Source organism: Tumebacillus avium (genome assembly GCF_002162355.1).
GTDB classification, from domain to species: Bacteria; Bacillota; Bacilli; order Tumebacillales; family Tumebacillaceae; genus Tumebacillus_A; species Tumebacillus_A avium.
Window position 1 is genome coordinate 3190676 of record NZ_CP021434.1, and the last position, 55225, is coordinate 3245900.

The 55225-nt window shown below is 55.4% G+C and carries 62 protein-coding genes and 1 pseudogene (2 of these 63 cut by a window edge); 48 read left to right on the forward strand and 15 right to left on the reverse strand.

Going from position 1 to position 55225, the window contains the following annotated elements; genetic code table 11:
• Positions 1-837 carry the 3' portion of a SpoIVB peptidase gene (gene spoIVB, locus CBW65_RS15400; RefSeq protein ID WP_087457596.1) on the forward strand. 477 nt of this gene lie to the left of the window's left edge, so the window shows 837 of its 1314 coding nt (coding positions 478-1314); its start codon lies off the left edge, out of view; the stop codon is at positions 835-837.
• A 44-nt stretch (positions 838-881) separates the two neighbouring features.
• Here the strand turns inward: spoIVB and CBW65_RS24295 are convergent, their stop codons facing one another.
• Positions 882-1043, reverse strand: coding sequence for a hypothetical protein (locus tag CBW65_RS24295; RefSeq protein WP_157721973.1), 162 nt, complete (start codon positions 1041-1043; stop codon positions 882-884).
• A gap of 263 nt (positions 1044-1306) precedes the next feature.
• Here CBW65_RS24295 and spo0A point away from each other — a divergent pair, with 263 nt between their 5' ends.
• The 7 genes from spo0A (at position 1307) to CBW65_RS15430 (ending at position 6609) form a co-directional block, all read left to right on the forward strand.
• Complete coding sequence (spo0A, locus tag CBW65_RS15405) at positions 1307-2071, forward strand: sporulation transcription factor Spo0A (RefSeq protein WP_087457597.1); 765 nt, start codon at positions 1307-1309, stop codon at positions 2069-2071.
• A gap of 302 nt (positions 2072-2373) precedes the next feature.
• Positions 2374-2880 (forward strand): hypothetical protein, encoded by a 507-nt coding sequence (locus CBW65_RS15410; RefSeq protein WP_157721974.1) that lies wholly within the window; start codon positions 2374-2376, stop codon positions 2878-2880.
• A 13-nt stretch (positions 2881-2893) separates the two neighbouring features.
• Positions 2894-3466, forward strand: coding sequence for a MauE/DoxX family redox-associated membrane protein (locus tag CBW65_RS15415; RefSeq protein WP_157721975.1), 573 nt, complete (start codon positions 2894-2896; stop codon positions 3464-3466).
• A 4-nt stretch (positions 3467-3470) separates the two neighbouring features.
• Positions 3471-4034 (forward strand): TlpA family protein disulfide reductase, encoded by a 564-nt coding sequence (locus tag CBW65_RS15420; RefSeq protein WP_157721976.1) that lies wholly within the window; start codon positions 3471-3473, stop codon positions 4032-4034.
• On the forward strand, positions 4024-4200 hold the full coding sequence (locus CBW65_RS24300) for a hypothetical protein (protein ID WP_157721977.1): 177 nt from the start codon (positions 4024-4026) through the stop codon (positions 4198-4200). Before CBW65_RS15420 ends, CBW65_RS24300 begins: the two co-directional genes overlap by 11 nt.
• A gap of 57 nt (positions 4201-4257) precedes the next feature.
• Positions 4258-6039, forward strand: coding sequence for an ABC transporter ATP-binding protein (locus CBW65_RS15425; RefSeq protein WP_198299628.1), 1782 nt, complete (start codon positions 4258-4260; stop codon positions 6037-6039).
• Positions 6040-6060: 21 nt separating this feature from the next.
• Positions 6061-6609 (forward strand): TlpA family protein disulfide reductase, encoded by a 549-nt coding sequence (locus CBW65_RS15430; protein ID WP_087457602.1) that lies wholly within the window; start codon positions 6061-6063, stop codon positions 6607-6609.
• Between the two features lie 42 nt (positions 6610-6651).
• Here the strand turns inward: CBW65_RS15430 and CBW65_RS15435 are convergent, their stop codons facing one another.
• From CBW65_RS15435 to CBW65_RS15445, 3 genes are all read right to left on the reverse strand, one after another.
• The gene (locus CBW65_RS15435; protein ID WP_087457603.1) at positions 6652-7362 is read right to left on the reverse strand and encodes a YjgB family protein; all 711 of its coding nucleotides are present in this window, start codon (positions 7360-7362) and stop codon (positions 6652-6654) included.
• On the reverse strand, positions 7359-7862 hold the full coding sequence (locus tag CBW65_RS15440) for an RNA polymerase sigma factor (RefSeq protein ID WP_087457604.1): 504 nt from the start codon (positions 7860-7862) through the stop codon (positions 7359-7361). The genes CBW65_RS15435 and CBW65_RS15440 overlap by 4 nt, the downstream gene beginning before the upstream one ends.
• A 140-nt stretch (positions 7863-8002) precedes the next feature.
• The gene (locus tag CBW65_RS15445; RefSeq protein ID WP_087457605.1) at positions 8003-8857 is read right to left on the reverse strand and encodes a phosphotransferase; all 855 of its coding nucleotides are present in this window, start codon (positions 8855-8857) and stop codon (positions 8003-8005) included.
• Positions 8858-9039: 182 nt separating this feature from the next.
• Here CBW65_RS15445 and CBW65_RS15450 point away from each other — a divergent pair, with 182 nt between their 5' ends.
• From CBW65_RS15450 to CBW65_RS15470, 5 genes are all read left to right on the forward strand, one after another.
• Complete coding sequence (locus CBW65_RS15450; RefSeq protein ID WP_087457606.1) at positions 9040-9240, forward strand: alpha/beta-type small acid-soluble spore protein; 201 nt, start codon at positions 9040-9042, stop codon at positions 9238-9240.
• Positions 9241-9410: 170 nt separating this feature from the next.
• Complete coding sequence (locus tag CBW65_RS15455; protein WP_087457607.1) at positions 9411-9611, forward strand: alpha/beta-type small acid-soluble spore protein; 201 nt, start codon at positions 9411-9413, stop codon at positions 9609-9611.
• Between the two features lie 102 nt (positions 9612-9713).
• Positions 9714-9917 (forward strand): alpha/beta-type small acid-soluble spore protein, encoded by a 204-nt coding sequence (locus tag CBW65_RS15460; RefSeq protein WP_087457608.1) that lies wholly within the window; start codon positions 9714-9716, stop codon positions 9915-9917.
• A 129-nt stretch (positions 9918-10046) separates the two neighbouring features.
• Positions 10047-12173: an ATP-dependent helicase gene (locus CBW65_RS15465; protein ID WP_087457609.1), complete on the forward strand. Its 2127-nt coding sequence runs from the start codon at positions 10047-10049 to the stop codon at positions 12171-12173.
• Between the two features lie 176 nt (positions 12174-12349).
• Entirely contained in the window at positions 12350-13984 is a 1635-nt protein-coding gene (locus tag CBW65_RS15470) for a peptide ABC transporter substrate-binding protein (RefSeq protein WP_087457610.1), read from the forward strand.
• 49 nt (positions 13985-14033) lie between these two features.
• Here CBW65_RS15470 and CBW65_RS15475 read toward each other — a convergent pair whose 3' ends face one another.
• Entirely contained in the window at positions 14034-14243 is a 210-nt protein-coding gene (locus CBW65_RS15475) for a hypothetical protein (protein WP_087457611.1), read from the reverse strand.
• A gap of 284 nt (positions 14244-14527) precedes the next feature.
• On the opposite strand from CBW65_RS15475, the gene CBW65_RS15480 reads away from it, so the two are divergent.
• The 7 genes from CBW65_RS15480 (at position 14528) to CBW65_RS15510 (ending at position 20408) form a co-directional block, all read left to right on the forward strand.
• Entirely contained in the window at positions 14528-16171 is a 1644-nt protein-coding gene (locus CBW65_RS15480; protein ID WP_087457612.1) for a peptide ABC transporter substrate-binding protein, read from the forward strand.
• 89 nt (positions 16172-16260) lie between these two features.
• Positions 16261-16440 carry a hypothetical protein gene (locus CBW65_RS15485; RefSeq protein WP_087457613.1) on the forward strand — a complete coding sequence of 60 codons (180 nt, stop codon included), beginning with the start codon at positions 16261-16263 and terminating at the stop codon, positions 16438-16440.
• Positions 16441-16614: 174 nt separating this feature from the next.
• Positions 16615-17874, forward strand: coding sequence for a GAF domain-containing protein (locus CBW65_RS15490; protein ID WP_157721978.1), 1260 nt, complete (start codon positions 16615-16617; stop codon positions 17872-17874).
• Between the two features lie 35 nt (positions 17875-17909).
• The gene (locus CBW65_RS15495; RefSeq protein WP_232463543.1) at positions 17910-18734 is read left to right on the forward strand and encodes a diguanylate cyclase domain-containing protein; all 825 of its coding nucleotides are present in this window, start codon (positions 17910-17912) and stop codon (positions 18732-18734) included.
• A gap of 82 nt (positions 18735-18816) precedes the next feature.
• On the forward strand, positions 18817-19596 hold the full coding sequence (locus CBW65_RS15500; protein ID WP_157721980.1) for an alpha/beta fold hydrolase: 780 nt from the start codon (positions 18817-18819) through the stop codon (positions 19594-19596).
• A gap of 41 nt (positions 19597-19637) precedes the next feature.
• Positions 19638-20066: a hypothetical protein gene (locus tag CBW65_RS15505; protein WP_087457617.1), complete on the forward strand. Its 429-nt coding sequence runs from the start codon at positions 19638-19640 to the stop codon at positions 20064-20066.
• 66 nt (positions 20067-20132) lie between these two features.
• Positions 20133-20408, forward strand: a complete 276-nt coding sequence (locus CBW65_RS15510) for a hypothetical protein (RefSeq protein ID WP_087457618.1) — start codon at positions 20133-20135, stop codon at positions 20406-20408.
• Between the two features lie 28 nt (positions 20409-20436).
• Here the strand turns inward: CBW65_RS15510 and CBW65_RS15515 are convergent, their stop codons facing one another.
• Both CBW65_RS15515 and CBW65_RS15520 read right to left on the reverse strand, forming a co-directional pair.
• The gene (locus CBW65_RS15515; RefSeq protein ID WP_087457619.1) at positions 20437-20688 is read right to left on the reverse strand and encodes a hypothetical protein; all 252 of its coding nucleotides are present in this window, start codon (positions 20686-20688) and stop codon (positions 20437-20439) included.
• A complete protein-coding gene (locus CBW65_RS15520; RefSeq protein WP_087457620.1) occupies positions 20685-21968 on the reverse strand; it encodes a helix-turn-helix transcriptional regulator in 1284 nt (427 codons plus the stop codon). Before CBW65_RS15520 ends, CBW65_RS15515 begins: the two co-directional genes overlap by 4 nt.
• Positions 21969-22211: 243 nt before the next feature.
• Between CBW65_RS15520 and CBW65_RS15525 the strand changes: the two genes are divergently transcribed.
• The 12 genes from CBW65_RS15525 to CBW65_RS15575 all read left to right on the forward strand — a co-directional run bounded on the left by CBW65_RS15525 (position 22212) and on the right by CBW65_RS15575 (position 32764).
• The gene (locus CBW65_RS15525) at positions 22212-23045 is read left to right on the forward strand and encodes an electron transfer flavoprotein subunit beta/FixA family protein (protein ID WP_232463343.1); all 834 of its coding nucleotides are present in this window, start codon (positions 22212-22214) and stop codon (positions 23043-23045) included.
• Between the two features lie 22 nt (positions 23046-23067).
• Entirely contained in the window at positions 23068-24147 is a 1080-nt protein-coding gene (locus CBW65_RS15530) for an electron transfer flavoprotein subunit alpha/FixB family protein (RefSeq protein ID WP_087457622.1), read from the forward strand.
• A 14-nt stretch (positions 24148-24161) separates the two neighbouring features.
• Complete coding sequence (locus CBW65_RS15535; RefSeq protein ID WP_087457623.1) at positions 24162-25463, forward strand: FAD-dependent oxidoreductase; 1302 nt, start codon at positions 24162-24164, stop codon at positions 25461-25463.
• The gene (locus CBW65_RS15540) at positions 25460-25750 is read left to right on the forward strand and encodes a ferredoxin family protein (RefSeq protein WP_232463344.1); all 291 of its coding nucleotides are present in this window, start codon (positions 25460-25462) and stop codon (positions 25748-25750) included. The genes CBW65_RS15535 and CBW65_RS15540 overlap by 4 nt, the downstream gene beginning before the upstream one ends.
• Before the next feature lie 90 nt (positions 25751-25840).
• A complete protein-coding gene (locus tag CBW65_RS15545; protein ID WP_087457625.1) occupies positions 25841-26278 on the forward strand; it encodes a GNAT family N-acetyltransferase in 438 nt (145 codons plus the stop codon).
• Positions 26279-26329: 51 nt separating this feature from the next.
• On the forward strand, positions 26330-26842 hold the full coding sequence (lspA, locus tag CBW65_RS15550; protein ID WP_087457626.1) for a signal peptidase II: 513 nt from the start codon (positions 26330-26332) through the stop codon (positions 26840-26842).
• 72 nt (positions 26843-26914) lie between these two features.
• Positions 26915-27049: a hypothetical protein gene (locus CBW65_RS25130; RefSeq protein ID WP_269767945.1), complete on the forward strand. Its 135-nt coding sequence runs from the start codon at positions 26915-26917 to the stop codon at positions 27047-27049.
• A gap of 110 nt (positions 27050-27159) precedes the next feature.
• Positions 27160-29076, forward strand: a complete 1917-nt coding sequence (gene abc-f, locus CBW65_RS15555) for a ribosomal protection-like ABC-F family protein (protein WP_087457627.1) — start codon at positions 27160-27162, stop codon at positions 29074-29076.
• A complete protein-coding gene (modA, locus tag CBW65_RS15560) occupies positions 29076-29837 on the forward strand; it encodes a molybdate ABC transporter substrate-binding protein (protein ID WP_087457628.1) in 762 nt (253 codons plus the stop codon). Before abc-f ends, modA begins: the two co-directional genes overlap by 1 nt.
• Positions 29838-29936: 99 nt before the next feature.
• Positions 29937-30593 (forward strand): molybdate ABC transporter permease subunit, encoded by a 657-nt coding sequence (modB, locus tag CBW65_RS15565; RefSeq protein ID WP_408646556.1) that lies wholly within the window; start codon positions 29937-29939, stop codon positions 30591-30593.
• Between the two features lie 102 nt (positions 30594-30695).
• Positions 30696-32534, forward strand: a complete 1839-nt coding sequence (typA, locus tag CBW65_RS15570) for a translational GTPase TypA (protein ID WP_087457630.1) — start codon at positions 30696-30698, stop codon at positions 32532-32534.
• Positions 32513-32764, forward strand: coding sequence for a YuzB family protein (locus CBW65_RS15575; RefSeq protein WP_087457631.1), 252 nt, complete (start codon positions 32513-32515; stop codon positions 32762-32764). The genes typA and CBW65_RS15575 overlap by 22 nt, the downstream gene beginning before the upstream one ends.
• A gap of 39 nt (positions 32765-32803) precedes the next feature.
• Here the strand turns inward: CBW65_RS15575 and CBW65_RS24305 are convergent, their stop codons facing one another.
• The gene (locus CBW65_RS24305) at positions 32804-32962 is read right to left on the reverse strand and encodes a hypothetical protein (RefSeq protein ID WP_157721981.1); all 159 of its coding nucleotides are present in this window, start codon (positions 32960-32962) and stop codon (positions 32804-32806) included.
• A gap of 190 nt (positions 32963-33152) precedes the next feature.
• Here CBW65_RS24305 and CBW65_RS15580 point away from each other — a divergent pair, with 190 nt between their 5' ends.
• From CBW65_RS15580 to erpA, 3 genes are all read left to right on the forward strand, one after another.
• Positions 33153-33605, forward strand: coding sequence for a pyridoxamine 5'-phosphate oxidase family protein (locus tag CBW65_RS15580; RefSeq protein ID WP_087457632.1), 453 nt, complete (start codon positions 33153-33155; stop codon positions 33603-33605).
• Between the two features lie 112 nt (positions 33606-33717).
• Entirely contained in the window at positions 33718-34167 is a 450-nt protein-coding gene (locus CBW65_RS15585; protein WP_232463345.1) for a hypothetical protein, read from the forward strand.
• Positions 34168-34262: 95 nt separating this feature from the next.
• Positions 34263-34616: an iron-sulfur cluster insertion protein ErpA gene (erpA, locus tag CBW65_RS15590; RefSeq protein ID WP_087457634.1), complete on the forward strand. Its 354-nt coding sequence runs from the start codon at positions 34263-34265 to the stop codon at positions 34614-34616.
• 49 nt (positions 34617-34665) lie between these two features.
• Here the strand turns inward: erpA and tpx are convergent, their stop codons facing one another.
• The 4 genes from tpx to CBW65_RS15610 all read right to left on the reverse strand — a co-directional run bounded on the left by tpx (position 34666) and on the right by CBW65_RS15610 (position 37946).
• Positions 34666-35184 carry a thiol peroxidase gene (tpx, locus tag CBW65_RS15595; protein ID WP_087457635.1) on the reverse strand — a complete coding sequence of 173 codons (519 nt, stop codon included), beginning with the start codon at positions 35182-35184 and terminating at the stop codon, positions 34666-34668.
• Between the two features lie 66 nt (positions 35185-35250).
• The gene (gene ymfI / locus CBW65_RS15600) at positions 35251-36018 is read right to left on the reverse strand and encodes an elongation factor P 5-aminopentanone reductase (protein WP_087457636.1); all 768 of its coding nucleotides are present in this window, start codon (positions 36016-36018) and stop codon (positions 35251-35253) included.
• A gap of 51 nt (positions 36019-36069) precedes the next feature.
• Positions 36070-36870, reverse strand: a complete 801-nt coding sequence (locus CBW65_RS15605; RefSeq protein ID WP_087457637.1) for an alpha/beta fold hydrolase — start codon at positions 36868-36870, stop codon at positions 36070-36072.
• A gap of 14 nt (positions 36871-36884) precedes the next feature.
• A complete protein-coding gene (locus CBW65_RS15610; protein WP_087457638.1) occupies positions 36885-37946 on the reverse strand; it encodes a hypothetical protein in 1062 nt (353 codons plus the stop codon).
• 171 nt (positions 37947-38117) lie between these two features.
• Between CBW65_RS15610 and CBW65_RS15615 the strand changes: the two genes are divergently transcribed.
• From CBW65_RS15615 to CBW65_RS15635, 5 genes are read left to right on the forward strand one after another with little or no spacing between them, the layout of a single operon-like run.
• Positions 38118-39461 carry an acetyl-CoA carboxylase biotin carboxylase subunit gene (locus CBW65_RS15615; protein WP_087457639.1) on the forward strand — a complete coding sequence of 448 codons (1344 nt, stop codon included), beginning with the start codon at positions 38118-38120 and terminating at the stop codon, positions 39459-39461.
• A gap of 33 nt (positions 39462-39494) precedes the next feature.
• A complete protein-coding gene (locus CBW65_RS15620; protein ID WP_087457640.1) occupies positions 39495-39710 on the forward strand; it encodes an acetyl-CoA carboxylase biotin carboxyl carrier protein subunit in 216 nt (71 codons plus the stop codon).
• A 20-nt stretch (positions 39711-39730) separates the two neighbouring features.
• Entirely contained in the window at positions 39731-40645 is a 915-nt protein-coding gene (locus tag CBW65_RS15625; RefSeq protein ID WP_087457641.1) for a hydroxymethylglutaryl-CoA lyase, read from the forward strand.
• 21 nt (positions 40646-40666) lie between these two features.
• A complete protein-coding gene (locus CBW65_RS15630; protein ID WP_087457642.1) occupies positions 40667-41500 on the forward strand; it encodes an enoyl-CoA hydratase in 834 nt (277 codons plus the stop codon).
• Positions 41501-41537: 37 nt separating this feature from the next.
• Positions 41538-43067: an acyl-CoA carboxylase subunit beta gene (locus CBW65_RS15635; protein ID WP_087457643.1), complete on the forward strand. Its 1530-nt coding sequence runs from the start codon at positions 41538-41540 to the stop codon at positions 43065-43067.
• A 53-nt stretch (positions 43068-43120) separates the two neighbouring features.
• On the opposite strand, the gene CBW65_RS15640 is transcribed toward CBW65_RS15635, so the two are convergent.
• Positions 43121-44764 carry a peptide ABC transporter substrate-binding protein gene (locus tag CBW65_RS15640; protein WP_087457644.1) on the reverse strand — a complete coding sequence of 548 codons (1644 nt, stop codon included), beginning with the start codon at positions 44762-44764 and terminating at the stop codon, positions 43121-43123.
• Positions 44765-44924: 160 nt separating this feature from the next.
• Here CBW65_RS15640 and CBW65_RS15645 point away from each other — a divergent pair, with 160 nt between their 5' ends.
• Positions 44925-45881, forward strand: coding sequence for a ketopantoate reductase family protein (locus CBW65_RS15645; RefSeq protein ID WP_087457645.1), 957 nt, complete (start codon positions 44925-44927; stop codon positions 45879-45881).
• A gap of 270 nt (positions 45882-46151) precedes the next feature.
• On the opposite strand, the gene CBW65_RS15650 is transcribed toward CBW65_RS15645, so the two are convergent.
• The gene (locus tag CBW65_RS15650) at positions 46152-47342 is read right to left on the reverse strand and encodes a GNAT family N-acetyltransferase (protein ID WP_198299630.1); all 1191 of its coding nucleotides are present in this window, start codon (positions 47340-47342) and stop codon (positions 46152-46154) included.
• 136 nt (positions 47343-47478) lie between these two features.
• Between CBW65_RS15650 and CBW65_RS15655 the strand changes: the two genes are divergently transcribed.
• Complete coding sequence (locus tag CBW65_RS15655) at positions 47479-48462, forward strand: hypothetical protein (RefSeq protein ID WP_087457647.1); 984 nt, start codon at positions 47479-47481, stop codon at positions 48460-48462.
• A 21-nt stretch (positions 48463-48483) separates the two neighbouring features.
• Here CBW65_RS15655 and CBW65_RS15660 read toward each other — a convergent pair whose 3' ends face one another.
• A complete protein-coding gene (locus CBW65_RS15660) occupies positions 48484-48840 on the reverse strand; it encodes a winged helix-turn-helix transcriptional regulator (RefSeq protein ID WP_087457648.1) in 357 nt (118 codons plus the stop codon).
• Positions 48841-48989: 149 nt separating this feature from the next.
• Between CBW65_RS15660 and namA the strand changes: the two genes are divergently transcribed.
• From namA to CBW65_RS15690, 6 genes and pseudogenes are all read left to right on the forward strand, one after another.
• Positions 48990-50009 (forward strand): NADPH dehydrogenase NamA, encoded by a 1020-nt coding sequence (namA, locus tag CBW65_RS15665; protein ID WP_087457649.1) that lies wholly within the window; start codon positions 48990-48992, stop codon positions 50007-50009.
• Positions 50010-50227: 218 nt separating this feature from the next.
• The gene (gene mraZ / locus CBW65_RS15670; protein ID WP_087457650.1) at positions 50228-50659 is read left to right on the forward strand and encodes a division/cell wall cluster transcriptional repressor MraZ; all 432 of its coding nucleotides are present in this window, start codon (positions 50228-50230) and stop codon (positions 50657-50659) included.
• Positions 50660-50702: 43 nt separating this feature from the next.
• Positions 50703-51650, forward strand: a complete 948-nt coding sequence (rsmH, locus tag CBW65_RS15675) for a 16S rRNA (cytosine(1402)-N(4))-methyltransferase RsmH (protein WP_087457651.1) — start codon at positions 50703-50705, stop codon at positions 51648-51650.
• A 37-nt stretch (positions 51651-51687) separates the two neighbouring features.
• A complete protein-coding gene (gene ftsL2, locus CBW65_RS15680) occupies positions 51688-52077 on the forward strand; it encodes a cell division protein FtsL (RefSeq protein WP_087457652.1) in 390 nt (129 codons plus the stop codon).
• On the forward strand, positions 52077-54314 hold the full coding sequence (locus tag CBW65_RS15685) for a penicillin-binding transpeptidase domain-containing protein (protein WP_087457653.1): 2238 nt from the start codon (positions 52077-52079) through the stop codon (positions 54312-54314). Before ftsL2 ends, CBW65_RS15685 begins: the two co-directional genes overlap by 1 nt.
• Positions 54315-54462: 148 nt before the next feature.
• Positions 54463-55225: pseudogene (locus CBW65_RS15690) on the forward strand (stage V sporulation protein D) (it continues 1183 nt past the right edge of the window).

Consider the following 55225-nt stretch of genomic DNA (forward strand, 5'->3'; position numbering starts at 1 on the left):
GGTGACATCATCACCGCCATCGACGGGCGCAAGGTCAAATCGGTCGAAGAAGCGGCCGAGTGGATCAACAAAGCGGGCAAAGCGGAGCGTCCGCTGGAGTTTACCGTCAAGCGCGCCAAAGAGATCTTGAAGCTGAAGGTCAAGCCGATTTTTGACAAAGACGGCGAGACGTATCGCATCGGGCTGTACATTCGCGATTCGGCAGCAGGTGTCGGCACCTTGACATTCTACCAGCCGGATTATGGCGTCTTCGGGGCGCTGGGCCATGTGATTACCGATGTGGACACCGGCCAGCCGATCGGTGTCGGTGAAGGACAAGTTGTGCATTCCCGAGTAACTTCGATCGATAAAGGGGAGAGCGGCACACCTGGTGAAAAACGGGGGATCTTCATCGACGAAGACCGCGTGCTGGGCTCGATCACCCGCAACAGCGACTTTGGGATCTTCGGCAAGATGGAGTCCTTGCCGGATAACGCCAAAGTAAGACAAGCGATGCCGGTTGCCCTGGCCGAACAGGTGCACGAAGGCAAAGCGTCGATCCTCACCGTCGTCGACGGGCAGAAGGTCGAGGAATTTGAGATTCAGATCGTCAACGTGATGCGTCAAAAATATCCGGCGACAAAAAGCATGGTGATCAAAGTCACCGACCCGCGCCTGCTCTCCAAGACAGGCGGGATCATCCAAGGCATGAGCGGCAGCCCGATCTTGCAGGACGGCAAAGTCGTCGGCGCTGTGACCCACGTCTTCGTCAACGACCCGACGCAAGGCTACGGCGTCTTCATCGAATGGATGCTCAACGAAGCGGGTGTGAAAACCAAAACGTCCGCAGCATCTTAAACGGCAAACAAAAAACGCCCAGTTCATGGGCGTTTTTGCCTGTGTTATTTCAAAGGCACCGGCGGTGTGGTGTCGATCTCCGGGCCGTCGACAGGCATTGGTTTGTAGACGGGCGGCGTTTGATCCTGCTGCTGATAGAGCAAACTGCCGAAAATGATCAGCACGACAGCCACGGCAAGCATGATGATGCGGGTTCTGGTAGTCACAAATCGTCTCCCCTTTTGTTCTATTGTTACATATTTCTTGTGGGACTTTAGAACTAATTTATTTGGGGCTCTGTGATATTTTTCGACAAAATGGAGCCACTCGCTGGTGGTATTCGATCTAATTTTGTTAAAATGCAGATTAAAAGACGCGGAAATTGTTGAAATCAGTCTAAATGTTTATGGGAGGGTAATAGAGGAATAAAAACCGCCTTGTCGAAATATCTTTTCAGTCAGGTGAGCGTACACAAGGGGGTTCTTACTCAGTGAAGAATATCAAGGTTCTGATCGCAGACGATAACCGCGAATTTGCGGAGCTTCTGAAAGAATTTGTCACCGAGCAAAGCGACATGGAAGTCGTGGGCGTGGCATACAACGGCAGTGAAGTGCTGGATCTGCTCGACAGCCAGCAGCCGGATGTGATCATCCTCGACATCATCATGCCGGTTCTCGACGGCATCGGCGTGTTGGAGAAGATCCAAGGCATGCAGCTTGCATACGACCCGAAAGTAATCATGTTGACAGCATTCGGTCAGGAAAACATCACGAAGCGTGCCGTAGAGTTCGGCGCTGCGTACTATATCTTAAAGCCGTTCGACATGGACGTGCTGGCCAACCGCATCCGCCAGGTCGTGCGAGTTCCGGGTACCGCTCCGAAGCAGCAGATGACCCGCGGCAAAAACGTCGATGCATCGATCACCAACATCATCCACGAGATTGGCGTTCCGGCGCACATCAAAGGGTACCACTACCTGCGTGAAGCGATCGGCATGGTCTACAAAGACGTCGAGATCCTCGGCTCGATCACCAAAGTCTTGTACCCGAAGATCGCAGAAAAGTACAACACCACCCCGTCCCGCGTCGAGCGTGCGATCCGCCACGCAATCGAAGTAGCCTGGGGCCGCGGCAACGTCGACTCCATCCGCAACCTCTTCGGCAACACCGTCAACGTGGGCAAGGCGAAACCGACCAACTCCGAGTTCATCGCCATGGTCGCGGATAAGCTGCGCATCGAGGCGAAGATTTCCTAACAGCGACGGAGCTTAGACAGGACAAGGGAAACAGAGCAATTCGCAATCATTTATCCTAATTGTGAAACGCCAACAAACTTGTTTTGAAACCTATAATCTTCTTCCATCGCACCCGATAAATCCTCGTGATTTATCGGGTGTTTTTGTTTGGAGAACTGATAACAATAAAAAATTATACATAAAATTGAAAATAATATATTGATTTCTTTCTGATGATTAAATATAATAACTACATAAGGTCATTATGTGTACCAAAAACAGATGTAATTTTAACCTAGGTGATGAAAATGGAGTTTATCTCTTTGGCCGTCTTCATGTTGCTGAGCTTGCTTGTTTACTTGCTCTTCCAACGATCTCATCACAACCTGCAAACAGAAATCGCAATGTTGCCTGATGAGATTGTCAAAGGAGGATTTCAGCACGGTGTGCTTGGTGTAAATCTGCACGTTGTGCTTCCGCTTCCGGAACATGTCAGACAGCGGCCGGCGATTATTATGCTCGCTTCGCCTTCCTGTTCGGCCTGTGAACAAGAGCTTCACGATTGGATTCGCGCCAACGCGCAAGAGCCAGTTCCGTTCATGTGCTTCTACGAACAAGAAGAGGTCGAAGTGGAGAAACTTCGCGATTTTCTGGAAGCATTTGAAGGACATGTCCCGATGCAGCCGTATCCAGCCGGTTTGAACAATCGGATCGGGGTGGACAGCACACCGTTCGTCATGCTGATTGATTCAAACGGGATTGTGCACCGCGTGCAACGCCCGCTTCGTCTTTTGGTTAAGTATTACCGCAAGATGAAGGAACGGATTTGAAAGGGGCATGAACATGGATCAACTTGCCTTGTTGCTTCGATTGCTGCTTGCCTTCCTATTCTTTACGACCGCCTGGTCGAAACTGAAGAAGATGGGAGAGCACATCGGGATTGTGGAAGATTACAAGATACTGCCGAAACGGCTCGTCAAGCCATTTGCTAAAGGTGAAGTGTACTTTGAACTCAGCTTGAGCCTGCTGCTCATCGTCGGCATCTATCAAGATCTGACGGCGCTGGCGGCGGTGCTGTTGCTGCTCATCTACACAACGGCGATCACGGTGAATCTGCTGAGGGGTCGCAAGGAAATCAGCTGTGGATGCGGGGGAGCTGCCGGGAATCATCAATTATCCGGATGGCTGGTCTTGCGAAACGCAGTTCTGATCGTACTGGCAATGATCGTGTATGCGGTGAATACGCCTCTTCTCAGCGCAGACGCCTTGTTAAGCGGATACAGCATTGCCGCAGTGCTCGGCCTTGAGATGTGGGTGCTGCTATTGGCGGCGGTGGCCGCGATGTTTGTGTGGACCATCGTGAATGAGATGCAGGCAATCTCAAATGAAATGCGCTCGTTCTGGGAAAGGGGATGATGCGATGACGACATTTCTTGTAATTTCCAACATCGTTTTATGGGTTGTCGTGATTCTTCAATTCCTCTTGTTCTTTACCATGACGCGCTCCGTCTCGCAGTTCTTGAAACGATTTCAAATCAATGCGACGGACACTGCGCAAAACGCTGTACTGCTCCTTGGCAGCAGAGCGCCGTTATTCAGCGAACTTGATCATCGGGGAGAGATTGTGACACTGAACAAGAACGAGGGCAGGGCAACGTTGCTGTTGTTCACCCTTGATACTTGTAGCATCTGTCAGTCTATCATCGAAAAACTGCCGCAGCTATTCAAAGACAGCCCAGACCTGCGGGTGATCGTCGTCGCGCCGGAGGATCTTGGAGCGCCGGTCAAGCCGATACCGGACGGAGTTTCGATGATCCGCAGTCACTCGATCATGGAGAACTATAAAATTCAAAATGTTCCGTTTTTCGTGCTGATCGACGCACAGGGTTATGTTGCAGATTTTGATCACATCGGAAACATCTCCGATCTGATCGAGGTCATGAAGTTTACTCCATTGAAAGGAGGTGATAAACATGCTGGATAAATTGACCAAGATGATTGGCCTTTCTTCTCAATCTTCTGAAGTAGTAGCACCGGAAGGCGAACTGTACACGGAGTGCAAGAATGAAGGATGCTCCACCTACCGTCCGTACAAACTGTACAACTGCGACTCCACTTGGGGTTGCAAGTACTCGGGTTCCTGCTGCTAACACGAAAGAAGACTGCCGAGTCCGCTCGGCAGTCTTTTTCTAAAAAAGGTGATGAAGATGAAAAATTCGGAGCTGCTCAAAGCTTTTCGATATGTATGGAAGAATCAGCGCATTTGGGTACTGTTTTCTGCACTGATCAGCTTATTTATGGGACTTATTCCGATCACCAATCTGTGGGTGGTCAAAGAATTGATCAATGAGGTTGCTGCTGTTTTAGGCGGTGCGAAGCAGGAGTATACGGCATCGTTCCTGCTGCTGCTCGCGCAATTTGCTTTGCTTTTCGTATCGTCTGCGGTGCTAAAAGGTCAAGAACTGCTCGACAAACAAACGGAGATCAAGCTCGATCATGACCTCCAGCAGATGGTGATGCAAAAGACATCATCTGCCCCGCTGGCATTTTATGATGTGCCGGCTTTTCATGATACGATCGAACGCGTCTATACCGGACATGGTATCCGTTTTATGCAGCCGGTGAAAAACATTTTCGAAATTGGCAGATATTTCACGACATTGCTGTCGTTTTTTGCTTTCCTGCTCAGTGTGCATTGGGGGCTGGTGTTGGTCTCGCTGGCCGGCTCGATTCCGGTATTGTTGGTGTTGGTGCGCTTTGGCAACCAGAGGTTCCATCTGCGCTTTCATCAAACACCGCTGGCCCGCGAGGCCAGCTATTTAAAACATCTTCTCATCGATCGGCAAGCTGCAAAAGAGGTTCGCCTGTTTCAAATGAAAGAGTTTCTGTTGCGAGGCTGGTCTGATAAATATAGAAAAAACTCGCAAGAGCTTCTGAAATTGACCCGGCGGGAGAAACTCGCCATGATCGGGATGGATGGGTTGACCGCACTGTTTTATGTGAGCGCAGCAGGGCTGATCATTTGGCTGGCCCGTACAACCAAGGTCACGATCGGTGACTTTGTCGCGCTCGGACAAGCGGTGCAAGGAACGCAGGGTGCGATGAACGGAATCGTCACACATTTGGCCCGCATTCATGAGACACGGTTGTATATCCGCGAGTTTTTCCAGTTCATCGAACTTGATCTCTCCGCTTATGAAATCAAGCGGGGGACAGCTCCTTTTCCAAGACCGTTGGAAACAGGAATCACTGTGGATAACTTGTCATTTTGCTACCCGGGAAGTGAGCGGTATACGTTGCGGAACGTATCGTTTTCGATTTCGCCTGGCGAGCGGATCGCCATCGTTGGCGAGAACGGTTCCGGCAAAACAACGCTGGTCAAGTGTTTGATGGGGTTGTACCGCTTGTCAGAGGGGCAAATTCGATTTGACGGTCTGCCGCTGGAAGAGATCGGCGAGTCTGAGTTCTTCCGAAATTTGACCGTTATTTTTCAGGACTTTATGCACTACGACTTTACGGTGCGGGAGAATATCTCGATTGGACAACTGGAAGCGGCTGCAGATCTGGAGCGGGTGAAACGGGCAGCCCAAAAAAGCGGCGCGGATCGCTTTGTGCAACGAATGGCAGATGGTTATGACACTTATTTGGGCCGCAGTTTCCGCGACGGGGAGGATCTGTCGGGAGGACAATGGCAAAAAGTCGCTTTGGCGCGCGCATTGTTCTCTGACGGTCAGGTGATCATTTTGGACGAACCGACGGCAGCACTCGATCCTCGAGCGGAAATGGAAGTGTTCCAGAAATTTGATCAACTGACGCAAAACAGCACAGCTGTGTTCATCTCCCACCGCATGGCGGCTGCCAGAATGGCGGACCGAATTTTGGTCATGAAAGATGGAGCACTGTTGGAATCGGGCTCGCATGAGGAATTGATGGCCCTTGGCGGGGAGTATCAGCGGATGTACGACATGCAGGCAAAATGGTATGTTTGATGAAACGGGAGGGGATCGTACTTGGAAAAAGCGCTGATGCTTTCCACGTATGGGCTTGGGATTGCGGCAATTGTGCAATTTGTGCTGTATTTCGTGCTGGCCAAGCAGATTGGGGGCTTTTTGCAAAACGTTCGCAAGGCGGCGCCGACCGCAGAGAAGCGCGGGCTGGCTGTGGGTTCACAAGCGCCTGGATTTCGGGAACTGGATCATCTTGGACGTGAAGTTTCACTGCAAGCGGGACAAGCAACGATGCTGCTCTTCACATTGCCGCATTGTGAAGTCTGCAAGGAAATCACTCCTCATCTTGCGGAGGCGCGGGAACGGATACCAAATGCGCGCTGGATCGTGATCACATCTGATGAGGGGGACGCTGAAAAAGCTGCTCTGCTGCCGCCGGACATTTCACTGATTGCTTCGGGAGAAGTACGACAAGCCTACGCGGTCAAGTATGTGCCCGCTTTGGTGATGATCAGCGAGAACAGGCAAGTCATCGTCAAAGTGCGTGTGAATTCTTTTGAGGATATGATCAAGCGACTGGAGATGCACGGACCTCAGATTAAATCACGATAAGATTCAGATATCATAAAAAATACTCTCCGCGGAGAGTGTTTTTTATTTAAACTCTACCACAGAAATATGGTGCAGATGTGGGTTCGGCTGTTTGGCGGTAGGGCGGGGGAAGATCAGGAGCAGGTCGAACGCAGTTCCGGCTTGGTAGTGCAGGATGTCCTGGGTGGTCTGCTTATCTTCATAATAAGAGATCTGCCGTGGCCGACCGAGCACCGATTGGACGTCCTCGTAGCGAAGGATCTGCAGCGCCGGGCGGTAAGAGCGCACGTCAAACACTTGACCGTCTTCATCAAACCCGAAAGCAAACCCTATCGTCTCATATGTAGCATAACGGCCTTCGCCTGCCGTATCCACACGATTGGCCGGGCCCAAATCCTGCTCGACCTCGCTGATCTTGGTCACTCCGGCTGTATAGGGACTGTCCGGCACGTGGCCAAGCTGCGCGGACGCCAGGATTTGTTGTATCAACTGGCTTGGCTCGGTGACCTGCTTCGTTTCCCGGGCGGTCGGTGGCGCTGCCTGCTGCGGGTCGTCACGCAACTGGGGGAGCGCAAACAACATCGCGCCCACAGCGGCCGTTGCGGCAAAGGAGAGGATGGCCAGCCGCCCAACCCGCTTTTGCCGGCGCTTGGGCTGCTCTTGCTCCCACTGGGTGATGCGCTGATGGAGCCCCTCCCAGATCGCTTGCCTGTCTTCACGGCTGAGCTCTTGCCGGGAAAGCTCTGACCAGTTGGGCTCGTGATCCGATTTCATGATTCATCATCTCCTTCCGTCAGTTCACGCAGTTTGTGCAGCGCCCGGTGCAGCGTGGTGCGGACTTTACCTTCCGTCCAGCCCAGCACTTCCGCCGTCTCGGCCACCGACAGCTCCTGCACGTGGCGGAGGATGATCACTTGCCGGTAGGATTCCTTCAGCAGCGCCAGGCTCTCTTCAAGCACCATTCGTTCCTCCACCCCGGCCAGCGGGTGAATGTCTTCCTGTCTCGTAAACCACTGGGTCAGGACGCGCAGCCGGGTCTTCTTTTTACGAAGCAGATCGTACATATAATTGCGCGCGATGGTGAGCAGCCACGTTTTGTAACTGGAGTCATGACGAAAGCTGTCCCAGCGCTGAAAGGCCCGGAAAAACACTTCCTGCACCACATCTTTTGCTTCTGCGTGGTCCTGCAGGGTATACCGGGCATAGCGGTAGATTTCATCGGCATATAAGGCAAACAGCCCTTCAATCGCTTCTTGTTTTGACGGTTCGCTCATGCGGGCTCCTCTTTGTTAGAATGGTCTCCTCGAAGTAGACGTTTTGGCATGCTGATTGTTACAGTAAAAAAAACGTTCCTTCAATAAATATACATCAAGTATACCGCTCCAGATTCAGCCAACGCAAAGAGCCCGCCCTGTTACAGGCTGGCTGTTTTTCGCAAATTCTCAAGCCCGGCTTGCACGTGCCGGTCGCTGCCTGTATCCAGTCCGTATAAGATGCTGTGAAAAGAAAGCCGCCCGCTATAAAATCCGCTCACCCGCTGCCAAAACTTCTCATCCTGCGGCAACTTGTAGTGAGCCAGCACCTCCTGAGTGAACGTTGCGCCATATTCCACATAAAGCCCCACAAAATCATACGCCGGGTCGCCGATCCGCAAATCACCAAAATCGATCACGCCGGTCAGCCTCCCGGAGCAGGCTAGCAGGTGATCCGCACTGAGATCGCCATGCAAAAGCCGCGGCGTGTACGCAAAGTTTTCCGGATCTTGCAAAAAATCGCGAAACAGTTCCCGCGTCCAGTCCTGCTCCACGCCATTCAACAAAGGAAACGCCTTCGCTTCAATCTCCCGGTAAAAAGCGGCCCAGTGCTCTTTTGCAATCATTGGCAATTGAATAGTAGGTTCATGTATATGTAAAGTCGTCAAAAAGCTCCCAAGCGTTACAGCCAATTCCATTTTTTCTGCAGACGTCATGTTCGAAAAAACTTCTGCTGTCAACTGCGAGCCGGGAATCTGCCGGTAGCCCGCGTAAGTCACATCTTCATCCGCCTCCGAACGGTACAAAAACTCCGGGATCCCCACCCCGAGTTTTCCTGCGAGCTCCGGCAGCACCTGCTCTTCCTGCCAAAGTTCGCGCTTGCCCTGCTCGGTGCGCGGAAAACGAAACACCAGCCGCTCGCCGACGATCCACACCTGATTGGCCCAGCCGTGCGCCACAGCCCGCGCCCCTTCCGGCCGCAATTGCGGATGCTTGCGATAGACGCTCTCGATCATCAGCTCTCACCCCTTTTCTCCATTTTGCATAAAAAGGGCAAACCTGCACACTCTATTTCTTGGGTCTTTGCCGGAGACGCACAGCTTTTCCATCCCTAGATAACATTTCCAGCACAATAGGTGTATTCAATTCGCCACAGGTGGCATTCTATAGACACACTCAACGAGGAGGTGAGACACACATGGCGAACAACAACAACTCGAACCAAATCCTGGTGAACGGTGCAGCTCGCGCCCTCGACCAAATGAAGTACGAAATCGCTTCCGAGTTCGGCGTAAACCTGGGCGGTGAAACTCCTTCCCGTCTGAATGGTTCCGTCGGCGGCGAGATCACCAAGCGTCTGGTTGCTTTTGCAGAACAGGCGATGGCTGGTCGTCAGTAATGCCAACTGAATATTCCCTGTAAGCGAAAGGAGACTTCCCGCGAGGGGGGTCTCCTTTCCTCTCCACATTCCGAGGCTTTCCGGAACTAAAAAATTCCAGAAAAAAGGGTGTATGGAGAAGGGGCCAACCAACCATAATAAGACCAATCCCATCAAGGAGGTGACCTACAGTGGCAAACAACAACAATCGTAATCAAAAGCTGGTACAAGGTGCAGAACGCGCTCTGGATCAAATGAAGTACGAAATTGCTTCTGAGTTTGGTGTCAACCTGGGTGGTGAAACCCCGTCCCGTCTGAACGGGTCGGTAGGCGGCGAGATCACGAAGCGCCTCGTAGCATTTGCAGAACAAGCCATGTCCGGCCGTCAATAATAAAAACGGTTGGTACAGCGGCAAACTGGTAAGAAGTTGATGGTATAAGCTTCACGGAACAGGACAAAATAAACGCACATCAAATACAGGAGGTGCCTTACAATGGCAAACAACAACAACTCGAATCAAATCCTGGTGAACGGCGCGTCTCGCGCTCTGGATCAAATGAAGTACGAAATCGCTTCCGAGTTCGGTGTTAACCTCGGCGGTGAAACTCCGTCCCGTCTGAACGGTTCCGTCGGCGGCGAAATCACCAAGCGTCTGGTAGCATTCGCAGAGCAAGCTCTGAGCGGCCAACAACGCTAAGCACACGCAACACGCAAAACTAAATAGCTGATAGCAGAGCCTCCTCACTTGAGGAGGCTCTTTTCGTTCCTTGACAGCTTGCCTGCCCCGTTGAGAAAATAGAAGTCTGAACAGGGAGGTTGCGCAGGAATGACGACACAAACCATACAGCCGGCTCAAATTGTCAAAGGTCTCAATCCCGAGCAAAAAGCGGCGGTCGAGGCGACAGAAGGTGCGCTCTTGATCCTGGCAGGCGCCGGATCGGGCAAGACGAGCGTTCTGACGCGCCGGATCGCGTATCTGCTTGGCGTCCGCGGGGTGTCGCCGTTTAACATCCTGGCGATCACATTCACCAACAAAGCCGCCAAGGAGATGAACGAGCGCGTGCGTAAGCTCGTCGGCGATGCGGCGGAAGATCTTTGGATGAGCACCTTCCACTCGATGTGCGTGCGCATCTTGCGCCGCGAAGCGGAAAAGATCGGCTATCAGAACAACTTTACGATTCTCGATTCGGATGACCAAGTGGCAGCAGTCAAGCAGTCGATGCTCGACTTGAACTTAGACATTAAGAAATTTGACCCCAACTCGATTCAATGGCGCATCTCAGCCGCTAAAAATGAGCTGATGACGCCGGACGATTTTGCTCAGACGGCAGGCAAAAAGCTGCAGGATATCGCCGCCAGCCAAGTGTACCGGGTCTATCAGCGCAAACTGCAGGATTTTAACGCGATGGATTTTGACGATCTGATCATGAAAACGGTCGAGCTGTTCGAAACGCAGCCGGAAGTTCTGGAACAATACCAGAACAAATTCCGCTACATCCACGTCGACGAATATCAGGACACCAACCGCGCGCAGTACAAGATGGTCAAGCTGCTCGCCGAAAAATACCGCAACCTGTGCGTCGTCGGCGACGGGGACCAGGCGATCTACGCCTGGCGCGGGGCGGACATCTCGAACATCCTCAATTTCGAAAAAGACTATCCGGAAGCAACTGTGATCAAGCTGGAGCAGAACTACCGCTCCACCTCGACGATCCTCGATGCGGCCAACGCCGTCATCCGCAACAACACGACGCGCAAAGACAAAGCGTTGTGGTCGCAAAAAGGGCAGGGCGACAAGATCTCGCTCTACACCGCGATCGACCAGGAGGATGAAGCGCACTATATCGTGCAGCAGGTCAAGAACCACAAGGACAACGGCGGTGCTTTTGGCGACTGCACCGTGCTCTACCGGGCGAACGCGATGTCGCGCATCGTCGAGGAAGCGTTTTTGCAGGCGGCGATCCCGTACAAGATCCTGGGCGGCATGACGTTCTATGACCGCCGCGAGATCAAAGACGTGATGGCCTATCTGAAAACGCTGGCCAATCCGCAGGATGAGATCTCTTTGCTGCGGATCATCAATGCGCCGAAGCGCTCGATTGGACCTGGCACGATTCAAAAGCTGCTCGATTACGCGCACGACCGCGACTTGACCCTGCTCGAAGCGATGGGCTTCCCGGAGGAGAACGGGCTGCCGTCCAAGACGGCGCAGTCCTGCAAGGACTTTCATGACATGATGAAATATCTGCACGTCTGTCAGGAAGGGCTGTCGGTGACGGAGTATCTGGGAGAAGTGCTGGAGAAGACCGGGTACCGCCAGATGTATGCGCACTCGTCAAAAGAAGAAGATGTGATGCGCCTTGAGAACATCGAGGAGATGTTCTCGATCACCAAGTCGTTTGACCGCCGCCGCGGCGGATCGGTCGGCGACTTCCTGGCCGAAGTGTCGCTGCTCTCCGACAACGACAAGGAAAAAGGGGAAGACGGCGAAGCGGTGCTGATGATGACGATGCACGCCTCCAAAGGACTGGAGTTCCCGACCGTCTTCATCATCGGCTGCGAAGAGACGATCTTCCCGCACATGCGCTCGATGGATGACATCAAAGGCATCGAGGAGGAGCGCAACCTGGCCTATGTCGGGATCACGCGCGCCAAAGAGAAGCTGCACATGCTGCACTGCGCCGAGCGCACCTTGTTTGGCAACACGCAGCGCAACGACCCGTCGCGCTTTCTCGACGAGATCCCTGAGGAGTTCGTGGACCGCACGGTCGGCTACGTCGAATCGGACATCGTCTGGAAGTCGGGCGACATGCTGAAGCACCCGCAATGGGGCCAGGGTATGGTCCTCGACAAGCGCGGGGAAGAGGAGACGCTGGAGCTGACGGTGATGTTCCACCCGTCGATCGGCGAGAAGAAAGTTTTGCCTCGTTTTACAAGACTCGAGAAAATATAGGCTTCCCGTCAGGGGAGCCGTTTTTTATTTTGCACGACTCTTATATAATTTTCAAAAAAAGGACTTGCACAAATCTCTTTTGCTTGCTATATTGATTTCAGCAAGATATTTGTCAGAAAGATTACAGAGAAATTACATGTTTGTTACATGAAGATCACATAGGGGGTTTATGAACGATGGCAAAGAAATGGCTCACAATTGGTCTGGCTGCTTCCATGGCTGCGACTCTGGCTGTAGGCTGCGGCAGCGAAGAAAGCACTCCGGGTACCGGCACCGACAAGAAAGAAGCGCAAGAACTGAACTTGGCACTCACCGATGAAATCCCGACGATGGACATCTCGAAGGCGACCAACACGCTCTCCTTCACCATGTTTGCACAAGTTAACGAAGGTCTCGTTCGCACCGGCAAAGACGGCACGCCGGAAGCTGGCGTAGCTGAGAAGTGGGAAGTTTCCCCGGACGGCCTGACCTACACCTTCCACCTGCGCGATGATGCGAAGTGGTCGAACGGTGACACGGTAACCGCGAAAGACTTCGAATACTCCTTCAAGCGCACCCTGAACCCGGACACCGGCGCTCAGTACTCCTTCATGGTTGCATGGATCAAAGGCGGCGCTGACTACAACGCTGGCAAAGGCTCTGCTGACCAAGTTGCGGTAAAAGCGAAAGACGACAAAACTCTCGAAGTTACCCTGGATCATCCGATCCCGTTCTTCGTTGAGCAAATGGCGTTCCCGACCTTCTTCCCGCAAAACCAGAAGTTCGTAGAAGCTCAAGGCGACAAATACGGCTCGGATGCAAACACCGCTCTGTACAACGGTCCGTTCAAGATGACCGCATGGGAGCATGAGCAATCTGCTGTCATCGAAAAGAACGACACCTACTGGAATGCAAAGCGCGTGAAACTTGATAAAGTTAACTACCAAGTAGTTAAAGACAGCAACGCGGCTGTCAACCTGTATGAGTCCGGCATGATCGACCGCACCGGTCTCGTGCGCGACCAAGTTGACAACTACAAAGACTCTGCTGAATTCGCAGCAGTTCCGGAGTTGACCACCGCTTACCTGCAATACAACCAGCGCGTGAAAGCGTTCACCTCTGCAAAAGTTCGTCAAGCTCTGACCTGGGCTGTAGACGGCGAAGCATACGCAGACGTAATCTACCACAACGGTTCCGTTGGCGCGACCGGCTACGCTCCGAAAGGTATCTCCAACGGTCAAGGCGGCGACTTCACGAAAGATGTCGGCGACCTGATCAACCGCAAAGAGAACCTGTCCAAAGCGAAAGCTACCCTGCAAGAAGGCTTGAAAGAAGTCGGCCTGACCGAATTCCCGAAAGTCAAGCTGCTGGCTGACGACGGCGACGTCGGTAAGAAAGCTGCTGAGTTCGTAAAAGAGCAGATCCGTCAAAACCTCGGCGTTGATGTCGAAGTTGAAAACGTTCCGTACAAACTGCGTCTGGAAAAATCCCACGGCCACGATTTCGATATCGTAATCTCCCTGTGGGGCGCTGACTACAACGATCCGATGACCTTCCTCGACATGTTCGTAACCGACGGTGACTTCAACGATCCGAAATGGTCGAACACGGAATACGATGAGCTCATCAAGAAAGCTCAGCTCGAAACCGACGCGAAGAAGCGCATGAACTACCTGTACGATGCAGAGAAACTCCTGATGAAGGAAATGCCGATCGGTCCGTTGACCTTCCGCGGCCGCGCATTCATCATGAAGCCGTACGTGAAGGACTTCCGCATTCTGTCCTACGGTCCGGACTACGATCTCATCGACGCATATGTAGAAGGCAAGTAGTATCTGTCTTCACTCAAAGAGTCGCCCCAATCGGGGCGACTCTTTTTGCTTACAAGACGACAGTTACCGGATTCTCGTACCACGACTGGATGGCGCTGATCAGCTCATCTTCCGATTTGAAGTGTTCCTGCCGTCCGAAGCTGTTTGTGAAGCGGTATCCGCCGTCCTGCTGCTCGATCGTCCAGATCTGGCCGTCGATGCTCATCTGGGCCGTGTCGGCCGTCTGCAGGCGCGCTTGCAGCTGCTCGATCCAATCCATGCTCGCAACACCCCTTTCTGCTCTAGCATCTGCAAATGACCGGGGATTTCATGCGGTATTTTTTACGGACAAGTAACATAGATTATAGAGAGATAGAGGTGATCTAGATTAAGTTTACTCTCAAACTTTAACGACTCTAAAGAATTGTTTAAGCTATTGCTTTGCTTGTCGAAACATGCTATATTATCAACAAATACAGAAAACAAAATTGTCTATGAATTTAGACAACAAATTACCCAGCGACTTTTATGACTGGGAAGAATACGAAATGGGGGTTTTACGAGATGAACACGAAAAAGTGGGTTGGTATTGGCCTGGCAGTAACCATGCTGTCCTCTGTGGCTCTTGTTGGCTGCGGTGATCAAGAAGAAAAAGGCGGCGAAACTGGCGCTAAAGAAGCACAGGAACTGAACCTGTACCTGACTTCCGAAATTCCGTCCCTCGACCCGTCTCTGGCAACTGATACCATCGGTTTCACCGTTCTCGGTCAAACCAACGAAGGTCTGATCCGTCTGGACAAAGACGGCAAAGCAACTGCAGGCGTAGCGAAAGACTGGGTCGTTTCTCCGGACGGTCTCACCTACACCTTCACCATCCGTGACGACGCGAAATGGTCTGACGGTTCGAACGTAACCGCTCAAGACTTTGAATTTTCTTGGAAGCGCACGCTGGACCCGGAAACTGCATCGCAGTACGCGTTCATGATGACCTGGATCAAAGGCGGCGCTGAATTCAACGGCGGCAAAGGCACTGCTGAAGATGTAGCAGTAAAAGCGAAAGACGACAAGACTCTGGAAGTTCAACTCGTTAACCCGATTCCGTTCTTCCTGGAGCAAATGGCGTTCCCGCTGTTCTACCCGCAAAAGCAAGCTTACGTTGAACAACAAGGCGACAAATTCGGCGCTGACGTTGACAAAGCTCTGTTCAACGGTCCGTTCAAGCTGACCGAATGGGTACATGAGCAATCCGCAGTAATGAAGAAGAACGAAAACTACTGGGATGCTGAAAACGTTAAGCTCGAAACCGTTAACTACCAAATCGTAAAAGACTCCTCCGCTCTGGAAAACCTGTACCTGGCAGGTCAAATCGACCGCTTCTCCCTGGTGCGTGACCAAGTGGATCGCTATAAAGATACCCCGGAATACTCCACTCAAGCTGAACTGACAGTTGGTTACCTGCAGTTCAACGAAAAGAAAGTAAAAGCTCTGACCAACGCGAAGATCCGCAAGGCTCTGACCGTATCCATCGACGGCGATGCTTGGTCTGACATCATCTACCACAACGGTTCCATCGGCGCGACCGGTCTTGTACCGCCGGGAACTTCCAACGGTGAAGGCGGCGAGTTCCGTAAGGACAACGGCGACCTGATCAACCGTGCTGAAAACGCTGCAAAAGCAAAAGAACTGCTTACTGAAGGTCTGAAAGAAGTTGGCCTCGATAAGATGCCGACCATCAAACTGCTGATGGACGATGGCGACACCTCCAAGAAATCCGGTGAGTTCATCAAGGAACAATGGAGAACTGCTCTGGGCGTTGACGTAGAGATCGAGAACGTTCCGTTCAAACTGCGTCTGCAACGTTCCCAACAAGGCGACTTCGACATCGTATTCTCCTTCTGGGGCGCTGACTACAACGATCCGATGACCTTCCTTGACATGTGGATCACTGACGGCGACTTCAACGAAGCCGGCTACTCCAACACCAAGTACGACGACCTCATCAAGAAGGCTCAAGCTGAGCCGGATGCGAAGAAGCGTATGGGTTACCTCTACGAAGCAGAGAAGATCCTCATGGACGATATGCCGATCGGCCCGATCGTTCACCGCGCAGTTGCTCGCGTATCCCGTCCGTACATCAAGGACTGGACTCCGCGCAACTTTGGTCCGGACTACGACCTCAAGTACACCTACGTCGAAGGCAAAGAGTAATCTCTTACCCTGCGATGACAACGGAACCCCCGCAATTTGCGGGGGTTTCTTTTTTTGTTATACTACATAGGAACAGGGAGGGATTCTTGATGCATGTGAAATTAACGTTGGTGATGAAAGACGGCTCCTGTCAAAAAGCACGCGTGACAGATGCCGCGTCTGTCGAGGAAGCGATTGAGTTTATGAAAACGATGCGCCCTGGCGTCCAGGATGCTGTCGTCGGCTGGGAACTGGCCGAAGAGTGGGAAGCCAAGCAGCAACAGGCATAGGCCTCGACATAAGAAACGACAAAAGATGCTCTCCGGAGTGTCTTTTTTTGCGTAAATCGACATAGAACAAAAGTAGTATCAAAATTGCATCGAAAAAGGCAAATTTCTAGCAATCTCTCATATACATGAAGTTACATGCGGGGATGATTCTTGGGAGACGGAGGATGAGACCTGGTGACAAGGTACGGGAGATGGTGGCGGCAGACCGGCAGACTTTGTGAAGTGTTGTTGATCGGGACAGCCCTGTACTACCTGTTCCAACATCCGATTGCGGGTGTGGCCGATTTCTGGCTGGTGCTGTTGCTTGCGGTTCCTCTGATCGCGTTGACCGTGCTGTTTCCTGTCACGCTCCCGTCGATGCTGGTCAGTTTGGAACTGGTTTTTACGTTTTATCTGGTACTCAGCTTTGATGCAGCGACAACGCTGTGGGTCAATTTTATCGGGGAGCTGATCGCCTCGCTGCTGATGCTGCGCGGGACGCGGAAGATGGCGGTGCTGCTCAATCCGGCGCTCAAGGTGCTGTGTCTGGTCGCTGGGTACGCCGTGTTTGCGCTGGTGACGGAGTATGTGTTTGACGGGCAGGTCTCGACAGGCTATACGGTGGCCAAATTGATCACGGTGGCGGCGGTGTTCTTTTTCTTCAATCATTTGATCATCAATCTGATGCTCTTTTTGCAGACGTCGCATTTTAAGCTCAAGACTTGTTTTGACGCGGTGCGCTGGGAGTCGCTCGTTTATCTGATCGTGTTGCCGCTGGCGTTTTTGGGCTATGTGATGGAGCCGTATGCGGGCATAGCCACTTTGGCGATCTTGATGGTGCCGGTGGCGATTTTGACCTATATGATCCGCTCGTTTAACCGGCTGCAGTGGGCAAACCGCATCAATCAGACCTGTATGGAGCTGGCCGGTTCCAAAGAGTTGCGCGTGATCTATAAACGGACATTTGCGATGGCGCAGGAGTTCACCGATTCGCCGAGCGGCATGTTGCTGGAACTGCAGGGAGACGGTACCTACCGCGGGGCAGATCCAGAAGGCCGGGTGGTCGAGCAGTTGACCCATCCATTGCTGCAGATGACGGCCGCGTCCAATCAGGTGCAGATCCTGCATAATGCCGACAAGAGCGGCTTTGGGCTGCCAGGCGTGGAGGCGAGGTCGGTGATGCTGATCCCGCTGGTCGGGCAGACGAACGTGTTTGGCATCATCTGTTTGTGGAAGCTCAGCTCGCACGGTTTTCGCAAAGCGCATCAGGATCAGCTGCGCTTCCTGGCCAGCCAGGTGTCGATCATTTTGGATCGGAATCATGTTTATGAGGAGCTGGAGCGGGCGGCAGTGACCAACAAGCTGACCGGACTGTACAACTATCAGTTTTTCTATGATCAACTGAATCACCGTTTTCAAGCGGCCCAAGTGCGGGGGACGATCTCTGTCTGCTGATTTTTGACATCGATCATTTCAAGAAGTACAACGATATCTACGGCCACACCGTCGGCGATGAGGTGCTGCGCCAGGTCGCCAGGGAGATCAAAGCGGTGGTCGAGCCGTCCGATCTGCTGCTGGCTAGGTACGGCGGGGAGGAATTTGTGGCGATCGGCCGGATCAGCACGGCAGAGGCGGTGCAGCTTGGCGAAGCGGTACGGCAGAGGATCGAGCACCACCAGTTTGTGTACCAGGGGCATACGGTGAAAAACATCACCATCTCCGGCGGCATCGCGCACCTTGGGGAGCATGATGCGCTCTCCCCAAGCGATCTGCTGGAAAAAGCGGATCAGGCGCTGTACTGGGGCGCTAAAGAGATGGGGCGCAACCGAATCGCCATGTATCAAGGGGAGTATGATCAGCGCTTGTTTGTCGATAGTTTGACCGGGCTGCACACGACCCATTACCTGCGCCGCAAACTGCGTACGCTCTGTGAGCAGGAGAACCATTTTCCGATCTCGTTCCTGCTGGTCGACATTCGCGGCATGCGGCGGATCAATGAACGCTATGGATTTGAGATCGGCAATCAGGTGCTGGTCGATGCTTCGTACGTGCTGAAGCGGACGATGCGCACCGATGACGTGATCTGCCGCTGTCTCGATGATGAGTTTCTCGTCGTCGTCAAAGGCCTTAGCGATTGCGAGATCGAACTGGTCGAGGTGCGCATCGCCGAAGCGTTTGCCGTCCACACGTTCCCGGCGATCGGCCTTACGGTCACCTGCGATATCACGGTGATTCAGATGCAGTCGCGGGAGGAAGAGGCGCACATCTTCGAGCGCATCGACGGCTCGCGGGAGCACTATGAGCAGTCCAGTTGAGACCCGGAGGAAACTCCGGGTCTTTTTGCGCGCCTGGAGGTACAATGAGGGTAACGAGTCTCAGGATGGGATGTGGAGATGGATGAAACGGTTCAGCGTGGAGGTCGACGGACAGGCGGTGCGGATCTATGAGCAGCCGAGCGCGGATGGGCAGACGGTGGTGTTTTTGCATGGCGTTGGCAGCACGGGCAAAGTGTGGGCGTACCAGATGCGGGGGCTGAAAGCCTGCGGTCGGATGCTTGCGGTGGAGGTGCCCGGGTTTTCCGGCGTCGGCGAGCTGCCGGAGACGATCAGGGAGCTGAGCGACCTGGCGCCGTTTGTGCTGCGTGTGCTGGACGCAGCAGGCGTGAGAGACGCGGTCTGGGTCGGCAACTCGCTGGGCGGGCGGATCGCGCTGGAGGCGGCGCTGTGCGCTCCACAGCGGGTGCGCGGGCTGGTGCTTGTCGGCAGCGCGGGCGTCAGGCTGCCTGGCGTTGAGGTGCCGAGACTTGCGGATTTGCCGCAGGAGGAGATGGATCGCCGGCTGTTCTGCCAGCCGGAGCTGTTCCATGCCCTGCAGACGGAGCAAAGCCGGGAAGCGACCTCCCAAGCGCGTGCCTTGTATGACCGCCTGGCAGCCGTGACGCGGACGATGGACCTGCGTGAGAGGCTGAGCGAGGTACAGGCCCCGACGCTGGTCATCTGGGGGCGGCACGACGGCGTGATCCCGCTTCCGATCGGCGAGAAGGTCGCCAGCGGCATTGCCGGTGCAGAGCTGCTGGTGCTCGACCGCTCGGCACATGTCCCGCAGATCGAACAGCCGGAGCGGGTGCTGGATGCGATCTTGCGCTTTTTGGGAAAGTTTGGGGAGCAGGCTGAATAGGTTGGAAGGTGAAGAGTTGTACGAGGCAGGTGGTGACGCCGATGACCGTTCGCGGACAGCTGGAAGAGCAAGTGTTGCTGAAGCTGGAGGAAGCGGAGAGGTACTTAAAAGCGATGCGGGAAGAGCGGCTGGACGTGGACGATCCGCGTTTTCAGGAATGGCAGCGCGGGGTGGGCTTGCTGCTCTGGTTCGCATTTGGCGAGCTGTCTCCCCATACGCGCACCTGGCAGCGGGTGCATGCGGCCGACGCCACTGCGCACGTCTATTACAGCCGGCTGTCGGGCTGTTTGCACCGGGCGCGGAAACGGGTGGCGCAAAGCGGTCTGCCCAACCCCTTGTTGTCCGCGCCGGAAGGGGTGCTCTTGCCGGCGTTTTCGATCAACCGGAGCTATTGGCGGGACGGAATCGCAGAGCAGGCGCGCTGGCGCTTGTTTTTTGCGGCTGAGCGTGATGCGCGGGGAAAGCTGTAGGCGGATCGGCAAACATGCTTCTACCTGGCGCCGGGCGGGCGTACTGTAGGTAGGGGAGGTGAGACGATGGAGGCGCTGCGGAAGTGGATACGCAAAGTGATGACCGGGGTGGCTGCCTTTTTGCTCGTCGCTTGGCAGACGCTCGGCTCGATCGATCTGTCACACCATATGATGCTGCCGTTTGGCGGCCCGTACTCGTACATGTGGACACAGCAGGGCCTGCGTGTTTCGATGGACGATCAGGAACAGATCGCGCGCACCGAAGAAGAAGTGCGCGAGGAGCGGATTCGCATGTCGGCCGCTCGGGAACGCGCAGATGAGCATGAAAAAGCCGCTTCGTAATTGAAGCGGCTTTTCTGATGAGTTTATGTTATGCTTTTTTCGGAGAGAGCGGCTCTGCATCATGGATGAAGCCGATGACCGGAGCGTGCGGGAGCGGCTCAGCGTCATGGATGAAACCGATGACCGGAGCGTGCGGGAGCGGCTCAGCGTCGTGGATGAAGCCGATCACCGGGGAGAGCGGCTCTGCATCATGGATGAATGCGGTTTCTTGCGCGTTAGAGCCGAAGCCCACAGCAACGACAGATGCAAACAGAACTGCGGTAAGAAGTACTTTTTTCATAATAAGATCCCCTTGTCTCTAAAATAGTTTTGTATATACTGTTGGGTTTCTTCCAGAACTTCTGTAGAAGATTTATAATCTCCCAACTTTTTGAACAAGTCGCTGACATGCAATCTCAGCTTGTGATAGTCGTGCACCATCTCCAAGAGGCGGAAGATCTCCGCGCTTTGCAGAGCTGCTTCGATCGCCGCTTCGTACTCATGGCGAAACGCATGCAGAAGCGAGCGCACGTTGTAGCACTGGGCGTGATACTTGGAGTCGGGCTGGCAGAGCGCAAACGCCTCGTCGAGGTGTTGTGAGGCTTCTTCGTCCCGCTCCAGCCGGATCAGCACTTTCGCGATCTCGGCGTGATTGTTGGAAAGCAGCTGGTCAAGTCCCAGCTCTACATATTGCCGGGTGCACTCCTGCAGGATTTCCAAGGCGGCTTCATGTTCGCCGAGCTCCCCGCGCAAGATGGCGAAGTTCTCTTTGACCATGATCGAATACTGGATGTGATCGAGGCTTTTAAACAGCGTCATCGCTTCCTGCCAATATTCCTGTGCCTGCTTGTACTCTTTTTTACCGTAATGCGACCGCCCCAGACCCAGATAATTGGTGGCGAGGTGGTACAGGTTGGACGAGTTTTTTAACAGGTCCTGCGAGTTGAGGAACAGATCGGTCGACTGGTCGTAATGGCCGAGGCGGTTGTAAGTGACCGCCAAGTTGGTCGTGATCTCCGCTTTCAGGAACGAGTCCTCAACGCCCATTTCAAGCAGCGAGTCATACGCGCGCTGCCAGTAGTGCATCGCCAGCGACAGGTTGTGCTGCTTGAAGTAGACAAGGCCCAGCCGGTGCAGCGCCCAGACGTGTGCGCGGTGATCGTCCGCTTTTAAGGACATCGTCATGACTTTCTCCAACAGCTCTTTGACAGAGGTCAAATTATTCAAATGAATAAAACATGTCGATACGTCCATCAGCAGGTCGAGTTCATCCCCGGCACCTGTCGCGAGCAGATTCTCCAAAATCGGAACCGCGTTCGCATATTCTTTTGCTAAGATAAACGTCTTGGCAAGCTTGTGGGAAGTGGAATGCTCCAGATACTCCCCGGTCTCGGTCAGGAAATAGTCGAGGGGAACCTCAAGACGTTCCGCGATGCCGCAGAGCAGTTTGTAAGACGGGTTGATCTTGTCCGCCTCAATCTGCGAGATCGCGCTGGCGCTAACCAAACCTTCGGCGAGCTGGCTCTGGGTCAGTCCCTTTTCCTGACGCCGCTGCCTGATCTTCTGGCCAAGAGATTCCATAGGTGTCCTCCAGTGTCTATCGCTTTCTGAGACCTATTATATAAGGATCATTATGCAAACGAAAGAGAGATTTAGTTATAAATTTTAATAACGTTAACGTGATGGTTCATGGATTGAGCAAAAATAATGAAAAGCATCGAATATAAGTGAGGGGTGTCAGGTTATCTGACATCTCTTTTTTCTTCATACAATCCCCGGTCTGTTCATATGTATCGAAGTAGGACAAACGTTTAGGGGGAAGTCATGATGCTACATATCGTGGTCTGTGTTAAACAGGTGCCGGACTCCCGGGAGATCCGCATCGACCCGAAGACAAACACCTTGATTCGCGACGGGGTGCCGGCGATCGCTAACTTTTACGATATGCATGGACTGGAAGAGGCGCTGCGCATCAAAGAAACGACAGGCGCCAAGATCACCGTGGTCTGCATGGGGCCGCCGCCCGCTGAGAAGTCGCTGAAACAATGCATTTCGCTTGGCGCTGACAATGCGGTGCTCGTCACTGACCGCGGCTTTGCAGGTGCCGATACGCTCGCCACCTCTTACGTGCTGGGCTTAACGATTCAAAAAGTGTCAGAAGAGTTTGGCCCGGTCGACATCGTGTTCTGCGGCAAGCAGACCCTCGACGGCGACACCGGGCAAGTGGGACCGGGCATCGCCTGCCGCCTCGACTTGGAGCAGTTGACCTACGTGTCGAAAGTGGAACACATCGACGTGGACAACCGCCGCATCACCGTCCAGCGCCTGCTCGAGGACGGGGTGGAAGTGGTGCAGACGAAAATGCCCGTTTTGATCACGGCGCTCAAAGAGCTGAACAAAGTGCGCCGCGCTCCGCTGCCGGGCATGATCCGCGCGGCGCAGTTCAAGCCGGTGATTTGGACAACCCAAGACTTTCCGGGCCTCGACCGCACCAAGATCGGCCTGAAAGGGTCACCGACGATCGTCGCCAAAACGTGGGTGCCGGAAAGCAAACAGGTCAACACCGAGTTCCTGGAAGCGGATACGCCGGGCGGCGTGGCATCGGCTGTCGTCGAGAAACTCTGGGCAACCGAACTGCCGGCACGCTTCGGCTGGTAAACCAAGGGAGGTGTCATCGAACATGGCAGAAGAGAACAAAAAGAAAAGCGCGCCGGACGATATGCCGGACTGGTCGGCCTATCGCGGCGTGATGATCTTTATCGAACAGCGCGCCGGAAGCGCGAAAAGCGTCTCCTGGCAGCTGCTTGGCGAAGGGCGGAAGCTGGCCGACAAGCTGGAGGTCGATCTGATCGCCCTCGTGATCGGGCATGGGACGGAGCAGCTGACAAAGGACGCGATCGCGTACGGCGCAGACCGCGTGTATGTCGCCGACGCGCCGGAACTGAAAGATTACCGCACCAGACCGTATTCGCGGGTGGCGTTGCACGTGATCCGCGAAGTGAAGCCGGAGATCGTGCTGTTTGGCGCGACGGCGACCGGCCGCGACCTGGCGGGCGCGATCGCCACGCATCTGCCGACCGGCCTCACCGCCGACTGCACGATCCTCGACGTGGAGCCGCATCCGAGCCGGTTGCTGCTCGCGTCCCGCCCTGCTTTTTCCGAAAAGATGCTGGCGACGATCCTCTGCAAACAGTACCGCCCGCAGATGGCGACCGCACGAGCCGGGGTGTTCGAAGCGTTGCCGTATGACGCCGCCCGCGGAGGCGAGGTCCACGCCATTCCGTCGCTGATGGACGAAGCGGAGATCGAAGCGCAGGTGCTGCAGTTCATCGAAGCGACCGAACGCTTCGATATCGAAGAGGCGGATGTCATCGTCGCCGGCGGACGCGGACTGGGCGGTCCCGAGCCGTTTAAATTGCTGCAGGAGCTGGCCGACGCTTTGGGCGGCGTGGTTGGCGCATCGCGTGCGGCGGTCGATGCAGGCTGGATCAAGCACGCGCATCAGGTTGGGCAGACCGGCTATACGGTGCGCCCGAAACTGTACATCGCCGTCGGCATCTCCGGCGCGGTGCAGCATGTGGTCGGGATGCAAAACTCCGATTGCATCATCGCGATCAACCGCGACAAAGACGCGCCGATCTTCAAGGTGGCGAACTACGCGATCATCGGCGACCTGTTCAAGATCGTCCCGGCGCTGACCGCAGCGGTCAAAGCGAAGCGCTCCGCCGGCAAACAAATTCCGCAAGAAGTCGCCGACTAGGAGGGGAAGAGGACATGGAAAAATTTGATGCCGTCATCGTCGGCGCAGGTCCTGCCGGAGCAGCAGCGGCGCTGACGATGGCACGCGCGGGGCTGTCGGTCGTGCTGCTGGAGCGCGGCGAGTTTCCGGGATCGAAAAACGTCTTTGGCGGTGTGCTCTATCGCAAGCAGCTGGAGGACATCGTGCCGGAGTTCTGGAAGGAAGCGCCGCTTGAGCGCAAGATCATCGAACAAAACCTCTGGATCATGGGCAAGGATTCGGTGACGAAACTCGGTCACCGCAACGAAGGCTTCAAAGACCCGGCGAACTGCTGGACCGGGATGCGCGTCAAATTTGACCAGTGGTTTGCGAACAAAGCGGTGGAAGCGGGCGCTCTGCCCGTCTACGAGACGGTGGCGCTGGAGTTGATCCGTGAGGGCGGCAGAGTGGTAGGTGTGCGCACCGACCGCGAAGCGGGCGACCTCTACGCCGATGTGGTCGTCATCGCCGACGGCGTCAACTCGCTGCTCGGCAAGTCACTGGGCATCCACAAAGAATGGGCGCCCGATCAAGTGTCGCTGGCCGTCAAAGAGCAGATCTTCCTGCCGAAAGAAAAGATTCTCGACCGCTTCGGCCTCGAAGGCGATGAAGGGGCGACGATCGAGTTTGCCGGGGAGACATCGCTTGGCATGACCGGGCTTGGTTTCTTGTACACCAACAAAGATTCGATCTCGCTTGGCATCGGCGTGATGGTGTCCGACCTGAAAAAAAGCAGAATTAAGCCATACCATCTGCTGGAGGAGGTCAAAAATCACCCGGCGATTCGTAAACTGATACAAGGCGGTGAGACGAAGGAGTACGCGGGCCACCTGATTCCGGAAGGCGGCTTGGCGGCGGTGCCGCAGCTGTCCGGCGACGGCTGGGTCGTCTGCGGCGATGCGGCGCAGCTGATCAACTTCGTCCACCGCGAAGGCACCAACCTCGCGATGACATCGGGCCGTTACGCGGCGGAAGCGATCATCGCGGCCAAAGAAAAAGGCGACTATTCCAAAGCGTCGCTGTCCATGTATGACCGCAAAGTGGCAGAGTCGTTCATCCGCAAAGACCTCAAGAAATATCAAGGCCTGCACGGACTCCTGAACGAAATGGATCCCAAGCTGCTCTTCTCCGATCTGCCCAAAGCGATCAATGCGGCCGCATTTGAAATGCTGAAGGTCGACGGCAAGAGCAAGGCGGAGAAACAGCGCTTTGCGATCGATCATATCAAACAGACGGCCGGCGGCACGTGGGATCTCGTCAAGCTCGGCTGGAAAGGATGGAGGGCGATCAACGGATGAGCGACAACAAAGGAGCGACGATCGAAGAGAAGCTGTATACGATCCGCTACAAAGTGGACGATATCTCGCATTTGATCATCAAAGACCAGCAGGTCTGCGCCAAATGCCCAACCAAGGAGTGCAACGATTTTTGCCCGGCCGACGTGTACTCGTGGGCTGACTTGACCACGCATGTGGCGTTTGAAAACTGCATCGAGTGCGGCACCTGCCGCATTGGCTGCCCGGACTACAACATCGAGTGGGTCTATCCAAAAGGCGGCCACGGCATCACCTACAAATTCGGTTGAGCAAAAAAGGGCTCTCGTTTCCAGCGAGGGCTCTTTTTTGTTAAAATAAAAAGACTACATACTTTATCGCACACTTTGGAGGAATCGCAGATGGCAATCCGCACCGAACAGATCACAACTGAACAACAATATGAACAGGCGCTGGAGATCCGCATGGTCGTCTTTGTGCAGGAGCAGAACGTTCCGCCGGAGATCGAAGTGGATGAATACGAAAACGAAGCGATCCACGTGCTCGCCTGTGATGAAGCGGGCCATCCGGTCGCAACGGGCCGGATTCGCGCTTATACGGATGGCGCGGGCAAGATGGAGCGCATCGCCGTCAAGAAAGAAGGGCGCGGCCAAGGATATGGAGCTGCTGTCATGCATAAGCTTGAAGAAATCGGGCGCGAACAGGGCTTTACCAAATTCATCCTGGAAGCGCAGACGCACGCGGAGCCGTTTTATGAAAAGCTTGGCTACCAAAACATCTCGGACGAACCGTTTTTGGATGCGGGCATCTGGCATGTGCGCATGGTCAAAGAAGCCTAGCAGCAAGTTCGCAGCGTGATCACGAGACGGGAAAAGAAAGGGGGCGAGGGGATGAACAAGAACCTGATGGTATTTTGGCTGTCCGCTTGCTTCGTCTTTGGTCTCGACCGGGTTACAAAAGTGTGGGCGGAACGCACGCTGGCGCTGGGGGAAAAGGTGCCGGGCATCGAGGGCTGGTATGAGTGGTCGCTTTATTACAATCCGGGCGCTGCCGGCGGCATTTTCAGCGGGCACGTGGAATTTTTGATCACCGTTTCCGCCTTGGCGGTGTTCTCGCTGGTCTGGTTTATGAAAAAGGGAGAGCATGACAGCAACGCCTGGCTGCAGATCGGGCTGGGCCTGATGCTTGGCGGCGCGCTCGGCAACCTGTTTGACCGGGTGTTCTACCACCATGTGATCGACTTTATCAACCCGATCGGCGAATCGTACATCTTTAACATCGCCGACAAAGGCATTCGCTGGGGCTTGTACCTCGGACTGGTGGGACTCTGGCTGTCGCGGCGCAACTTGAAGCGGGCAGCGAAAAAGCAAGTCTCGTCATCGGAGCGCACGCTGGAGCAATAATTTAGGTTGTCAAACTGTGCCAAATTGGTGTATACTGACAACAACTATTTTAGAGAAGGAGGTGAAGGTAGGATGAATACTCAATTCGTCAACAACCAATTAGCTCAGATGCCAGTGGAAATTCTGGGCAAATTTGCGGATGTAACATGTAACGGGACCAGTCTGCCCCTTTTTAACCGATTAGTTGTTGATGAAAATGAGAAATGACTCCTGCCTTTACCACAGACGGATGGTGAAAGGGCCGCGGGGAATTTTCCCTGCGGCCCTTTTTGTGTATTCATTCGGGGGCGGAGCATCACCCGAGGAGGAAGTTTACAATGATCGTTAGCGTACAACACGTTCAAAAATATTATGGTGCCAATCTGGTTTTGTCTGATGTGACGTTGGAGATTAAGCAAGGAGACCGCGTTGGGCTGATCGGGCGCAACGGGGAAGGGAAAACCACTCTGTTCAAGATGATCAGCGGGGAGCAGAACTATGACGGCGGACAGATTCACATCCGCAAAGGCACGAAGATCGGCTGTTTGGCGCAGATTCCCGACTACGGGGATGAGACGACCGTCTATGAGGTGATCGCGCGGGCTTATACGGAGCTGCGCGCCTGCCAGCGCCAGATCGCAGAGCTGGAAGCGAAGATGACCGACCCGGCCGTCTATGCAGAGGAAGCGAAGCTAAATGCGGTGCTGGCCCAGTATGACAAGGCGCGCGAACGCTTTGAACGCGAAGGCGGCTATGAGATGGAAGCGAACATCGAGCGCGTCGCGAACGGCTTGCGCGTGCCGCCGGAGCAGTATCATCGCCCGTTTGCCTCTCTGTCCGGTGGGGAGAAGACCAAGATCGGGCTGGCAGCCTTGCTGTTGGAACAGCCGGATCTGCTGTTGCTCGACGAGCCGACCAACCATTTGGATATGAAGGCGATCGAGTGGCTGGAAGGGTACTTGAGCGATTATTCTGGCACCGTGGTGATCATCTCGCATGACCGCTATTTTCTGGACAAAGTGGCGACCAAGGTGATCGAGATTGAGGACGGCGAAGCGTTTACCTACCACACCAACTACAGTGGGTACCAGCAGGAAAAAGAAGACCGGCTGCTGCTGGAATTTGCCCAGTATCAGGAACAGCAGAAAAGAATCAAGAAGATGCAGGAAACGATCAAGCGCCTGTACGACTGGGCGCGCCGCAACCCGCAGAATCCGAAGTTCCACCGCCAGGCTGCATCGATCCAAAAGGCGCTCGACCGCATGGAGAAGCTGAAGCGTCCCAAGCTCGACCAAGAGACGATGGAACTGCAGTGGAAAATGAAAGACCGCTCCGGCGAGCGTGTCGTGGTGATCGAAGAAGCAGCCAAGAAGTTTGGCGAGCGCACCTTGTTCCAAGGGGTCAGCGATGTGCTGACCTATGGCGAGCGCGTGTTTTTGATCGGCGACAACGGGGCGGGCAAAAGCACCTTGTTCAAAATGATTCTCGGTAACGTTGCGCCAAGCGCCGGAGGAGTCAAGCTCGGGGCGCGCGTGGAGGTCGGGTATCTGGCGCAGGAACAAGCGCCGCAGGATGAAGAGAAGACCGTCCTGCAGTATTTTAAGGAAGAGGTGCGGATGGAAGAAGGGCAGGCGCGCGGGCAGTTGGCGCGGTTCCAGTTCTTTGGCCCGGATGTGTTCCGCATGGTGAAAAATCTCTCTGGCGGCGAATGGAGCCGCTTGCGTTTGGCTTTGCTGATGTTCGAGAAGCCCAACCTACTGTTGCTTGACGAGCCGACCAACCATCTGGACATCGTCTCCCGCGAGGCGCTGGAAGAAGCGCTCGACGAGTTTCCGGGGACCTTGTTGGTGATCTCGCATGACCGCTATTTTATCAACCGTCTCGCCAGCAAGATCTGGGCGCTGGAAAACGGCGGGCTGACGCGTTATTTGGGGGACTTTGATTTTTATAAAGAAAAGACGGCCGATCTGCTCCCGGCGGCACCAGCAGCACCGGCTGTGGCTCCCAAAGAGGCTGCAAAAGAGGTTGCCAAACCTCCTGTCGTGGAAGAGAAGAAGGTCAATCCGTACCAGAAGGCTAAAGTAGAAGAGAAGATCGCCGAACTGGAAGCGCGTTTGAAACAGCTCGACGCCGACCTCCTCGACCCGGCAAACGGGACCGATTCGGCCAAGTTGAACGCTTTGTTTGCCGACCGCGATGCGGCGCAGGCGGAGCTCGATGCGGCACTGGAAAAATGGATGGAGTTGGAAGCGTGATGAGAAAAAAGGGCATCGCTTTGCTGGCGGCCGCACTGCTGCTGTCGGGCTGCTCACAGGCTGAGCCTGCCTCGGAGCAAGAGGAGATCATCCTCTCAGCGGCTGCGAGTCTGGCCGGGCCGCTGGAGACGCTCAAGGCTGATTTTGAACAAGAGTATCAAGACATAAAAGTGACGATCAACCTCGGCGCATCGGGCACGTTGCAGAAGCAGATCGAGCAAGGCGCGCCGGCCGATCTGTTCTGGTCGGCAGGCAAGGTGCAGATGGATGCGCTGGAGCGGCAAGGGCTGCTGCTTGAGGGAACCCGGCGCGATGCGGCGGTCAATCAACTGGTCTTGGTGGTGAAGGAGTCAGCGGCAGACTCCTTTGCCGGCCTTGCCGACCCATCTGTGAAAAAAGTCGGCCTGGGCACCCCGGAAACTGTCCCTGCCGGCAAATATGCGCAGGAAGCGTTGACCTTCTATGGCATCTGGGACGCCGTGCAGCCGAAAGCGGTGTTTGGCAAAGACGTCAAACAAGTCCTGACCTATGTCGAGCGCGGCGATGTGGATGCCGGTCTCGTCTACCGCTCCGACGCACTCTCTTCTCAAGAAGTCAAAATCTCCGCCGTCGCCGAGCCCGCTGCCCATTCTCCAATCGTCTACCCGCTGGCGGTGCTGAAAAACAGTAAACATCAGGAGACAGCACAACAGTTGCTCGACTATCTCAGCAGCGCAGAAGCGCAACAGGTGCTCAAAAAGCATGGCTTCGCCCAAGACTAGCCTAACGGCAACGCTTTGAGAATCTTGAGAAGCTTGAGAAGGTCTTAGGGCGTCTTGATTTGATTGCACGACTTCAACCTCTACAGAAAGGACGGATGTATCTTGGCCGAGTCATTTTGGTTGCCGGTCTGGCTCTCGTTGAAAGTTGCAGGGTGGGCGACCTTGATCACCGTCCTTGTTGGCACGGTGGCCGGGAAGTGGATGGCACGTCGGGAGTTTCGGTTGAAGACGGCCGTTGAGTCTTTTCTCATGCTCCCGATGGTCATGCCGCCGACCGTCGTGGGTTTTGGCTTGCTGGTGCTGCTCGGGCAGACGGGACTGGGGCAATTTTTCCCCGGCGGGGGAATTTTGTTTACGTGGTACGCCGCTGTGATCGCAGGCTCCGTTGTCGCCTTTCCGCTGATGTATCAGGCGGCGAAAACAGGATTCGAAGTGGTCGACCCGGAGCTGGAAGCGGTCGCCACAACTTTTGGCGCCAACTCCTGGCAGGTGTTTTGGCACGTCACCTTGCCGCTGGCCTGGCCGGTTTGGCTGTCCGGGGTCTTGTTAAGTTTTGTCAGAGCTTTGGGTGAATTTGGCGCGACGCTGATGGTGGCAGGGAACATTCCGGGCCGCACGCAGACGCTGCCTTTGGGCATCTATAACGCCGTGGAAAGCGGCCGCGACGGGCTTGCTTGGGCATGGGTGGCATGCCTGTTTCTATTTTCCTTCGGCATGATGTGGTTGATCAGACGGCTTGGGGCAAAAACTATTTAATGCCCGGGTCGTCTTTCTTTGTGTTTTTGTAGTGGCACGAATTTAAATTCTATGGCAGAATGGGAAAAGTGTGTCTCTATGGAATAGAGGTAGGAGGAAATTATGAAGCATCAAGAAGCTCTTCGAAATATTGCGATTATCGCCCACGTTGACCACGGGAAAACCACCCTCGTCGACAAGCTCTTGCAACAATCCGGCATTTTCCGTGCCAATGAACAGGTCTCCGAACGCATGATGGACTCGAACGATCTGGAACGCGAACGCGGGATCACGATCCTTGCGAAAAACACTGCCGTACGCTACGGCGAGTACATGATCAACATCGTTGACACCCCGGGCCACGCCGACTTCGGCGGCGAAGTGGAACGGATCTTGAAGATGGTTGACGGCGTGCTGCTGGTCGTTGACGCATTTGAAGGCGTCATGCCGCAGACCAAGTTCGTGCTGCGCAAAGCGCTTGAGCAGAACCTCAAGCCGATCGTTGTCATGAACAAAATCGACCGTCCGACCGCGCGTCCGGAAGAAGTTATCGATGAAGTCCTCGGACTGTTCATCGAACTCGACGCCAACGACGAACAGCTGGAGTTCCCGGTGGTTTACGCATCGGCGCTCAACGGCTATGCAATGCTTGACTACAACAACCCGGGCGAAGACATGAAACCGCTCTTTGAAGCAATCATTGAACACATCCCGTCTCCGGATGTTGATCCGGAAGCACCGCTGCAACTGCAAGTCAACATGCTCGACTACAACGATTACCTCGGCCGCATCGGCATCGGCCGCGTACACCGCGGTCAAATCAAGGTGAACGAACAGGTAGCGGTGATGAAGCGCGACGGCAAAGTAGAACGCCAGCGCGTCGTGAAGCTGTTTGGCTTCCAAGGCCTCAACCGCATCGAAATCGAGCAGGCGGAAGCGGGTGACCTGATCGCGTTCTCCGGTCTGGGCGAACTGAACGTCGGCGAAACGATCTCCGACCTCACCACCCAGGAAGCTTTGCCGCTCTTGCACATCGATGAACCGACCCTGCAGATGACGTTTATCGTCAACGATTCTCCGTTCGCAGGTCAGGAAGGCAAGCACGTCACGTCCCGCAAACTGCGTGACCGTCTGTTCCAGGAGCTGGAAACTGACGTGTCGATGCGCGTAGACGAAACCGACTCCCCGGATGCGTACATCGTCTCCGGCCGCGGTGAACTCCACCTGTCGATCCTGATCGAGACCATGCGCCGCGAAGGATACGAACTGCAAGTATCCAAGCCGCAGGTTATCTTCAAGGAAATCGACGGCGTGAAATGCGAGCCGTACGAGCACCTGCTGATCGACGTGCCGGAAGACCACATGGGTTCGGTCATGGAGCGTCTTGGCCTGCGCAAAGCAGACATGACCAACATGATCAACTTCGGCAACGGCAACGTGCGCCTTGAGTTCCTGATCCCGGCGCGCGGCCTGATCGGCTTCCGCACCGAGTTCCTGACCATCACCCGCGGCTTCGGGATCATGAACCACACCTTCCACAGCTACATGCCGTCCAAAGGCTCGATCGAAGGCCGTCACATGGGCGTGCTGGTCGCTGCGGAAACCGGCACCTCCAGCACCTACGGCATCGAAGGTCTGGAAGACCGTGGCGTGATGTTCATCCACCCGGGCACCGAAGTGTACGAAGGCATGATCGTCGGCGAGCACAACCGCGACTCCGACCTGACTGTCAACCCGTGCAAAACGAAAGCGGCGACCAACGTCCGTTCCGCTACGAAAGACGACACGACGCGCCTGAAAGTACCGCGCATCATGTCGCTGGAAGAAGCGCTTGAATACCTCAACGACGATGAGTACTGCGAAGTGACCCCGAAATCGGTTCGTCTGCGCAAGAAATATCTCAAGAAGAACGAGCGCGATCGTGCCGACAAGGAAAGAAAATGGGCGAAAGTAAACGGGTAACCGTCGATTTTTGCAACGGCAATCTGATGTCCTTCACGCAGGAGCTGTTTTTGCGCCTGCGTGAGGAGCATCCGGATTGGACCGTCTCGCGCTATGGCTGCCTCACCAACTGCGGGGAGTGCGCCGTGCGGCCGTTTGCCTTCGTCGAAGATGAGATCGTCACAGGCGGCGATTTGGAGGAGTTTGAAGCCAAACTGTTCGCCCTGATCGAGAAAAAGACCCTGACATGATGTCAGGGTCTTTTTCTGTTTGTGATGCTGGTGACGACGTTAGGCCATTTGTTCGTCCATGCTGACAAGAGGTACTGCCTCTTTTGCTCGTTGACGACCCGCCTCAAGCCAATCCTCTTCCGCGAGATGGTTCGCCGCCACCAGATCCTCGTTCCAACTTGCGACAATGTCGCCGATGCGAGAATGCGTGGTATGCACTGCAATACCCCCTTATGGTTGGAATCGAAGCATACTTCGTTCCACTCGGTAGAATGTGATAAAGCCGGGTTTCCTATTCGTCACAGAATCTGGCCCCCCACGTATGGGAACAGGCAAAAGATGCTATAATGACTTGTAGAAAGTCTTGGCAACACAAGGCTTGCAGCTCGATGGAAAGGGGTTCACAAGGATGGCTGAACAAGTATCAAACCAACTGTCGGAGGAACTGGTGAGTTTTCTGCAAGGGGAGCAAATCGTACTGCTTGCGTCCATCGATGCGGAGAACGGTTCGCCCAATCTCCTCTGCATCTCCTGGTTGCTGGCCACCGACCCGACCACTCTTCGACTGGCGATCGACGGCCGCTCCAAGCTGCTGCAGAACATCGCCAAAGATGACCGCGTGACCGTGACGGTGCTGGGTCTTGGCACGGCGACCGCGGTGACGGGTCGCGCAAACAAGTACGTTGACAAGTTAGAGGACGTGGCATTGAACATGGCCGGCGTGGAAATCAAGGTGGAAGCTGTCCGCGACGTGATGTTCTACGGCGGCAAGCTCACGCAGGAGCTGGCCTATGAGAAAACGTATGACAAGGCGCTGGCCGAAAAATATGATGCGGAGATCTTTGCCGCCTTGCGCAGATAAATGCAGGAGTGTCATTTGAGAGAAAGCGGGCAGTCTTCTGCAACAGGAGGCGTGCCTTTTTTTCCAAGGGATTGGTATACATAACATGTCTTTCACTGAGGAGGGACGTATGATGGAGAAGCCGTTTTCGTATCCACTGACGATGAAGAATGGCAAGGTGTTTGACGCGGCCGGGAAGGATGTCACGGAGCTGTATCAGGAGTACAAGCAGTCTGAAGCTGCTGAGAAGATGGTGTCTGCGCTGGAAAAATTGGCGCAGGTCAAGCAGCAAACTCTGCCGACCAAGCGTATGCTGTTTATTGACACAGCATACAAGTACTCGGCAGTCATCGAAACGTTTGTCGGCGACGACCTTTCGGAACGTCTTAATTTAGCTTATGCCGGCAAGGTTGAAGAAAATGAGTCGGGCGAATGGTATCTCAACAAAATGAACCGCAAGATCATCGAGATCGAAAGCCTCGCCCAATTGTACAGTCTCGTCTCGCGCGGCGACATCACGATGGACATGGCGGAGATTGCGTGGGATAACCGCGAATCATGTTTTTATATGATCAAACGCTAAGCACAAAAGGTAAGTAGGTCACTTTTCGAAACTGTACATTTGCGCGCATATCGGGTATGCTGAAGAGGTACTATTAGTAGAGGAGGTGGAGTCACATGGTAACCTTGACCGAATCTGCTGCAGAGAAGGTTTCTGGCCTGCTGGCTTCGAAAGATAACCCGAACCTTGCACTCCGTATCTTTATCAAATCCGGCGGATGCTCTGGCTTCAGCTATGGCATGGCGCTTGATGAGAAAAAAGACAATGACGCTCAATATGAGCTGAACGGCGTGAAAGTGGTTGTTGACGAGATGAGCAGTCAGTACCTCCAAGGCGCAGTTGTAGACTACGTAGATTCTTTGATGGGCGCGGGCTTCAAGATCGAGAACCCGAACGCAGCTTCGACTTGCGGTTGCGGTTCTTCGTTCCGCACCGCAGGCGATGCCGGCCAACCGGGCGCTTGCAGCTAATCCCGTGCAACAAAAAAGCACCCCGCAAGGGGTGCTTTTTTTGTTTTGCTTACTTCGCAGCTTTTGCCGCCGCGATCGCCGCTTCGTAGTTCGGGTGGTTGGTCACTTCGGACACGTATTCCACGTGCACGATCTTGTCGCTGGAGTCCACAACAAATACGGAACGAGCGAGCAGGCGCAGTTCTTTGATCACAACGCCGTATGCCAGACCGAAGGACAGGTCGCGGTGGTCAGAGACGGTTTGCACCTTGTCGATGCCCGCAGCGCCGCACCAGCGGCCTTGTGCGAACGGCAGGTCGACCGAAACGGTGAGGATGGTGGTGTTGGTCAGGTTCGCAGCTTCTTCGTTGAAACGGCGGGTCTGCGCGTCGCATACGCCGGTGTCAACAGACGGAACGACGGAGATGATGCGCACGGTGCCTTTGGAGTCATCGAGCGTCACCGGGGTCAGGTTGTTCGCCAGCACGGAGAAGTTCGGAGCCTGGTCGCCCACTTTTACTTCGGTGCCTTGCAGGGTGACCGGGTTGCCTTTGAAAGTGATGCCTTGACGTTCAGTTGCAGTCGTCATTGAAAAAGCCCTCCTTGAGATCTTCTGTTTGATTTATGTACATGTCCTATCATACCCAACTGGAAATTAAGTAACAAGCCCGCCGTTTGGCGAAACGACCTGTCCGGTGATAAATGAGGAGGAAGGCAGAGCTAAAAAGCGCACGAGACCGGCCACATCCTGCGGCGTTCCGATGCGTCCGACCGGCGTTTCTTCGGCGATCCGTTCGAGGTCTTCCGCGCTGAGATGGGCCAGCATGTCGGTCATCACAGCGCCTGGCGCCACGCAGTTGACGGTGATGCCGGAGGGGCCGACCTCTTTGGCAAGCGCTTTGGTGAAAGAGATGATGCCGCCTTTAGAGGCGGAATAGGCCACTTCACAGGAACCGCCGGTGATGCCCCAGATCGACGAGAGGTTGATGATCCGCCCGTACTGTTTTTGCACCATGTGCGGCAACACCGCTTTGGCGCACAAAAAAGGCCCCCGCAAGTTGGCGTTCATCATCTCGTCCCACTCATCGACGGTTGTGTCGAGCAGCAGGCCGGTTCTGGAGATCCCGGCGTTGTTGACGAGAATCTGCGGCGAGCCAAAATTGACGCAGGTCGCCTCGATCAGATGGGCGGCCTGATCGGGGTCGCTGAGGTCGGCGCGCACGGCAAGCGATTTGACATCATAACGGCGGCAAGCTTCGACCGTCTCTTCGGCAGCTTGGACCGACCGGTTGTAGTTGACGATAACGTTGGCACCCGCTGCGGCCAGCGCGATGGCGATGGCCCGTCCAATGCCGCGCGAGGCGCCTGTCACGATGGCGTTGGCGCCTCGAAGCGGCTGTTGTTCGAATGTGTTTGTGTTCATGGGCTGCACTTCCTTTTGGCACGAAATTCGTACCACCGATTGTACCACATTCTAGTGGAAGTGCAGGGATGGTTCGACGGGGAGTTCGATCTCCTCGACAAAATCGCTGAGGATCGTGTTGAACGCCCCGCAGGTGCGGGTGGCGACCGCATGGTTGGCGCCTTCGATCACGGAGATCTGCGCGTTTGGCATCTGCTCGGTAAACTCTTTGGCAAAAATTTCGTTGGCGCGGTCTTTGTTGCCGTAGACGAACAGCACAGGGCACTTGATTCTGGCGACCTCCCGCGTGGTCAGAAAGTGCTCGGAAGCGCGCATGATGCGCAGGGCTTCTTTGGGCTCGGCGCGTTTGGCGATGCGGTAGAAGAAGCCGCGCTGGACGACGTTTTTCGCGTTGCTCTGCGCGACGGCGTAGGCCATCAGCTTGTGCATCCGTGCGCCGATCAGCCATTTGGAGAGGTTGTTTTTCATCACCATCTGCACGCCGTGCACGCGGGCGTAAGCGCCGACCAGACAGAGCCCGGCGACCATCTCGGGATGGTCGAGGGCGAACTGCTCGGCGATCAGCGTGCCGGAGGAGTAGCCGACGAGAAACGCTTTTTCGATCTTCAGATGGCGGCAGAGGGCGAGCAGATCACCGCTGAGGTCTTTGATTTCCAGCGGGCCGTGCGAAGTTCCGGTGCCGCCGTGGCCGCGAACATCGTAGGTGATCACGGTGAAATTTTTTTTGAAAACAGGGACTTGGCCGAGCCAGTTTTGGTGGTTCAGGCCAAGTCCGTGGATGAAGATCATCGGAAAGCCGGCACCGATGATCGTGTAGTAATGCGAGATGCCTGCATGTTCAAAACGGGGCATCGGTGCGTCCCCCTTTACTTGCTGTTTTCCGAATTTCCGTCTTCCGGCGGCTGGGAGTTGTCCCGCGACCGGGTGGCCGGATCGTAGAGGTCATAATTGCCCAGCCCGATGTTCGGGTCGATCCAGTTCTGCGGAGACAAAGGCGCGACCGGGTCGAGTTCATAGCCGTCCTGGGCCGGAATGGTGCGTTCGTTTTGCGGGAAGGCAGGGAATTGCGGAAACTGTGCGTTCTGGCTGTCATCGTCTCGTTTCTGCTCTTCCGGCGGCGAGTACAGCTGTCCCTGTGTGATGATGCCTTGCCTGCCGACCCCGATGTCGTTCGTGACCGTCATCTGCTCCGCTGTCTCCTGCTGGGCATCGCTCTGGGCGGCATATTGGATATCGGCGTCCGTCTGCGCTACATACTGCGTGTTTGGCTCGACCGGAATGCCTTGCAGGTCGGGCAAGTCGTGCTGCTCGTTGATGCTGGCAGCCGGTGCTTTCGGGGCATCCTGCAAAATGCGCAGCGAACTTGGGATCTCCTGCGTTTTCGGGCGGGGCGCATCCGTTTCCGCTACATAACGAGTGTCGGCATCGGACGGGATGTAACGCACTTCTTCCTGCTCCGGCACACTTTCTTCCTCATTGATCGTCATGCGCGTGACTTTGCCGCCGTGTTGCTCCATAATATTGGAAGCGAAGTCTGCTTCCTGCGGAGAATACGTATCGACCGACAGGAAAAACGAACCTTGCTGCTCACGTTCTGCGTCAGGCTGATTTTGCCGGCTGCTCTGTTGACCTTGCTGTTGCCGGCTCTGCTGCTGTCCTTGCTCTTCCTCGCGCTCCAGACCCATCTGGGCGCTCATGTAGTGCCCAACCGTGTCCCCGACCGCAAGTCCCGCTACAGGACCGCCCGACAATACCGGACCTAAGCCCGGCACGAGAAACGCCACCGCGCCCAAGGCAATGCCGCCGATCTCCGACAGGCTTTCGACCATGTTCGCTTCTTCCAGGCCGCCGCGAATCTCAAAATTTTCGCCGCTCTGCCCCTGAATCGACGTTGTTTCTTCCGTCTTTTGCGCAGGGTTGGAAGCCATGATCGAAATTCTTCCTGTAAAATAAGGAGTCAAGTCCTTGACGCAATCATGAACAGTTGTATACGATTGAAAATGAGTGATGATTCGTTCATTTTTCATTTTCCTGATCACCTCTTCATGCGGTAGGTTTCCCATCGCAACGGACAACTACACATACAGGAGGACATATCCATGTTCCGTAAAATTTTGATCGCCAACCGCGGCGAGATCGCTTGCCGCGTCATCCGCACCTGCAAGCTGCAAGGCATCCAGACGGTCGCCATCTACTCCGAAGCGGATGCTGAAGCGCCGCACGTACAAATGGCGGACGAAGCGTTCCTCGTCGGCGAACCGCAGGTGGCCAAAAGCTACCTGAACGTCGACCGCATTCTCGAAATCTGCAAAGAGACCGGCGTGGAAGCGATCCACCCGGGCTATGGCCTGCTGTCCGAAAACACCGGCTTTGCCAAGCGCGCTGAAGAAGCGGGCATCACCTTTATCGGCCCGTCTGTGGAAGCGATTGCAGCGATGGGTTCGAAGATCGAATCGCGCAAAGCGATGGAAGCGGCCAACGTCCCGGTCGTGCCGGGCATCACCCGTCCGCTCGCCGACGAGGAAGAAGGCGTGCAGGTGGCCAATGAGATCGGCTACCCGGTCATGCTGAAAGCATCGGGCGGCGGCGGCGGCATCGGCATGCAAGTCTGCAACTCCGACGACGAACTGCGCAAAGCATACGGCGGCAACCAAAACCGCGCCAAGCAGTTCTTCGGCGACGACGCGATGTACATCGAGAAATTCGTCGAAGAGCCGCGCCACGTTGAAGTGCAGGTTCTCGCCGACAAAGCGGGCAACACCGTCTACCTGTGGGAGCGCGAATGCTCGATCCAGCGCCGCCACCAAAAAGTCGTCGAAGAAGCGCCGTCCCCGTTCCTCGATGCTGAACTGCGTCAAAAGATGGGCGAAGCGGCCGTGCGCGCTGCGAAGTCGATCGGCTACAGCAACGCGGGCACGATCGAATTCCTCGTCGACAAGCACCGCAACTTCTACTTCCTCGAGATGAACACCCGTCTGCAGGTGGAGCATCCGATCACCGAGGAGATCACCGGCCTCGACCTCGTCGCGGAGCAGCTGCGCATCGCTTTTGGCGAAGAGCTCGGCTATACCCAAGACGACATCAAGCTGGACGGCCACGCGATCGAAGTGCGCGTCTATGCGGAAGATCCGAAGACGTTCTTCCCGAGCCCGGGGCAGATCACCCGTTTCGAAGCGCCGCAGTTTGATTTTGTGCGCAACGAACTGGCGGTAGGACCGAACTCGAAAGTCACGCCGTTCTACGACCCGATGATCGCCAAGCTGATCGTGAAGGGGAAAGACCGCGACGAAGCGATCGCCCGCATGCAGCAGGCGCTCGAGCACTACCATGTCGAAGGCATCAAGACCAACATCCCAATGCTGCGCGAAGTATTGGCGCATGACGCGTTCCGCGCCGGGGATACGACCACCGATTTTGTGGCAAAACACATTCAGAAAAAATAAAAGACGGCATCGCAGCCAAGGAGGAGCTATACAATGACAGAAATCGTAGCAAGCATGGCAGGTAACGTGTGGAAAGTACTCGTCAAAGCAGACGACACCGTAGAAGAGGGGCAAGACGTTGTCATCCTCGAATCGATGAAAATGGAGATCCCGATCGCAGCAGACTTCGGCGGCAAAGTTGTCGAAGTAAAATGCGAAGAGGGCGGCTTTGTCAACGAAGGCGACGTGCTCGTCGTTGTAGAAGACTAATCGAAAGAAGTTGATCGTCCATGAGCAAAAACTGGCCGGCTGCCGTCACGATCAAAGAAGTTGGACCCCGTGATGGTCTGCAAAACGAAAAAGGCATCGTCAAGACGGAAGACAAGATCGCCTGGATCAACCATTTGAGCCAGACCGGGCTCAAGCACATCGAGATCACCTCGTTCGTCAATCCGAAATGGATTCCGGCGCTCGCCGATGCCCTCGAAGTGGCGCAGGGCATCACGCGCGTCGACGGGGTGACCTACTCGGCGCTCGTTCCGAACCTGCGCGGTCTGGAAGGCGCCTTGCAGGCCAATCTCGACGAGGTGGCCGTCTTCATGTCGTCCACCGAGCTGCACAACAAAAAGAACATCAACAAAAGCATCGACGAGACCTTCCCGGTGCTCAAAGAAACGGTCGACGAAGCGCTGCGAGCGGGCAAGATCGTCCGCGGCTACCTCTCGACCGTCTTTGGCTGCCCGTACGAAGGGGCGACCGATGTCAAGCAGGTGGCGTACGTTTCGGAGAAGCTGCTTGAGATGGGCATCCACGAGCTGTCTCTCGGCGACACGATTGGCGTTGCCAACCCGCGTCAGGTGCAAGAGGTGCTGGAAGTTCTCTTGAAGACCATTCCGGCTAACAAAATGGCGATGCATTTCCACGATACGCGCGGCACGGCGATGGCCAATGTCCTCGCTTCGCTGGAGATGGGCATCACCACTTTTGACGGTGCTCTGGGCGGCCTGGGCGGCTGTCCGTATGCGCCGGGCGCATCGGGCAACCTGGCGACAGACGACCTGCTGTACATGCTGCATGGAATGGGCATCAAGACCGGCGTGGACAGCGACCGGATGATGGAAGCGGCGAAGTTTATCCAAGACAAGATCGGACGCCCGCTGCCCAGCCATGCTCTGCAGGCGGCAACTGCCGTTTGCGAATCGTAAGGAGACGGGGGAGGAGAACTCATGCCATTTGATCCGAACATCCGCAATTTCCGTGAAACGCCGCTTGCCGATGACCGCAAAGGGCTGGTCAAAACGGAGATCAGCGCAGGCATCGCCACCGTGACGCTCAACCGCCCGGAAGCGGCGAACGCATTTTCCGTGGAAATGCTGGAGCAGTTTATCGATGCTCTGTACACGCTGAAATTCGACCCGGAAGTGCGCGTGGTGATCATCACCGCTGTCGGCGAAAAAGCGTTCTGCGCCGGCGCCGATCTGATCCAGCGCGGGCAGATGGATCTGACCCAAGCCCGCCAGCACATCAACCTGATCCGCTCGGCGGTTAACGAAGTTGAAGCGCTGCCCCAACCGACGATCGCAGCGATCAACGGCGTGGCGTTTGGCGGCGGCACGGAGCTGACCTTGGCGGCCGACTTGCGTATCGCAGCGGAAAACGCCAAGTTTGGCTTGACCGAAACGGCCTTGGCGATCATCCCGGGCGCAGGCGGCACGCAGCGCCTGCCGCGCTTGATCGGCGTGGCCAAAGCGAAAGAGCTGATCCTGACCGCCCGCCGCATCGACGCAGCCGAAGCGGAGAAGATCGGACTGGTCAATTACGTGGTGGCGCAGGAAGAGCTTTTGAACAAAGCGAACGAACTGGCCCGCGAGATCACCAAAAACGGTCCGCTTGCTGTGCGTCAGGCCAAGCTTGCGATCAACAAAGGCGTCGAAGTCGACCTCGCCACCGGACTTGCGATCGAACAAAACGCGTACGAAGTGATCATGCCGACCCAGGACCGTCTGGAAGGCTTGAAAGCGTTTAAAGAAAAACGTCCGCCGGTCTACAAAGGCGAATAACAGCCGCACGTACCAGCCGCAAGGAGGAGAGACAAGGATGTCTTTTGATAAAACATTGCAAGAGCGCCTGGAGAAAATCCAGCAAGGCGGCGCTCCGAAGTACCACGAGAAAAATGCTGAGCAGGGCAAGATGTTCGTCCGCGACCGTCTGCGCATGCTGTTCGATGATGAATTTGTGATCGAAGACGGCGCATTCGCCAATTTCATGGCGGGCGACCTGCCGGCTGACGGCGTTGTCACCTGCCTCGGCCGCATCCATGGCCGCACCGTTGCCGTGATGGCGAACGACTCCACCGTCAAAGCAGGTTCCTGGGGTTCCCGCACGGTCGAGAAGATCATCCGCATCCAAGAGACGGCGGAGAAGATGAACATTCCGATGATCTACCTGGTCGACTCCGCAGGCGCGCGCATCACCGACCAGATCGAGATGTTCCCGGGCCGCCGCGGTGCGGGCAAGATCTTCTACAACCAAGTGAAATTCTCCGGCCGCATGCCGCAGATCTGCGTGCTGTTTGGCCCGTCCGCAGCAGGCGGCGCATACATACCGGCATTCTGTGACATCGTGATCATGGTCGACAAAAACGCTTCGATGTACCTCGGCTCCCCGCGCATGGCGGAGATGGTCATCGGCGAAAAAGTCACCTTGGAAGAGATGGGCGGCGCGCGCATGCACTGCCAGATCTCCGGGGTTGGCGACTTGCTGGCGAAAAACGAGGAAGATGCGATCAAGCAGGCTCGCCAATACCTGGGCTACTTCCCGCAAAGCTACGCAGAGCACCCGCCGGTTGCGGACAGCAAAGACAGCGCAGAGTTTGAAAAAACGCTCGGCGAGATCATCCCGCAGAACCAAAATGCTCCGTTCAACATGCTCGACCTGATCAACCGCCTGATCGACGAAGGCTCTTGGTTTGAAATCAAGAAGCTGTTCGCGCAGGAGCTGCTGACCGGTCTGGCCCGCATCAACGGCAAAGTGGTCGGCATCATCGCCAACCAGCCGAAAGTAAAAGGCGGCGTCCTCTTCGTGGATTCCTCCGACAAAGCGGCGAAGTTCATCACCTTGTGTGATGCGTTCAACATCCCGCTCCTGTTCCTCGCCGACGTGCCGGGCTTCATGATCGGCACCAAAGTCGAGCGTGCCGGCATCATCCGCCACGGCGCGAAGCTGATCTCGGCGATGTCCGAAGCGTCCGTGCCGAAGATCTCCGTCGTCGTCCGCAAAGCATACGGCGCCGGTCTCTACGCGATGGCAGGCCCGGCCTTCGAGCCGGACGCGTGCCTCGCCCTCCCGACCGCATCGATCGCCGTCATGGGCCCGGAAGCGGCGGTCAACGCCGTCTACGCCAACAAGATCGCTGATCTCCCTGAAGAAGAGCGTGCCGCCTTCATCGAAGCCAAGCGCGAAGAATACCGCCAAGACATCGACATCTACAAGCTGGCCAGCGAAATGATCATCGACGCCATCGTTGACCCGAACGAACTGCGCAACGAACTGATCAAACGCTTCGAGCTGTACAGCTCCAAATATGCGCCGTTCACCGATCGCAAGCATCCGGTGTATCCGGTTTAACAGACATAGAAAAATCCCCTTCTCCTGCGAGAAGGGGATTTTCTTATGGAGGCTTACTTCTTGCCTTCGATATAGGTTTCTTTCAGATCGTACTCGATCGCGAACGGGCGCTTCACGAAGTTTTTCACGTACGGCTGGGTAACGTAAGCGCGTGCGCGGAAGTTGTTCGGGCCGATCGGCATTTCTTCGAGCAGGAGCTTTTCGGCATCCTGGAGGATGGAGATGCGCTTCTTCGGGTCCGGCTCGCTCTTCGCATCGGCGATCAGCTTGTCGTACTGGGCGTTGCTCCAGTTGCCGTAGTTGATGCCGCCGCCGGTGGTGAAGAGGTCGAGGAAGGTCATCGGATCGTTGTAGTCGGCGATCCAGACGCCCAAAGAGATGTCATAGGTGTGCTCTTTTTGCTTCTTCAGGCGCAGTTTGAACGGAAGCGGCTCGATGTCCACTTCGATGCCCAGGTTCGTACGCCATTGTTCTTGGATGAACTCGCCCGACTTGCGGCCAATGTCGCCTTCGTCCACCATCAGCTTGATTTTCGGGAAGCTGTCCACGCCGGCTTCTTTCAGACCCGCTTGCAGGGTTTCTTTTGCTTTCGGCGCGTTTTCTTTCAGCTTGAGCAGGTCGCCGAGGTTCTTCGCGAAATCGCCGCCCTGGCCGTCAGAAGTGCCAAATGGGGTGAAGCCCGTCGGCGGCTTGGAGCCGTTGTGGTAGATCACGTCTGCGTACGCTTCCCAATCAACGCCCCAGGTCAGCGCTTGGCGAACTTTTGCCGATTGAAGCGCTTTCACTTTCTGGTTGTAGGAAAGGTAACCGGATGCCAGTTCCGGCTGCTCCACATATTCCGGCTTGCCTTTATAGTTGTCCACATGGTCGCGCATCAGCTGCGCGCGGTCAACTTGGCCTGCTTCGTACAGGTTGACTTGCGCGATGCTGTCTTTGACGATCTGGTAGTTGACCTGAGTCAGTTTAACCTTGTCTTTATCCCAGTAGTTCTCGTTCTTGACCAGCGTGACCGACTGCTCGTGCGTCCAGTCTTTCATCACAAACGGACCGTTGTAGAGTACCTTGTCCGCTTCGGAGCCGTATTTGTCGCCAGATGCTTCCACGAACTTTTGGTTTTGCGCGAAGAAGGTCGGGAACGCCATCTGCTCGATAAAGAACGGCAGCGGGTTCTCCAGCGTCACGACCAGCGTTTTGTCGTCGGTTGCTTTGACGCCGACATCTTCTGCTTTGCCTTTGCCGTCGTTATAAGCCTGGCCGCCTTTGACCCATGCTACCATAAACGCGTATTGCGCGCCGGTGTCCGGGTTCAAGGTGCGCTTCCAGGAGTATTCAAAGTCATGCGCGGTCACAGCTTCGCCGTTCGACCATTTGATGCCGTCGCGCAGTTTGAAGGTGTAAGTAAGACCGTCCGGGGAGATCTCCCAGCTCTCTGCCAAGCCTTTATCCGCCTTGCCGTTTTCGTCGAGGCGAACAAGACCTTCGTTGACGTTGGAGAACAGGGTGAAGGCCAGGTTGTCGGTCGCTTTGGAAACGTCCATCGTCGGGAGTTCGTCGCCGAGCACCAGGTTCAGCACTTGTTCTTCTTTTTGTTTCTCTTTATCGGCCCCGTCGGACGGCTCCGAGCTGCTGCATCCTGCCAGAACGCCGGCCAGCATCGAAACGGACAGACCCACGGTGAGCCATTTAGTTGCTTTCATGCATATACCCCCATTTTGTTATTATCTAGTGGACTATACCTCTCTGCTTATATATATTATCACAATTAAATGATTTGTAGACGGGGATTTGGAACGAAATTTTCAGAAAAAGGGAATTGAGCAGGACGAGCAGAATGAGAATCCCACAGGAGGTGCGGTTATGAAAATCGGAATCATCGGTCCGGGCGCGATCGGTCGGTTGCTCGGCTATACGCTCGCACAGGGCGGGCATGACGTGGTGCTGATCTGCCGCCGGGAAGAGCAGGCGGAGCGGTTTTTGCAAACGGGGGTGACATATGTCGACCCGGACGGTCAGGAACACCATGCGCCCGTACAAGCTGTGGTTGGCGGGGTGGAGGAGCTGGACGGCGTGATCGTCACCGTGAAAAGCTACGACACGGAGTCGGCAGCAACGCAGATTGCCGCACTGCACACCCAAGCGCCGGTCTTGTCGCTGCAAAACGGATTGGGCAATGCGGAAACGTTGGCCCGGCATCTCGACCCGGATCGCATCGCGCTGGCCTTGACCACACACGGCGCAACGGCGGAAGGCGAGACAAAAGTCTGGCACAAAGGACGGGGCCAGACTGTCATCGGCAGTTTGGTGCCGCCAAGCACGGCAGGCGCATTTTGGGCAGAGCTGCTCGAAGAGTGCGGTCATCCGGCGGCGCTTTCTGATGACATCCGCCGGGAAGTGTGGAGCAAAGCGATGGTCAACATCGGGATCAACCCGTTTACCGCTGTACTTGGGGTGCAGAACGGTCAGTTGCTGCAGGAATCGGAGATCCTGCCCTTGATGCAAGCGGCCGTCGAAGAAGCGGAACGGGCGGCGCTGGCGGAAGGGGTTGTTTTGCAGGGGAGTTTCCAACGCGTGCTCGACGTCTGCAAAAACACGGCGGAGAACACATCATCGATGTTGCAGGATCTGCAAAAAGGACGGCGCACAGAAATCGACGCGATGTGTGGCGTGATCGTGCAAGTCGCGGAAAAATCAGGCTCATCTGCACCCTATAATTTTTTTCTAAAAAAAATAGTCAAAAAATGTGAAACAAAACGGAGCAAACTGTCATCGTTAGAGATGAAGGGCTTGTTCGACGAGTTTCTTCAAAACAATTAAAAAATATTTAGTTTTTATCAATTCTAAAATCACTCATAATATCACCGTTTATTTCACTAGGAGTATACGGACAAATAAAATTTTTGGAAATCTATTTACAAGAGCTGGAACGGACTGTATAATAACGGTAGTAAATCGTAATCGTTGCGATTTATAAGTGACCCCAAATTGAGATCGATGAGCCCCTCCGCTTGTCGATCACTTTTTTTTGCCTAAAAACCAAGCGGCAGGTCTCATCATGAGACCTGCCGCTTTTTATTGTCTTCTTATTTAGAAGTAATCGAGCATCAGCGGTTTCTGGCTGCTGGTCCAGAGACTGCTCAGGACGGGAAGCACGTTCGGGTCGTGAACGGATAATTTCCCGAGAAATAGTGCTTGTTCGACAGAAAGATAACCATAGAACAACTGCGTCCAGGTGCCGATGTCGGCGCTTGCTTGTGCCGGCTCACTGCTGGCCGCCACTTCCGCTTGCCCGGACTGCTCTACGGTCACTTGCCAGGTTCCTTCGTTCCACGGTGCAAACGTATCGGTGACGCCAAGGCGCACACTGCCTGTCTGGGCCTGCGGGGAAGTCACTTTCCAAGCGGTCGTCACATCAACGATCCGCCCCATAAACCAGTTTTCCGTGTCCGACTTCATCTGTTTCGGATCATGGAGCAGGGCAGGGAGGATCGAGTCGATGCCGGTCTCCCACTCCCAGCCTTGGAGCAGGTTGTCGCGTTCGAGCAGCGCGAGCAGCCCTTTTTGCGCGTCGATGTTGGCGGCAATCAGCTCTTTGACGAACTTTTTATGTCCTTCCTCTTGGATCAGCACCATGTAGCCTTGCGGTTCGTTTTGCGCATCGATCCAGAGGTAGATCTGCGGTTTCGGTCCGCCGAAGACATTTTGCACGATTTTCACCCACTCGCGGTCGGTGCGCTGCAGCAAGCCATTGCGGGACTTCGCCTCACGTTCATAAAGGGATTTCAGCGTGTCCAGTTCCTCGGGGCTGCTGCGGATGACGCGACCGCTGTCTGGGGAGGCCGGAGTTGCAAACAGCCTGGACGAAGCGGGGGATTTGAAAATCCGCTTCTCACAGCAATACTCATAGCCGAACTGCCGATAGAAAGCATAAGAGCTCGGGTGCAGGCAGCTGACCGGCACGCCGTTCTCCTTCAGCTCCTGCAGCATCGCCGAGAGCATGGCGCGGACATAGCCTTGGCCGCGCTCTTCGATGCGCGTGGCGATCGAAGCGACGCCGCCCATCGGGAGGGCCTGGCCGTGCAGGTATTGCGTATAAGCGAACAAACGCCCCGTCACTTTCATTTCGCCGTCGACAAACACGCAGCGCGTGTCGTTCAGATCGGTCAGGTGACGCATTTCCACTGCCCGTTCCGGGTAGAGCTGGTGATACGACTCTGCGCGAATCTGGCAGTACATTTCCCATTCCTGTTCTGCAATGCGGCGCACTTCAAGGGTCAAAAGAATCACACCTTTCATTCGTTCCGATACATATTCTCGATCTGGAAGGCTTTCCCTTCTGGGCAGAAACACCTTGCAAAACGGAACGTATAGTGTAATATTACACTATAAGAGTGATTTTGGAGGTGTTGGCAAGATGGAAAACGTCTGGCTGCGGAGTGCCGGATTTGATGTGAGCTGGCTGATCATACCGATCACGGCGGTGCTGCTGTTGCTGCCGCTCGACGGTGCGCCGCAAGGGGTGATCGCGGCGGTGGCGCTGGGTTCGCTGCTCTTGTCGGGGGTGCATATCGGGACGAACTGGACACTGTTGTTCCGGGACGGGACGTTTTGGCGACATGACCCCATGCGCTATGTCCACATGGGCTGGCTGATCCTGATCGGCTCGGCTGTGCTTTCGGCGTGGAATCTGTCTTTGTTCATGTCGGTCTACGTCTATTGGGGGCTGTGGCATTTTGCCCGTCAGCACTGGGGGATCGCGATGCTGTACAAAGCCAAGGTGGGGAAAGGCAGCAAGCGCGATTACCAAGCGGATAAAGTACTTGTGCATCTCCTGCTCTTTTTGCCGCTGTTGATCCAGTTCGCGCGGCCGGGCGAGTTTGGTTTCTATACGATCACGCTGTACCGGTTTCATCTGCCGGAAGAGGCGGCGTTTCTGCTCACCGTGCTCTACGGCATCCTGCTCGTCTTCTGGCTGCTGTTCGCGGGCTGGCGCTGGCTGCACGGGACGCTGAACCTGCCCGCCTTTTGGACGATGCTGTCGGCGGTGGCGGCGTTTGGGGTGATCTACTTCTGCACAGACAGCTTCTTGCTGATGTACGCCTTGATCTCGATTCCACATTCCTTGCAATACATCGGGCTGGCCCTGCACTACCATGACGGGAAAAACAAACGGATCAAAAGGTGGGCGAAAGGCAGACAAACCCGGTTTTTCGCGAAGTTTTGGGGATTTACCATGCTCTATACTGTAATCGCCGTCGTGCTGGTCAGGTTCAATGAAGCGCACCATTCGCCTTTGGTCTACGGACTGCTGGGCCTGACGATCTTTCATTTCTGGGTTGAGCTGTTCTCGTGGCGGCCGAAACACAATCCGGAGCTGCGCGATTCGCTTGGCCTGTAAAAAAGAAAAACCCTCCGCCGCTTAGGGCTGAGGGTTTTCTTGTGCGTCTGCTTCTGCCTGACAACGGGCGGCGTAGTGGTCGGCGCCCCAGGTGCGCAGAGCATCCAGCACGGTGGAGAGCGTTTTGCCGCTCTCCGTCAAAGTGTATTCGACGCGCGGCGGGATCTCCGGATACAAGGTCCGGTCGATGATCCCGTGCTCTTCTAATTCTTTCAGTCGTTCGGTTAGCAGCTTCGATGAGATCGGCAGGCTGGACGCGATTTCGGAAAAGCGTTTTTTGCCGTCAAACAGTTCGCGGATGATCAGCACGGTCCACTTTTTGCCGATAATCCCGAGCGTAACCTCGATTGGGCAGCATTGATTCTCTTGCTGTGCCATCGCTCCCCACCTTCTTTTTCATGTAGTATGTGAACTATTATAGCACGAAACGGGCAGAAGTATTGTGAAGCGCATTACTTTACTTAGAAAAGTTATTTTGCTATTGTGTTGAAGTGGTACGAAAACCCAACGTGAGAGGAGTTTGGCAAATGGCAGGTTTGTTTGACTCGTTTACTTTAAAAGGTATGGAATTGAAAAATAGAATCATGATGTCTCCGATGTGCCAATACCAGGCGAACGAGGACGGGACGGTCACCGACTGGCATCTCGTCCACTACGTGTCGCGTGCGATCGGCGGCGTTGGTCTGGTGATGGTCGAAGCGTCCGGCGTCGAAGCGCGCGGCCGCATCTCGACGGGCGACGTGGGGATCTATTCGGATGACCACATCGCAGGTCTCGCCCGCATCGTTGAACTTTGCAAATCATACGGCGCCAAGACGGCGATTCAGATCGCCCACGCCGGCACAAAAGCGGAAACGCCGGAGCCAAATGTGGCGCCGTCTGCGTTTACGCACTTTGACCGCTACAACACGCCGCAAGAACTGACGACCGGGGAGATCCAAGAGATCGTCACCGCCTTTGCAGACGCTGCGGTGCGAGCGGTGAAAGCCGGTTTTGACACAATTGAGATCCACGGCGCGCACGGCTACCTGATCAACCAGTTCCTCTCGCCGCTGACCAACAAGCGCACCGACGAGTACGGCGGTGCGCTGGAAAACCGCCTGCGCTTCCCGCTGCAGGTGATTCGCGGGGTAAAAGCGGTCATCCCGGACGACATGCCGCTGTTGATGCGCGTCTCCGCTTCCGAATATTCGGAGGAAGGCTACTCGCTGGACGAGATGGTGGAAATGGCGAAGCAGTTTAAAGAGGCGGGCGTTGACATGATCGACGTTTCCTCCGGCGGTTCGCTGCCGACCGCTCCACCGGCGATCTATCCGGGCTACCAGCTGCAGTTTGCCGAAGCGATCAAGCACGGGGCGGAGATCCCGACGATTGCGGTCGGTCTGCTGCACAATCCCGCTTTGATGGAAGAAGCGCTGCAAAACGGGCGTGCCGATGTGGTGGCGGTGGGGCGCGAACTGCTGCGCAACCCGCATTTTGCCAAAACAGCCGCCTTGGAATTGGGCGCGGAACTCGAGCTGCCGAACGTATACAAATACGCGTATTAAGAGCGAATCTGCTCTGTTCGCCTTTTGTTCGTCAAACCAGCGTCACGAAGGCGAAAGTATGTTCGTGAGTCCAGAGAATCATTTTCCATAAGAAGGCCGAAATCCTGCCATTTCAACCATTGAAGTGGCAGGATTTCTATTTATAGGACAGAATAACAGTCGGAGTGGTGGAAAGTGGGGGAAAGTGGAGCACCTTTCCGTAAAGTGGGTGAATGGACATGTTCATGGGGGAATTTCAACACAGTATTGACGATAAAGGGCGACTGATCATCCCGGCCAAATTCCGGGACGGCCTTGGCGCGTCGTTTGTTGTGACCCGTGGCTTGGACAATTGCCTGTTTGTATACCCCAGAAGCGAGTGGGAGACGATAGAGGCAAAGTTGAAAAGTCTTCCATTCACGAGAGCGGATGCCCGCGCCTTTTCCCGATTTTTCTTCTCCGGAGCGACCGAGTGCGACTTGGACAAACAAGGGCGCGCCAACATTCCGAACAACTTGCGCGAGTACGCGAAGCTAAATCGCGACTGCGTGGTGATCGGAGTCTCGGGCCGGGTGGAGATCTGGGCGAAGGAAGTGTGGGAAGATTACACACTGAACGCAGCCGACACTTTCGGGGAGATTGCGGAAAAACTTGTAGACTTGGACCTGTAACACAGCACATCACCATCGCTTAGACTTGAGGTGTATTGAACCCATGCCAGAAGAAACCACATTTCATCATGTATCCGTATTTGCCACTGAGGCTGTGGAGGCTCTGCAACCGGAGCCAGACCATATCTATGTAGACTGCACGCTGGGCGGAGCAGGACACTCGGGGCGCATCTTGCAGGCCAGTTCGCCGACCGGCCGCCTGATCGCCATCGACCAGGACCTGACCGCAATCGCCAATGCGCAAAACGTGCTCGCGCCTTACGAAGGCCGCTTTACGATCGTCCATTCCAATTTTCGCCGATTAGAGGAGATCGTAGCTGAACTTGGCCTTGAAGGTGTCGACGGGGTGCTGTTTGACCTTGGCGTCTCCTCGCCGCAGCTCGACGAGGGAGAGCGTGGATTCTCTTATCAACACGATGCACCGCTGGACATGCGAATGGATAAGACGCAGCCGTTCACCGCGCACGATCTGGTGAACACGTATAGCCAGGACGAACTGGCCAAGATCTTGTTTGAATATGCCGAAGAGAAATGGTCAAAGCGCATCGCCGAATTTATCGTGCGTGAAAGAGCGAAAGGGCCGATCGAATCGACCGGCCAATTGGTCGACATCATCAAAGCGGCTATCCCAGCCGCAGCGCGCAGGGAAGGGCCACATCCCGCGAAACGGACGTTCCAAGCGATCCGCATCGCGGTCAACGACGAGCTGAATGTCTTCGCCGAGGCGATTCAGCAAGCCATCCGGGTCTTGAATCCGGGCGGTCGCGTGGCGATCATCACCTTCCATTCTTTAGAGGACCGCATCGCCAAACTGGCTTTGCAGGAAGCGGCAAAAGGATGCATCTGTCCGCCGCAGCTGCCGATCTGCCAGTGCAGCAACGAGCCGAAGGTGAAGATCATCACCCGCAAGCCGATCATGCCGTCCGAAGAAGAGCTGGCGCACAACCCACGGGCACGTTCCGCCAAATTGCGCATCGCCGAGAAACTCTAACGGGCTTACTGGGAGCAAAGAAGGGAGAAGTAACACGATGTCGATGTACCGGGATAATCTAGCGCGCAACTTGCCGAAACAGCAGGAGGCGGTTCCATATCAAAAGCCGAAGACGGGGACAGTCCCCCGCTCGGAACGATCGAAACAGGAAGCAAAAGAAAAACTGAAGTGGCTCGGCACGATCCTCGTCTGCATCGTGATCGCACTGGGGCTCGTCTCGCGCTATGCGTCGATGGTCAGCCTCAGCTACGAGCTCGAAAGTCAGAAATCGGAGCTGCAAGCGCTGCAGGATGACAAACTGAAGCTGGAGCAGCAAATGCTGGAGCTGGAGTCGCCGGAGCGCGTCAAAAGCTACGCGGCGAACAAGCTGGGGATGAAGTCGGTGCAGGACAGCAACCTGATCATCCTTCCGGGGAGCCAGAACTGATGAGCGAGCGCGTGTTCAAAAAACGGGTGCGACTCTTAGGATTTTGTCTGATGGTCGGTCTCTTGTCTCTCGTTGTGCGGCTGATGTACATCCAGGTCGCCCAAGCTGACGAACTGTCGGCAAAGGCGCAGGATTGGCTGGTCGCGTCGGTGGACATCCCCGGAACACGCGGCACGATCTATGACCGCGAAGGGCAAAAGCTGGCTTTTACCGGTGTGGCTTATGAGATCAGCGTCTCCGTCAATACGGAGGCGATGAAAGAGTGGGGCGAGACAACGGAGATGTATTCGCAGTTTCTCGCGCCGCTCGTTGGAATGACCGAGCCGGAGCTGATGAAGTACATCGATCCGGCCAAATATGCGAGCATACCGGAGAAGGACAGACCGAAAGCGGTCGGCATCGGGCCGAAAGGGGCCAAAGTAGACTCGGTCGTGCACGAGAAGCTTGAAGCGATGCACAAGCAGAACAAACTGCTTGGCATCAACACATTCCGCAAAGACATTCGCCGCTATCCAAACGGCAACTTTGCCGCGCATGTGCTGGGCTATATCGGGATCAACGATCAGGAAAAAAAGGAGATCGGTCTGGCCGGGGTCGAGTCGGTCTACAATGACAAGCTGGCCGGAAAGCCGGGCACCGTGGTCATGTACACCGACCGCAACGGCAATCCGCTGCCGAACTATGAGCCGGAGACGACCAAGCAGGCGGTGGACGGGGAAGACATCGTGCTGACCATCGATTCGACGATTCAGCATTTTGTGGAAGAAGAGCTCGACAACATCATGAACAAATACGGGCCGAAACACGCTACGATCATCGTCGCCGATCCGAATAACGGCGAGATCCTGGCGCTGGGCAACCGCCCGCACTATAATCCGGCCGAATATGCGAAAGCGGAGCCGGAGTCCCTGTGGAACAACTGGGCTTTGCGCTCGTTCGAACCGGGCTCCACGTTCAAGTCTTTCGTGCTGACGGCGGCGCTTGCCGAGCATAAAGTGGATCTGAGCGAAAAGTTTGTATCCGGCCAGATCGAAGTCAACGGGCTTTTGATCAAAGACTGGAACGGCTACGGCTTCGGCACGATCACCTACCGCGAAGGGGTCTACAACTCCTCCAACGTAGGTTTTGTCAAGATCGGCCAGAAGCTCGGCAAAGAGTCGCTGTATGAGTACCTGTATGACTTCGGTTTCAACAAGAAGACCGGCATTGACCTGCCGGGTGAAGAGCAGTCGACCTTGTTTGATGTTCCGAAGATGCGCGATGTCGACTTGGCCTCGACGTCGTTTGGTCAAGGGGTCTCGGTCACGCCGATGCAGCAGGTGGCTGCGATGATGGCGATCGCCAACGGCGGCAAAGTCTATCAGCCGCATGTGGTCAAAGAATTCCGCGATCAGGCGACCGGCAAGACGGTCAGCGAAGTAAAACCGAAAGTCATCTCCGAAGTGGCGAACGAAGAAGTGATGAGCACCGTTCGCGAAGTCATGGAGGAGACGATTAGTGTAGAGGATCCGTCTCATGGCTACATCAAAGGGTATCATGTGGCGGGCAAGACGGGGACGGCACAGGTTCCAAAGGAAGACCGCACCGGGTACCAAGATGATGCCTACCGCTTGTCGTTTATCGGATTTGCGCCGGCCGACAAGCCGAAATTTTTGATCTATGTGACGGTCGACCAGCCGACGCGCAACGCGCCGTTCATGTTCGGTTCCTACATTGCCGAACCGTCCGGCAAAGCGGTGCTGGAAAATGCCCTGCGCTACTACCAGGTGCCGGCCGATCCGAACGATCTTGGCCATGGCAAGACGGCAACTGCGAACGGACAAGCACAGCAGCCGGCAAAAAACCAGACGCCCAAGGCGTTTGTGGACGTGCCTGATTTTGTCGGGGCGACGAAAGACAGCGCCGCCAAGCTCGCAGAAAGCAGCAAGCTGAAACTGATCTCCGTAGGCGATGGTCCGAAGGTGACCGGCCAGTGGCCGGATGCCGGTACGGGCCAGGTGCCGGAGGGCGCTTCGATCAAATTGTATTACGGACCGGAAGGCAGCGCGGAAGGCAAGGTGAAACTGCCCGACCTGACCGGATTGTCGCTGCGGGAAGCGATCGAAACGCTGGCGCTCTTGCAGTTGACGGTCGACCCGACCGGAACCGGATATGTAACGAAACAGGAAACGCCCGCGGGCACGCTTGTTCCCGTCGGCAGTCCTGTGAAGATCACACTCTCCCCGCAGCAGTCTTGACGCTGCGGGTTTTCTATGTTGAGATGAACAAGTTGTGACGCTTCGGACAAAGAGTACTTGTCACGTCTCCTGCCGCATAACGTTGGTAATGGTTGTACTACTTATTTGAGAACCTTACCCCTGTTTTGCAAAAAGGAGGCGTCCAGTTTTGCGAGTATCGAACGGAATGATACGGAAACGACTCGTGATTGTGCTGATGACTTTGGCCGCCGTGTTTTGTGCGCTGGTGCTGCGCCTTGGATATGTGCAAATGGTTCAATCTCCCTGGCTGACAGCGCACGCAGAAGACCTGTGGCGGCGGAATATCCCGGTCGAGCCGAAGCGCGGGGTGATCACCGACCGCAACGGCGAAGTGCTGGCCTATAACGGCAGCGCGCCGACTGTGGTCGCCATCCCGGCCCAGGTCAAAGACAAAGAAGGCACGGCCAAACAGCTGGCACCGGTCTTAGGCATGACCTATGAAAAGGTGCTGAAAACGATTTCCAAGCGCACCCTGCTTGTGTATCTGCAGCCGGGCGGGCGCAAGATCACCGATGAAAAAGCGCGTCAGGTGCGCACGTTGAACCTGCCGGGCATCCATGTGACCGAAGAGGGCAAGCGCTATTATCCTTATGACGGACTGGCTGCGCACGTGCTTGGTTTTTCCGGCGTGGACAACCAAGGCCTGACCGGTCTGGAGCGCTGGTATGACGACCGCCTGAAAGGCGAGCGCGGCCGCATTTCCTTTTTCGCCAACGCCCGGGGGCAGGAGATGCCGCAGGAAAACGACGAGTATGTCGCACCGAAAGACGGGGAGAAACTGGTGACCACGCTCGATGCGGAGATTCAGACGTTTGTCGAGCGCGAGATGGAAAATGTGGTCGCGCAGTACAACCCGGATGAAGCGATGATGATCGTCGCCGACCCAAACA

Excerpts from the sequence above, each read along its gene's own strand:
- CBW65_RS15415 (WP_157721975.1), top strand. The coding sequence starts at position 2,894 with ATGGATCAACTTGCCTTGTTGCTTCGATTGCTGCTTGCCTTCCTATTC.
- CBW65_RS15420 (WP_157721976.1), top strand. The coding sequence starts at position 3,471 with ATGACGACATTTCTTGTAATTTCCAACATCGTTTTATGGGTTGTCGTG.
- CBW65_RS24300 (WP_157721977.1), top strand. The coding sequence starts at position 4,024 with ATGCTGGATAAATTGACCAAGATGATTGGCCTTTCTTCTCAATCTTCT.
- CBW65_RS15425 (WP_198299628.1), top strand. The coding sequence starts at position 4,258 with ATGAAAAATTCGGAGCTGCTCAAAGCTTTTCGATATGTATGGAAGAAT.
- CBW65_RS15435 (WP_087457603.1), bottom strand. The coding sequence starts at position 7,362 with ATGAAATCGGATCACGAGCCCAACTGGTCAGAGCTTTCCCGGCAAGAG.
- CBW65_RS15440 (WP_087457604.1), bottom strand. The coding sequence starts at position 7,862 with ATGAGCGAACCGTCAAAACAAGAAGCGATTGAAGGGCTGTTTGCCTTA.
- CBW65_RS15445 (WP_087457605.1), bottom strand. The coding sequence starts at position 8,857 with ATGATCGAGAGCGTCTATCGCAAGCATCCGCAATTGCGGCCGGAAGGG.
- CBW65_RS15450 (WP_087457606.1), top strand. The coding sequence starts at position 9,040 with ATGGCGAACAACAACAACTCGAACCAAATCCTGGTGAACGGTGCAGCT.
- CBW65_RS15460 (WP_087457608.1), top strand. The coding sequence starts at position 9,714 with ATGGCAAACAACAACAACTCGAATCAAATCCTGGTGAACGGCGCGTCT.
- CBW65_RS15465 (WP_087457609.1), top strand. The coding sequence starts at position 10,047 with ATGACGACACAAACCATACAGCCGGCTCAAATTGTCAAAGGTCTCAAT.
- CBW65_RS15470 (WP_087457610.1), top strand. The coding sequence starts at position 12,350 with ATGGCAAAGAAATGGCTCACAATTGGTCTGGCTGCTTCCATGGCTGCG.
- CBW65_RS15475 (WP_087457611.1), bottom strand. The coding sequence starts at position 14,243 with ATGGATTGGATCGAGCAGCTGCAAGCGCGCCTGCAGACGGCCGACACG.
- CBW65_RS15480 (WP_087457612.1), top strand. The coding sequence starts at position 14,528 with ATGAACACGAAAAAGTGGGTTGGTATTGGCCTGGCAGTAACCATGCTG.
- CBW65_RS15485 (WP_087457613.1), top strand. The coding sequence starts at position 16,261 with ATGCATGTGAAATTAACGTTGGTGATGAAAGACGGCTCCTGTCAAAAA.
- CBW65_RS15500 (WP_157721980.1), top strand. The coding sequence starts at position 18,817 with ATGAAACGGTTCAGCGTGGAGGTCGACGGACAGGCGGTGCGGATCTAT.
- CBW65_RS15505 (WP_087457617.1), top strand. The coding sequence starts at position 19,638 with ATGACCGTTCGCGGACAGCTGGAAGAGCAAGTGTTGCTGAAGCTGGAG.
- CBW65_RS15510 (WP_087457618.1), top strand. The coding sequence starts at position 20,133 with ATGGAGGCGCTGCGGAAGTGGATACGCAAAGTGATGACCGGGGTGGCT.
- CBW65_RS15515 (WP_087457619.1), bottom strand. The coding sequence starts at position 20,688 with ATGAAAAAAGTACTTCTTACCGCAGTTCTGTTTGCATCTGTCGTTGCT.
- CBW65_RS15520 (WP_087457620.1), bottom strand. The coding sequence starts at position 21,968 with ATGGAATCTCTTGGCCAGAAGATCAGGCAGCGGCGTCAGGAAAAGGGA.
- CBW65_RS15525 (WP_232463343.1), top strand. The coding sequence starts at position 22,212 with ATGATGCTACATATCGTGGTCTGTGTTAAACAGGTGCCGGACTCCCGG.
- CBW65_RS15530 (WP_087457622.1), top strand. The coding sequence starts at position 23,068 with ATGGCAGAAGAGAACAAAAAGAAAAGCGCGCCGGACGATATGCCGGAC.
- CBW65_RS15535 (WP_087457623.1), top strand. The coding sequence starts at position 24,162 with ATGGAAAAATTTGATGCCGTCATCGTCGGCGCAGGTCCTGCCGGAGCA.
- CBW65_RS15540 (WP_232463344.1), top strand. The coding sequence starts at position 25,460 with ATGAGCGACAACAAAGGAGCGACGATCGAAGAGAAGCTGTATACGATC.
- CBW65_RS15545 (WP_087457625.1), top strand. The coding sequence starts at position 25,841 with ATGGCAATCCGCACCGAACAGATCACAACTGAACAACAATATGAACAG.
- lspA (WP_087457626.1), top strand. The coding sequence starts at position 26,330 with ATGAACAAGAACCTGATGGTATTTTGGCTGTCCGCTTGCTTCGTCTTT.
- CBW65_RS25130 (WP_269767945.1), top strand. The coding sequence starts at position 26,915 with ATGAATACTCAATTCGTCAACAACCAATTAGCTCAGATGCCAGTGGAA.
- abc-f (WP_087457627.1), top strand. The coding sequence starts at position 27,160 with ATGATCGTTAGCGTACAACACGTTCAAAAATATTATGGTGCCAATCTG.
- modA (WP_087457628.1), top strand. The coding sequence starts at position 29,076 with ATGAGAAAAAAGGGCATCGCTTTGCTGGCGGCCGCACTGCTGCTGTCG.
- typA (WP_087457630.1), top strand. The coding sequence starts at position 30,696 with ATGAAGCATCAAGAAGCTCTTCGAAATATTGCGATTATCGCCCACGTT.
- CBW65_RS15575 (WP_087457631.1), top strand. The coding sequence starts at position 32,513 with ATGGGCGAAAGTAAACGGGTAACCGTCGATTTTTGCAACGGCAATCTG.
- CBW65_RS15580 (WP_087457632.1), top strand. The coding sequence starts at position 33,153 with ATGGCTGAACAAGTATCAAACCAACTGTCGGAGGAACTGGTGAGTTTT.
- CBW65_RS15585 (WP_232463345.1), top strand. The coding sequence starts at position 33,718 with ATGGAGAAGCCGTTTTCGTATCCACTGACGATGAAGAATGGCAAGGTG.
- erpA (WP_087457634.1), top strand. The coding sequence starts at position 34,263 with ATGGTAACCTTGACCGAATCTGCTGCAGAGAAGGTTTCTGGCCTGCTG.
- tpx (WP_087457635.1), bottom strand. The coding sequence starts at position 35,184 with ATGACGACTGCAACTGAACGTCAAGGCATCACTTTCAAAGGCAACCCG.
- ymfI (WP_087457636.1), bottom strand. The coding sequence starts at position 36,018 with ATGAACACAAACACATTCGAACAACAGCCGCTTCGAGGCGCCAACGCC.
- CBW65_RS15605 (WP_087457637.1), bottom strand. The coding sequence starts at position 36,870 with ATGCCCCGTTTTGAACATGCAGGCATCTCGCATTACTACACGATCATC.
- CBW65_RS15610 (WP_087457638.1), bottom strand. The coding sequence starts at position 37,946 with ATGGCTTCCAACCCTGCGCAAAAGACGGAAGAAACAACGTCGATTCAG.
- CBW65_RS15615 (WP_087457639.1), top strand. The coding sequence starts at position 38,118 with ATGTTCCGTAAAATTTTGATCGCCAACCGCGGCGAGATCGCTTGCCGC.
- CBW65_RS15620 (WP_087457640.1), top strand. The coding sequence starts at position 39,495 with ATGACAGAAATCGTAGCAAGCATGGCAGGTAACGTGTGGAAAGTACTC.
- CBW65_RS15625 (WP_087457641.1), top strand. The coding sequence starts at position 39,731 with ATGAGCAAAAACTGGCCGGCTGCCGTCACGATCAAAGAAGTTGGACCC.
- CBW65_RS15630 (WP_087457642.1), top strand. The coding sequence starts at position 40,667 with ATGCCATTTGATCCGAACATCCGCAATTTCCGTGAAACGCCGCTTGCC.
- CBW65_RS15635 (WP_087457643.1), top strand. The coding sequence starts at position 41,538 with ATGTCTTTTGATAAAACATTGCAAGAGCGCCTGGAGAAAATCCAGCAA.
- CBW65_RS15640 (WP_087457644.1), bottom strand. The coding sequence starts at position 44,764 with ATGAAAGCAACTAAATGGCTCACCGTGGGTCTGTCCGTTTCGATGCTG.
- CBW65_RS15645 (WP_087457645.1), top strand. The coding sequence starts at position 44,925 with ATGAAAATCGGAATCATCGGTCCGGGCGCGATCGGTCGGTTGCTCGGC.
- CBW65_RS15655 (WP_087457647.1), top strand. The coding sequence starts at position 47,479 with ATGGAAAACGTCTGGCTGCGGAGTGCCGGATTTGATGTGAGCTGGCTG.
- CBW65_RS15660 (WP_087457648.1), bottom strand. The coding sequence starts at position 48,840 with ATGGCACAGCAAGAGAATCAATGCTGCCCAATCGAGGTTACGCTCGGG.
- namA (WP_087457649.1), top strand. The coding sequence starts at position 48,990 with ATGGCAGGTTTGTTTGACTCGTTTACTTTAAAAGGTATGGAATTGAAA.
- mraZ (WP_087457650.1), top strand. The coding sequence starts at position 50,228 with ATGTTCATGGGGGAATTTCAACACAGTATTGACGATAAAGGGCGACTG.
- rsmH (WP_087457651.1), top strand. The coding sequence starts at position 50,703 with ATGCCAGAAGAAACCACATTTCATCATGTATCCGTATTTGCCACTGAG.
- ftsL2 (WP_087457652.1), top strand. The coding sequence starts at position 51,688 with ATGTCGATGTACCGGGATAATCTAGCGCGCAACTTGCCGAAACAGCAG.
- CBW65_RS15685 (WP_087457653.1), top strand. The coding sequence starts at position 52,077 with ATGAGCGAGCGCGTGTTCAAAAAACGGGTGCGACTCTTAGGATTTTGT.